55 protein-coding genes and 1 tRNA gene (2 of these 56 cut by a window edge) are annotated in these 55759 nt (G+C 69.9%); 25 read left to right on the forward strand and 31 right to left on the reverse strand.

Going from position 1 to position 55759, the window contains the following annotated elements:
- Window positions 1-358 carry the final stretch of a hypothetical protein gene (locus tag AB3M90_RS08260; protein WP_412951369.1) on the forward strand. 869 nt of this gene lie to the left of the window's left edge, so the window shows 358 of its 1227 coding nt (coding positions 870-1227); its start codon lies off the left edge, out of view; its stop codon occupies window positions 356-358.
- 47 nt (window positions 359-405) lie between these two features.
- Here AB3M90_RS08260 and AB3M90_RS08265 read toward each other — a convergent pair whose 3' ends face one another.
- Entirely contained in the window at window positions 406-1044 is a 639-nt protein-coding gene (locus AB3M90_RS08265) for an SAM-dependent methyltransferase (RefSeq protein WP_412951370.1), read from the reverse strand.
- The gene (locus AB3M90_RS08270; RefSeq protein WP_412951372.1) at window positions 1041-2033 is read right to left on the reverse strand and encodes an NAD(P)/FAD-dependent oxidoreductase; all 993 of its coding nucleotides are present in this window, start codon (window positions 2031-2033) and stop codon (window positions 1041-1043) included. Before AB3M90_RS08270 ends, AB3M90_RS08265 begins: the two co-directional genes overlap by 4 nt.
- A gap of 74 nt (window positions 2034-2107) precedes the next feature.
- Here AB3M90_RS08270 and AB3M90_RS08275 point away from each other — a divergent pair, with 74 nt between their 5' ends.
- Together AB3M90_RS08275 and AB3M90_RS08280 are read left to right on the forward strand one after the other, a co-directional pair.
- Window positions 2108-2692 (forward strand): helix-turn-helix domain-containing protein, encoded by a 585-nt coding sequence (locus AB3M90_RS08275; protein ID WP_412951373.1) that lies wholly within the window; start codon window positions 2108-2110, stop codon window positions 2690-2692.
- A gap of 136 nt (window positions 2693-2828) precedes the next feature.
- Window positions 2829-3260, forward strand: coding sequence for a hypothetical protein (locus tag AB3M90_RS08280; RefSeq protein ID WP_412951374.1), 432 nt, complete (start codon window positions 2829-2831; stop codon window positions 3258-3260).
- Here AB3M90_RS08280 and AB3M90_RS08285 read toward each other — a convergent pair.
- Complete coding sequence (locus AB3M90_RS08285; protein WP_412952675.1) at window positions 3147-3890, reverse strand: metal ABC transporter ATP-binding protein; 744 nt, start codon at window positions 3888-3890, stop codon at window positions 3147-3149. The genes AB3M90_RS08280 and AB3M90_RS08285 overlap by 114 nt on opposite strands.
- 57 nt (window positions 3891-3947) lie before the next feature.
- Between AB3M90_RS08285 and aztB the strand changes: the two genes are divergently transcribed.
- From aztB to aztD, 4 genes are read left to right on the forward strand one after another with little or no spacing between them, the layout of a single operon-like run.
- Window positions 3948-4847 (forward strand): zinc ABC transporter permease AztB, encoded by a 900-nt coding sequence (gene aztB / locus AB3M90_RS08290; RefSeq protein WP_412951375.1) that lies wholly within the window; start codon window positions 3948-3950, stop codon window positions 4845-4847.
- Window positions 4844-6055 carry an ABC transporter gene (locus tag AB3M90_RS08295; RefSeq protein WP_412951377.1) on the forward strand — a complete coding sequence of 404 codons (1212 nt, stop codon included), beginning with the start codon at window positions 4844-4846 and terminating at the stop codon, window positions 6053-6055. Before aztB ends, AB3M90_RS08295 begins: the two co-directional genes overlap by 4 nt.
- Window positions 6052-6972, forward strand: coding sequence for a zinc ABC transporter substrate-binding protein AztC (gene aztC / locus AB3M90_RS08300; RefSeq protein ID WP_412951379.1), 921 nt, complete (start codon window positions 6052-6054; stop codon window positions 6970-6972). Before AB3M90_RS08295 ends, aztC begins: the two co-directional genes overlap by 4 nt.
- Before the next feature lie 50 nt (window positions 6973-7022).
- Window positions 7023-8210, forward strand: a complete 1188-nt coding sequence (gene aztD / locus AB3M90_RS08305) for a zinc metallochaperone AztD (protein WP_412951380.1) — start codon at window positions 7023-7025, stop codon at window positions 8208-8210.
- A gap of 77 nt (window positions 8211-8287) precedes the next feature.
- Here the strand turns inward: aztD and nhaA are convergent, their stop codons facing one another.
- On the reverse strand, window positions 8288-9499 hold the full coding sequence (nhaA, locus tag AB3M90_RS08310; RefSeq protein WP_412951381.1) for a Na+/H+ antiporter NhaA: 1212 nt from the start codon (window positions 9497-9499) through the stop codon (window positions 8288-8290).
- Window positions 9500-9752: 253 nt separating this feature from the next.
- On the opposite strand from nhaA, the gene AB3M90_RS08315 reads away from it, so the two are divergent.
- The gene (locus AB3M90_RS08315) at window positions 9753-10106 is read left to right on the forward strand and encodes a hypothetical protein (protein ID WP_412951382.1); all 354 of its coding nucleotides are present in this window, start codon (window positions 9753-9755) and stop codon (window positions 10104-10106) included.
- Between the two features lie 66 nt (window positions 10107-10172).
- On the opposite strand, the gene AB3M90_RS08320 is transcribed toward AB3M90_RS08315, so the two are convergent.
- From AB3M90_RS08320 to AB3M90_RS08335, 4 genes are read right to left on the reverse strand one after another with little or no spacing between them, the layout of a single operon-like run.
- A complete protein-coding gene (locus AB3M90_RS08320) occupies window positions 10173-11027 on the reverse strand; it encodes a fumarylacetoacetate hydrolase family protein (RefSeq protein WP_412951384.1) in 855 nt (284 codons plus the stop codon).
- Between the two features lie 26 nt (window positions 11028-11053).
- On the reverse strand, window positions 11054-12232 hold the full coding sequence (gene rhmD / locus AB3M90_RS08325; RefSeq protein WP_412951385.1) for an L-rhamnonate dehydratase: 1179 nt from the start codon (window positions 12230-12232) through the stop codon (window positions 11054-11056).
- Entirely contained in the window at window positions 12229-13314 is a 1086-nt protein-coding gene (locus AB3M90_RS08330; RefSeq protein WP_412951387.1) for a zinc-dependent alcohol dehydrogenase, read from the reverse strand. The genes rhmD and AB3M90_RS08330 overlap by 4 nt, the downstream gene beginning before the upstream one ends.
- 32 nt (window positions 13315-13346) lie before the next feature.
- Entirely contained in the window at window positions 13347-14690 is a 1344-nt protein-coding gene (locus AB3M90_RS08335; protein ID WP_412951388.1) for an MFS transporter, read from the reverse strand.
- A 124-nt stretch (window positions 14691-14814) separates the two neighbouring features.
- On the opposite strand from AB3M90_RS08335, the gene AB3M90_RS08340 reads away from it, so the two are divergent.
- On the forward strand, window positions 14815-15609 hold the full coding sequence (locus AB3M90_RS08340; RefSeq protein ID WP_412951390.1) for an IclR family transcriptional regulator: 795 nt from the start codon (window positions 14815-14817) through the stop codon (window positions 15607-15609).
- A gap of 60 nt (window positions 15610-15669) precedes the next feature.
- Here the strand turns inward: AB3M90_RS08340 and AB3M90_RS08345 are convergent, their stop codons facing one another.
- From AB3M90_RS08345 to AB3M90_RS08355, 3 genes are read right to left on the reverse strand one after another with little or no spacing between them, the layout of a single operon-like run.
- Window positions 15670-16947, reverse strand: coding sequence for an MFS transporter (locus tag AB3M90_RS08345; RefSeq protein WP_412951391.1), 1278 nt, complete (start codon window positions 16945-16947; stop codon window positions 15670-15672).
- A gap of 52 nt (window positions 16948-16999) precedes the next feature.
- Window positions 17000-18007, reverse strand: coding sequence for an alpha/beta hydrolase fold domain-containing protein (locus AB3M90_RS08350; protein ID WP_412951393.1), 1008 nt, complete (start codon window positions 18005-18007; stop codon window positions 17000-17002).
- Complete coding sequence (locus tag AB3M90_RS08355) at window positions 18004-19026, reverse strand: alpha/beta hydrolase (protein ID WP_412951395.1); 1023 nt, start codon at window positions 19024-19026, stop codon at window positions 18004-18006. Before AB3M90_RS08355 ends, AB3M90_RS08350 begins: the two co-directional genes overlap by 4 nt.
- 82 nt (window positions 19027-19108) lie before the next feature.
- Between AB3M90_RS08355 and AB3M90_RS08360 the strand changes: the two genes are divergently transcribed.
- Window positions 19109-20140, forward strand: coding sequence for a LacI family DNA-binding transcriptional regulator (locus AB3M90_RS08360; RefSeq protein WP_412951398.1), 1032 nt, complete (start codon window positions 19109-19111; stop codon window positions 20138-20140).
- Window positions 20141-20181: 41 nt separating this feature from the next.
- On the opposite strand, the gene AB3M90_RS08365 is transcribed toward AB3M90_RS08360, so the two are convergent.
- On the reverse strand, window positions 20182-20766 hold the full coding sequence (locus AB3M90_RS08365) for a TetR/AcrR family transcriptional regulator (protein ID WP_412951399.1): 585 nt from the start codon (window positions 20764-20766) through the stop codon (window positions 20182-20184).
- Between the two features lie 114 nt (window positions 20767-20880).
- Between AB3M90_RS08365 and AB3M90_RS08370 the strand changes: the two genes are divergently transcribed.
- Both AB3M90_RS08370 and AB3M90_RS08375 read left to right on the forward strand, forming a co-directional pair.
- Window positions 20881-21444: a hypothetical protein gene (locus tag AB3M90_RS08370; protein WP_412951400.1), complete on the forward strand. Its 564-nt coding sequence runs from the start codon at window positions 20881-20883 to the stop codon at window positions 21442-21444.
- Window positions 21441-22859: a dihydrolipoyl dehydrogenase family protein gene (locus AB3M90_RS08375; protein ID WP_412951401.1), complete on the forward strand. Its 1419-nt coding sequence runs from the start codon at window positions 21441-21443 to the stop codon at window positions 22857-22859. The genes AB3M90_RS08370 and AB3M90_RS08375 overlap by 4 nt, the downstream gene beginning before the upstream one ends.
- Window positions 22860-23114: 255 nt before the next feature.
- Here the strand turns inward: AB3M90_RS08375 and AB3M90_RS08380 are convergent.
- Both AB3M90_RS08380 and AB3M90_RS08385 read right to left on the reverse strand, forming a co-directional pair.
- Window positions 23115-23205: transfer RNA gene (locus tag AB3M90_RS08380), tRNA-Ser, on the reverse strand.
- A 56-nt stretch (window positions 23206-23261) separates the two neighbouring features.
- The gene (locus AB3M90_RS08385) at window positions 23262-24308 is read right to left on the reverse strand and encodes a hypothetical protein (protein WP_412951403.1); all 1047 of its coding nucleotides are present in this window, start codon (window positions 24306-24308) and stop codon (window positions 23262-23264) included.
- 111 nt (window positions 24309-24419) lie between these two features.
- Between AB3M90_RS08385 and AB3M90_RS08390 the strand changes: the two genes are divergently transcribed.
- The gene (locus AB3M90_RS08390) at window positions 24420-25196 is read left to right on the forward strand and encodes a hypothetical protein (RefSeq protein WP_412951405.1); all 777 of its coding nucleotides are present in this window, start codon (window positions 24420-24422) and stop codon (window positions 25194-25196) included.
- Between the two features lie 10 nt (window positions 25197-25206).
- Here AB3M90_RS08390 and cydC read toward each other — a convergent pair whose 3' ends face one another.
- The 5 genes from cydC to AB3M90_RS08415 all read right to left on the reverse strand — a co-directional run bounded on the left by cydC (window position 25207) and on the right by AB3M90_RS08415 (window position 31750).
- The gene (gene cydC / locus AB3M90_RS08395; protein WP_412951407.1) at window positions 25207-26847 is read right to left on the reverse strand and encodes a thiol reductant ABC exporter subunit CydC; all 1641 of its coding nucleotides are present in this window, start codon (window positions 26845-26847) and stop codon (window positions 25207-25209) included.
- A gap of 131 nt (window positions 26848-26978) precedes the next feature.
- Entirely contained in the window at window positions 26979-28634 is a 1656-nt protein-coding gene (cydD, locus tag AB3M90_RS08400; RefSeq protein WP_412951408.1) for a thiol reductant ABC exporter subunit CydD, read from the reverse strand.
- A complete protein-coding gene (gene cydB / locus AB3M90_RS08405; RefSeq protein WP_412951410.1) occupies window positions 28631-29659 on the reverse strand; it encodes a cytochrome d ubiquinol oxidase subunit II in 1029 nt (342 codons plus the stop codon). The genes cydD and cydB overlap by 4 nt, the downstream gene beginning before the upstream one ends.
- A 14-nt stretch (window positions 29660-29673) precedes the next feature.
- Window positions 29674-31089, reverse strand: coding sequence for a cytochrome ubiquinol oxidase subunit I (locus AB3M90_RS08410; protein WP_412951411.1), 1416 nt, complete (start codon window positions 31087-31089; stop codon window positions 29674-29676).
- Window positions 31076-31750 carry an ArsR family transcriptional regulator gene (locus tag AB3M90_RS08415; protein WP_412951413.1) on the reverse strand — a complete coding sequence of 225 codons (675 nt, stop codon included), beginning with the start codon at window positions 31748-31750 and terminating at the stop codon, window positions 31076-31078. The genes AB3M90_RS08410 and AB3M90_RS08415 overlap by 14 nt, the downstream gene beginning before the upstream one ends.
- Window positions 31751-31850: 100 nt before the next feature.
- Here AB3M90_RS08415 and radA point away from each other — a divergent pair, with 100 nt between their 5' ends.
- Window positions 31851-33215, forward strand: a complete 1365-nt coding sequence (gene radA, locus AB3M90_RS08420; protein WP_412951414.1) for a DNA repair protein RadA — start codon at window positions 31851-31853, stop codon at window positions 33213-33215.
- A gap of 203 nt (window positions 33216-33418) precedes the next feature.
- Here the strand turns inward: radA and AB3M90_RS08425 are convergent, their stop codons facing one another.
- The 4 genes from AB3M90_RS08425 to AB3M90_RS08440 form a co-directional block, all read right to left on the reverse strand.
- The gene (locus AB3M90_RS08425) at window positions 33419-33829 is read right to left on the reverse strand and encodes a dehydrogenase (RefSeq protein ID WP_412951415.1); all 411 of its coding nucleotides are present in this window, start codon (window positions 33827-33829) and stop codon (window positions 33419-33421) included.
- 389 nt (window positions 33830-34218) lie between these two features.
- Entirely contained in the window at window positions 34219-34875 is a 657-nt protein-coding gene (locus AB3M90_RS08430) for a hypothetical protein (protein ID WP_412951416.1), read from the reverse strand.
- Between the two features lie 9 nt (window positions 34876-34884).
- Window positions 34885-35388, reverse strand: a complete 504-nt coding sequence (locus tag AB3M90_RS08435; RefSeq protein ID WP_412951417.1) for an amino-acid N-acetyltransferase — start codon at window positions 35386-35388, stop codon at window positions 34885-34887.
- Between the two features lie 163 nt (window positions 35389-35551).
- Entirely contained in the window at window positions 35552-38071 is a 2520-nt protein-coding gene (locus tag AB3M90_RS08440) for an ATP-dependent Clp protease ATP-binding subunit (protein ID WP_412951418.1), read from the reverse strand.
- A 262-nt stretch (window positions 38072-38333) separates the two neighbouring features.
- On the opposite strand from AB3M90_RS08440, the gene AB3M90_RS08445 reads away from it, so the two are divergent.
- Both AB3M90_RS08445 and AB3M90_RS08450 read left to right on the forward strand, forming a co-directional pair.
- The gene (locus tag AB3M90_RS08445) at window positions 38334-38945 is read left to right on the forward strand and encodes a hypothetical protein (protein ID WP_412951420.1); all 612 of its coding nucleotides are present in this window, start codon (window positions 38334-38336) and stop codon (window positions 38943-38945) included.
- Window positions 38942-39175 (forward strand): helix-turn-helix domain-containing protein, encoded by a 234-nt coding sequence (locus AB3M90_RS08450; protein ID WP_412951422.1) that lies wholly within the window; start codon window positions 38942-38944, stop codon window positions 39173-39175. The genes AB3M90_RS08445 and AB3M90_RS08450 overlap by 4 nt, the downstream gene beginning before the upstream one ends.
- Window positions 39176-39177: 2 nt before the next feature.
- Here AB3M90_RS08450 and AB3M90_RS08455 read toward each other — a convergent pair whose 3' ends face one another.
- Window positions 39178-39573 carry a YbjQ family protein gene (locus tag AB3M90_RS08455; RefSeq protein WP_412951423.1) on the reverse strand — a complete coding sequence of 132 codons (396 nt, stop codon included), beginning with the start codon at window positions 39571-39573 and terminating at the stop codon, window positions 39178-39180.
- Window positions 39574-39628: 55 nt separating this feature from the next.
- Here AB3M90_RS08455 and AB3M90_RS08460 point away from each other — a divergent pair, with 55 nt between their 5' ends.
- Window positions 39629-39970, forward strand: coding sequence for a hypothetical protein (locus tag AB3M90_RS08460; protein WP_412951424.1), 342 nt, complete (start codon window positions 39629-39631; stop codon window positions 39968-39970).
- A 153-nt stretch (window positions 39971-40123) separates the two neighbouring features.
- Window positions 40124-41557, forward strand: a complete 1434-nt coding sequence (locus tag AB3M90_RS08465) for a dicarboxylate/amino acid:cation symporter (protein ID WP_412951425.1) — start codon at window positions 40124-40126, stop codon at window positions 41555-41557.
- A 79-nt stretch (window positions 41558-41636) separates the two neighbouring features.
- Here the strand turns inward: AB3M90_RS08465 and AB3M90_RS08470 are convergent, their stop codons facing one another.
- Both AB3M90_RS08470 and AB3M90_RS08475 read right to left on the reverse strand, forming a co-directional pair.
- On the reverse strand, window positions 41637-43367 hold the full coding sequence (locus AB3M90_RS08470; RefSeq protein ID WP_412951426.1) for a cation:proton antiporter: 1731 nt from the start codon (window positions 43365-43367) through the stop codon (window positions 41637-41639).
- 9 nt (window positions 43368-43376) lie between these two features.
- Complete coding sequence (locus AB3M90_RS08475) at window positions 43377-43691, reverse strand: MerR family transcriptional regulator (protein ID WP_412951427.1); 315 nt, start codon at window positions 43689-43691, stop codon at window positions 43377-43379.
- Between the two features lie 124 nt (window positions 43692-43815).
- Between AB3M90_RS08475 and AB3M90_RS08480 the strand changes: the two genes are divergently transcribed.
- The 4 genes from AB3M90_RS08480 to AB3M90_RS08495 all read left to right on the forward strand — a co-directional run bounded on the left by AB3M90_RS08480 (window position 43816) and on the right by AB3M90_RS08495 (window position 46037).
- Window positions 43816-44238 (forward strand): Hsp20/alpha crystallin family protein, encoded by a 423-nt coding sequence (locus AB3M90_RS08480; RefSeq protein ID WP_412951428.1) that lies wholly within the window; start codon window positions 43816-43818, stop codon window positions 44236-44238.
- 134 nt (window positions 44239-44372) lie between these two features.
- Window positions 44373-44600 (forward strand): DUF2795 domain-containing protein, encoded by a 228-nt coding sequence (locus tag AB3M90_RS08485; protein ID WP_412951430.1) that lies wholly within the window; start codon window positions 44373-44375, stop codon window positions 44598-44600.
- A 71-nt stretch (window positions 44601-44671) separates the two neighbouring features.
- Window positions 44672-45712, forward strand: a complete 1041-nt coding sequence (locus AB3M90_RS08490; RefSeq protein WP_412951432.1) for an MsnO8 family LLM class oxidoreductase — start codon at window positions 44672-44674, stop codon at window positions 45710-45712.
- Window positions 45713-45827: 115 nt separating this feature from the next.
- Window positions 45828-46037 carry a methyltransferase gene (locus tag AB3M90_RS08495; protein ID WP_412951433.1) on the forward strand — a complete coding sequence of 70 codons (210 nt, stop codon included), beginning with the start codon at window positions 45828-45830 and terminating at the stop codon, window positions 46035-46037.
- A gap of 1378 nt (window positions 46038-47415) precedes the next feature.
- On the opposite strand, the gene pheA is transcribed toward AB3M90_RS08495, so the two are convergent.
- Entirely contained in the window at window positions 47416-48366 is a 951-nt protein-coding gene (gene pheA / locus AB3M90_RS08500; protein WP_412952677.1) for a prephenate dehydratase, read from the reverse strand.
- 78 nt (window positions 48367-48444) lie between these two features.
- Here pheA and pgm point away from each other — a divergent pair, with 78 nt between their 5' ends.
- From pgm to AB3M90_RS08515, 3 genes are all read left to right on the forward strand, one after another.
- Window positions 48445-50094 carry a phosphoglucomutase (alpha-D-glucose-1,6-bisphosphate-dependent) gene (gene pgm / locus AB3M90_RS08505; RefSeq protein WP_412951434.1) on the forward strand — a complete coding sequence of 550 codons (1650 nt, stop codon included), beginning with the start codon at window positions 48445-48447 and terminating at the stop codon, window positions 50092-50094.
- 267 nt (window positions 50095-50361) lie between these two features.
- Entirely contained in the window at window positions 50362-51330 is a 969-nt protein-coding gene (locus AB3M90_RS08510) for a DUF2599 domain-containing protein (RefSeq protein WP_412951435.1), read from the forward strand.
- Window positions 51331-51342: 12 nt separating this feature from the next.
- Window positions 51343-51765, forward strand: a complete 423-nt coding sequence (locus AB3M90_RS08515) for a hypothetical protein (protein WP_412951436.1) — start codon at window positions 51343-51345, stop codon at window positions 51763-51765.
- Between the two features lie 146 nt (window positions 51766-51911).
- On the opposite strand, the gene AB3M90_RS08520 is transcribed toward AB3M90_RS08515, so the two are convergent.
- The 4 genes from AB3M90_RS08520 to AB3M90_RS08535 all read right to left on the reverse strand — a co-directional run.
- Complete coding sequence (locus tag AB3M90_RS08520) at window positions 51912-53018, reverse strand: glycerate kinase (protein WP_412951437.1); 1107 nt, start codon at window positions 53016-53018, stop codon at window positions 51912-51914.
- The gene (locus AB3M90_RS08525) at window positions 53015-54082 is read right to left on the reverse strand and encodes a LacI family DNA-binding transcriptional regulator (RefSeq protein WP_412951438.1); all 1068 of its coding nucleotides are present in this window, start codon (window positions 54080-54082) and stop codon (window positions 53015-53017) included. Before AB3M90_RS08525 ends, AB3M90_RS08520 begins: the two co-directional genes overlap by 4 nt.
- Window positions 54083-54092: 10 nt before the next feature.
- Window positions 54093-55010, reverse strand: a complete 918-nt coding sequence (locus AB3M90_RS08530; protein WP_412952678.1) for a sugar phosphate isomerase/epimerase family protein — start codon at window positions 55008-55010, stop codon at window positions 54093-54095.
- Between the two features lie 89 nt (window positions 55011-55099).
- Window positions 55100-55759, reverse strand: partial view of a DUF993 family protein gene (locus AB3M90_RS08535; RefSeq protein ID WP_412951439.1) — the 3' portion only. Its footprint extends 582 nt past the window's final position; the window shows 660 of its 1242 coding nt (coding positions 583-1242); the start codon falls outside the window, past its right edge; its stop codon occupies window positions 55100-55102.

Raw genomic sequence — 55759 nt, forward strand, 5'->3', positions numbered from 1 at the left:
CGACTACGTGCATCTGATCTCGGTCGTCCACTACAACGACAACGGCTGGGGCGGCTCGGGCGACGCCAACGGCGTGCTCTGGCACAACGAGTGCGAGGAGACGAAGAACGGCGTCACCTTCACCGCCGGATGCCGGATCACCATCCCCGACCCCAACGGCTACATGACGGCGTATCAGCCGGAGAACATCCGCATCGACTTCACCGCCATCGCCGAGCAGTACGCGGAGTACTTCGATATGCCCGCAGGGCAGATCCACCCGGAGACCTACCTGCGATCCGTGCAGGTCGTCACCAGCGGCAGGGGCAGCGACATCACCGCCTCCCTCCACTCCATCGATCTGACCAAGGGCAACTAGAAGGAGCGAGATGCCTCGGCGGGCCGACCCGCCGAGGCGTCTGTCTGTCAGCGTTGCGGGCGCCTGACCCTCACGACGGTGTCGGTCACCTCGATGACGCTTCCGTCGGCGAGGGCCGCCTCGCGTCCGACGAGGGCGTTCGTCTCGACCGTCCAGTCGCCCGGCAGGCGGAGCGCGGCGAGCACCGCGTCTGGCGTGGGCAGGGGCGGGCCCTCTGCGGCGTGTCGATGATCCGATCCGGCGGGCGGTTCGCCGTGACCGACGACCAGGAGGCGCCCGCCGGGAGCCACGGCGTCCAGCGCCCGACGCAGGATCTCCTCGCGCGGAAAGGCGAACGGGGCGTGCAAGAAGGCGGAGGTGACCAGGTCGTACTCCGCATCCGGATGCCAGGCGACGAGGTCGCTCTGCACCCACGCGATGCGGTCGGCGAGACCGCGGGCGGCGGCTTGCCCGGCGCCGACCGCGAGCGCCGCGGGCGAGATGTCGAGCGCGGTGACCGTCCACCCGCGCGCAGCCAGCCACAGGGCGTCGCCGCCTTCTCCGCTGCCGAGCTCCAGCGCCGTTCCGGGCGCCAGGTGCTGCACCTCGCGCTCGACCGTCGGGTTGACGCGCCCGCTCCACACCTGTCCGCGCTCGTCGCGACGACTGAGGTATCGCTGCTCCCAGAATTCGGCGGCGTTCGTCATGCCGCCTCCTCGGATGTGCGGACGGCGACCGCCGCCTGTGCCGCGGCGACCTCTTCGGCGATCATCTCGCCGTTGACCGCGAGGGCGGCCGTCGCGCCCGACCCCATGGCGATCGGCACGAGCGCGCCGGGATTCGCGGCGTTGCCGACGGCCCACACGCCGGGAACGCTCGTGCGCCCGAGAGCGTCGACCGCGGTCCACGCTCCCATCGGCCCCTCGGCCCGGTCGGCGCCGAGCTGACGGAGCACGTCGTCACGGGCCGCCATCGCCGGTTCGGCGAACACGACGTCGACCTGCACGACCGCGCCGTCGACGAGGCGCAGAGCGTTCACCCGGTCGCCTTCGGTCACGACGCCGGTGACGACGCGGTCATCGATCCGGATGCCGCGCTGCGCGAGAACGCGTCGATCCTGCTCGGGCAGCGCCTCGGCCAGGGCGGTGAAGACGGTGATGTCGTCGGAGTAGGCGCGCAGCATGTGCGCCTTGTGTACGCCGGCGGCCGACCCGAGCAGCACCCCGATCGCCCGACCGGATGCCTCGTAGCCGTCGCAGTACGGGCACGCGACGACCCCGCGCCCCCACTGCTCGGCGAGCCCCGGGATGTCGGGCAGCGCGTCGCGCATGCCGCTGGCGACGATCAGTCGGCGGCCGGTGAACCGGGCGCCGTCGGCGGTGACGACCTCGAAGCCGTCGCCGGTGGCACGAGCCTCGATCGCACGGGCGTCGACGATCACGCCGTCGGCGGCACGCACCTCTCTGCGGCCGTCGGCGACGAGGTCGAGGGGTGCGTAGCCGTCGCGGCTGAGCACGCCGTGCATGTGCGGGGCGAAGCGGTTGCGCGGCTCCTGCGTGTCGAGCACGAGCACCCGGCGGCGCGCCCGCGCGAGGATCAGTGCGGCACTGAGGCCGGCGGCGCCGCCGCCGATGATGACGACGTCCCAGATCTCACGGTCGGGAGCGGGAGTGGGGGACTCTGATGTTCCGGTCATGCTCCCAGGATGCGCCGGTGATACGATTGTGGCAAATATCCATGCCGAATCGGCAAAGAGGGGGAGATGAGCGGATGCCGGACGAAGCCGTGGCGCTGGTCGGACCGCGCCTGCGCAGCTGGCGGGAGAAGCGCAGCATGACCCTGGTCGATCTCTCCGAGGCGACCGGGATCTCGACGAGCACGCTGTCGCGTCTCGAAGCCGGCAAGCGCGCGCCGAACCTCGAGCTGGTCGTGCCCATCGCCCGCGCGCTCCGTCTCGAGCTCGATGACATCGTGCCGCGGAAGGCCCCCGACCCGCGCGTCGTCCGCACGACCCGGCGCACCGACGAGGTCTCGTACGAGACCCTCTCCCCCGAGTCGAGCCCCGTGCAGACGTACAAGGTCACGTTCCCGCCGAACCCTGCCGGGGCGACCGCCCCTCCCCAGCTCAAGGTGCACGACGGTCAGGAGTGGCTCTACGTGCTGTCGGGGCGCCTGCGCCTCGTGCTCGGCGAGCAGGACGTGACGCTCGGCCCCGGCGAGGCGGCGGAGTTCGACACCCGCATCCCGCACTGGCTGACCGCGGTGGGCGCCCGGCCGACCGAATTCCTGTCGATCTTCAGCAAGGAGGGGAAGCGCATCCACCTGCGCGCCCGGCCGGCGGCCAAGCGCACGTGATGCGGCATCCTCCGCCCCCTCCTGGGCGGGCCGACTCGACCCCCGGTGATCGGGGCAGGGAGTCATGCTTCCGAGGGACGCGATGCGCGACTTCAGAGGGACGCCAGGCCCTGCCGCCGCTGCATAGCGTGGAGGCATGAACACGATCCGCACGGCGGCCCTGACCCTCTCCGGCGCTGTCCTGGTGACCGCCGCGCTGGCCGGCTGCGCGCCGCTCGAAGAGGCATGGAGCCAGCAGCAGACGGGCGAGATCGACCTCGCCTTCGACACCGCCGCGGAGGCCGCGGAGTCGCCCGACTCCTTCCGCTTCCAGGGCCTGCTCCCCGACGATGCCACCGACATCGAGCTGGTCGCCGAGCGGGGCACCTACGCCACCGTCATCCGCTGGACCAGTGCGGCGCCGTTCGAATCCGTGCACTGCACACCCGCCGACGTCGACTCGGAGCCGACGCTGTCACGCGACTGGATTCCCGCGACGCTCCCCGACACCGGAACGGCCTGCGGGACCTGGACCGTGGTCGACATCGACGACGAGAAGATCGCCTGGACCGGCCCGGACGACTCCTGACGCACCGCCCGCGACCACCCGTCCCCCGTCCAGCCGGATGACTCGATCGGCTGCGGCTATCGACTCGTCATCGTGCGTGACGGAACACACCACCGCGCCCCGAGCGGCTTCCTCGCGGAGAACCCGCTGCATCCGCACCGCGCTCTCGCGATCGAACCCCGCAGCCGCCTCGTCGAGCAGCAGGATACCGGGCTCGCGCACGAGCCCCTGAGCGAGGAACACCCGCTGACGCTGTCCGCCGGAGAGCTCGGCGAGCGGGCGGTCGGCCAGGTCGGTCATCCCGACCCGGCCGAGAGCCCTCTCGACCGCCCGTCGCGCCCCCTCGCGGCGCAGGCGGCGACCGCGCTTCCACGTGCCCATGCGCACGACTTCGGCCGCGGTCACCGGAAGCGCGTCAGGCGCTGACGGTCGCTGCACGACGAGCGCGAGGTCGCCGTCGCGGCGCACCGTCCCACGGCGGGGCTCCTTCACGCCCGCGAGGATCTCGATGAGGGTCGACTTGCCCGAGCCGTTGTGCCCGGCGATGGCGACGATCTCGCCCCTGTCCAGGTCGAGGTCGACGGAATGCAGCACGTCGTCGTCGGAATAGCCGAAGCACACGTCGCGGGCCGAGATCGCCGGGGTGGTCATCACCGCCTCACCGTATCAAATGATAATGGTTCTCATTTTCATGTAAGGTCACTTCTCGTGCCTTCCCTGCTCGAACCGTTCGCCGTGGACTTCTTCGTCCGCGCCCTGTGCGGCGGCATGCTCGTCGCCGTCATCTGCGGCGTCGTGGGCACGTGGGTCGTGATCCGAGGAATGGCCTTCCTCGGCGAGGCGATCGGCCACGGCATGCTGCCCGGCGTCGCGCTCGCCACCGTGCTCGGTGCGCCCGTGCTGCTCGGAGCCGCACTGAGCGCGGCTGCCATGAGCGCGGCGATCGGACTGCTGCAGCGCCGCGGCCGACTCTCGTACGACACCAGCATCGGACTGCTCTTCGTCGCGATGCTCTCGCTCGGCGTGATCATCGTCTCGCATTCGCGCAGCTTCGCCACCGATGCCACCGCGCTGCTGTTCGGCGACATCCTCGCGATCCGGCCCGACGGCATCGCGGTGCTCGTCATCGCCGCCGCCGTCACCGTGGGGGTCTCGATCGCGTTCCACCGTTCGTTCGTCGCCACCGCGTTCGACGCCCGCATCGCGGGCACTCTCGGGCTGCGTCCGCAGCTGGCGCACGTGGTTCTCGTCGCTCTGGTGACCATCGCCGTCGTCTCGTCGTTCCAGGCCGTCGGCACGCTGCTGGTGGTCGGACTCCTCCTCGCTCCCGCGGTCGCGACGCGTGCGTGGACGACCCGCATCCCGACCACGATGATCGGGGCGTCCGCGATCGGCGCCGTGGCCGTGCTGCTCGGGCTGCTCGCCTCCTGGCACTTCGCCACTGCGGCGGGCGCCTCGATCGCCGTGACCGCCGTCGCCCTCGCCGCAGCCTCGGCGAGCGCCCGCTCTCTGCTGACCCGCGCCGCGCGCCGACGGCATCCGGTCGACCGCGGCGTTCCGGCCGCACCCGACCGCGCGTCCGCCGCGCTCCCCGAAAGGATCCGATGACCTCCCGTCCCCCGCTCCTCCTCCTCGCCGCCCTGGCCATCGCCGCGCTCAGCGCCTGCGCGCCTGCGCCGGGCGCCGCCCCGTCGGCGCCTGCCTCGGCCGACCCGGCATCCGACGACGGCCACGGTGCGATCGCCGGTGCGGAAGAGGTCGCCGAGCCGCCGCTCGGACTGCTCTCGATCGACACCGACGGCAACGCCGCGGTCCTCGACCTGCTCGGCGACGAAGCGATCGATCTCGGCGCCACCGCTGCGCCGACGGCGCTCGCGAGCGACGGACGCTACGGATTCGTCACGACAGACGAAGGGGTGGAGGTCATCGACTCGGGCCGGTGGAGCTGGGACCACGGCGACCACTTCCACTACTACCTGGCGGAGCCCGCGCTGCTGGGCACGATGCCGGGCGACGGCCCGGCGACGGTCACGTCCGGCGCACTGTCGACCGCGGGGACCACGGGGGTGTTCTTCGCCGGTTCCGGCGAGGCCGTGCTGCTCGACAACAAGGCGCTCTCGGACGGCCAGATCGACGAGCTGTTCCGCATCGAGACCGGGGCGGATGCCGGACTCGTCGCCCCGGTCGGCGACGGCGCGCTCGTGACCGACGGCGATGACCTCGTGTACCACGACCGCGACGGCGAAGCTGTCGGCCCACCCGTCGAGTGCGTCGATCCCGCGGGCGCGATCACGACCCGGGTCGGACTCGTCGTCGGATGCGTCGACGGCGCGGTGCTCGCGACCTGGCAGGACGGCGAGCTCGCGACCGAGCGCATCCCCTACCCTGCAGGCGCGGTCGATCGCGCCCTGACGTTCGACGGACGCAAAGGCCGCCCGACCGTCGCCGCCGTGGCCGGAACCACCGGGTTCTGGCTGCTCGACACCCGCGAGCGCACGTGGACCCTGGTGCCGACCGAGCGCCCGCTCACCCGCGTGGTCGCCGTCGACGACGCCGAGGGACACGTCGTCGCGATCGACGTCGACGGACGGATCGCCGTCCACCTCGCCGAGAGCGGTGCGGTCGTCGGCGCCGCCGAGCCGCTGCTCGCCGACGGCGGAACCGCCTCGTCGCTGACGGTCGATGAGCAGCGGGCGTACGTCAGTGATCCGGCGGCCGGCGTCGTGCACGAGATCGACTACGCCGACGGAGCCCGCATCGCGCGGTCGCTCGAGACGCCGACGGCTCCGGCGTTCGTCACGGAGGTCGGACGATGAGGATGCTGCGCACGGGCGCCCTGCTCACCGCGACCGCCCTGATCGGCGTCGCCATCACCGGCTGCGCGGAGGGGACCGGCTCGGACCGACCGCAGATCGTCGTCACGACGAACATCCTCGGCGACGTCGTCGAGAACGTCGTCGGCGATGCCGCCGAGGTCACCACCCTCATGAAGCCGAACGCCGATCCGCACTCGTTCGAGATCTCCGCACAGGAGGCGGCGCGGATGGACGCCGCCGACCTGCTCGTCACGAACGGCCTCGGGCTCGAAGAGGGTCTGCAGAGACACATCGACCGCACGGCATCCGCCGGCGTGCCGACTCTCGTCGCCGGCGACGTGATCGACGTGCTCCCGTACACGTCGGAGGATGCCGGGGGCGCCGACGACCCGCACTTCTGGACCGACCCGGCCCGTGTGGTCGACGTGATCGACGCCCTGGAGAGCGCGCTGCTCGACATCGACGGCATCGACGTCGAGCAGATCCGCGCGAACGCCGATGACTACCTCGCCGAACTCGCCGAGCTCGACGAGGAGATGTCCGCGGCCTTCGCCGAGATCCCCGCGGATCGCCGGGCGCTCGTGACGAATCACCACGTCTTCGGCTACCTCGCGGATCGGTTCGGCTTCCGGCTCGTCGGTGCCGTCATCCCCGGCGGCACGACGCTCGCCGCGCCCAGCGCGGCAGACCTGCGCGATCTCACCGACGCGATCGACGAGGCGTGCGTGCGCACGATCTTCGCCGAGTCGTCGCAGCCCGACCGGCTCATCCAGGTGCTGGCCTCCGAGGCGGGCATCGAGGTCGACGTCGTCGAGCTGTTCACCGAGTCCCTCACCGAACCGGGCGAGGGCGCCCACACCTACCTGACGATGATGCGCGCCAACACCGAGCGCATCGCCGACGGACTGAACCCATGACAGGACCCCGACCGGGGCCCGACACGAGAGGAAACACAATGAAGCGACACATGAGGATGAGTGCCGCTGTCGCGGCACTGGCGGGCGTCTCGCTGCTCGCCACCGCCTGCGCCGGCGGTGCGGGCAGCGCCGCGCCCTCCGACGATGAGACGGCGGCCGCCGCGACCGAGACGGGGCGCGTCGCGATCTCCTACCCGGGAGGCATCGCCGTGCTCGACCCCGAGACGCTCGAGGTCGTCGACGAGTTCGACACCGAGGAGTTCACACGTCTGAACGCCTTCGGCGACGGCCGCACGATCGCCGTCACCACCTCGAAGGGCTTCCAGATGCTCGATACGGCCGAGCCCGCCCTCACCGACGCGCTGTTCGAGGCCACGACGGCCGGGCACGTCGTCATCCACGGCGAGAACACGGTGCTGTTCGACGACGGCACCGGCACCACAACGATCGTGCCGACTGACGGTTTCGCCGACGGCTACGACGCACTGCCCGAGGCCACGACCTACACGGCAGATGCGGCGCACCACGGCGTCTCGATCGTGCTGGAGGACGGCACGCTCGTCACGACCGTCGGCGACGAGACCTCGCGCACCGGTGCCATGGCACTGCACGCGCACGACGACCACTGGGACGAGGCCGCGGCGAGCGCCGAGTGCCCCGGCATCCACGGCGAGGGCACCGCTGCCGACGAGGCCGTGGTCTTCGGCTGCGAGGACGGCGCGCTGCTGTTCAAGGATGAGACGTTCACGAAGCTGACCGCGCCCGACGCATACGGCCGCATGGGCAACGCCTTCGTCTCGGAGACCAGCCCGATCGTCGTCGGCGACTACAAGAACGACCCGGATGCCGAGGGCTACCTGCTGAGCGCCGTCGCACTGATCGACACCGCCGCTGAGACCCTCGAGGTCGTCGACCTGCCCGCCGAGGTGCGGTACACGTTCCGCGACATCGCGCGCGGCCCCGGCGACCTCGCGTACATCCTGTCGACCGACGGGCAGATCCACGTGCTCGACCCCGAGACCGGCGAGCTGACTGAGTCGTACCCGGTGATTGAGGCGTGGGAGGGCCCGGCCGAGTGGCAGGACGCGCACCCGGCGATCAAGGTCGACGGCGACATCGCCTACGTGACCGAGCCCGCCGCGAACAGCGTGCACGCGGTGGATCTCACCACCGGCGAGGTCATCGCCTCGGTCGAGCTCGACCACACGCCGAACGAGCTGGCGGTCGCGATCGGCTGATCGACGGCATCCGCGAACCGAGCGGGCAGGGCATCCTTCGGGGCCCTGCCCGCTTGATCGTGGTGCCGCTCCGAGCATCAGTCGTCGTCGCCGATGCGCGCGGTGTCGACGTCGACCACGCCGTCCTCGTTCATGTCGGCGCGACGCGCCGCCCTGGCATCCCACCGCAGCAGCGCCGCGGCGAGCACCGCGGCGATCACGGTGCCGAGGAGCACCGCGATCTTCGCCCCGTCGGTGTGCTCGGTGTCGGGGAACGAGAGCTCGGCGATCAGCAGCGAGACCGTGAATCCGATGCCGGTGAGCAGGCCGACCGGCAGGAGGTCGCGGATGCCGATCGCGTCGGGCAGTCGCAGAGGTGTGAACCGCGTGACGAGGGCCGTGACCCCGAGCACGCCGACGAGCTTGCCGATCACGAGACCGGCGACGATCGCGAACACGACCGGCTGCAGAAGCACGGATGCTGCGCCATCGCCGCCCACGAGCGTGACCCCGGCGGCGAAGAACGCGAAGATCGGCAGTGCGACACCCGACGAGAACGGCCGGATCGCATCGTCGAAGCGGTGCGTGCGTGACTCGGTCTCGCCGTGCACGCGGCGCGCCGGAACGGTCAGGCCGAGCAGCACGCCCGCGATCGTCGCGTGGACGCCCGACTCGTGCATGAAGACCCATGCGACGAGGGCCACCGGAGCGAGAAGCCACCACCGCGTCGTGCGCATGCGCGTCAGCAGCGCGAACACCGCGACGCAGGCGAGCGAGATCAGCAGCGACACCAGGTCGATGTCGCCCGTGTAGAACACGGCGATCACGACGATCGCGAGCAAGTCGTCGACGACGGCGAGTGTGAGCAGGAAGGTCCGCAGCGCGCGCGGCAAGCCGCGACCGAAGATCGCCAGCACGGCGAGGGCGAACGCGATGTCGGTCGCGGTCGGGATCGCCCAGCCGTGAGCGGCGGTACGGTCACCGGCGAACGACACGATCGTGATGAAGATGACCGCCGGCATCACCATGCCGCCCACCGCGGCCAGCACGGGCACGGCCGCCGTCTTCACGTTGCGGAGGCTGCCCGCGACGATCTCGTGCTTGAGCTCGACGCCCACCACGAAGAAGAACACCGCGAGCAGGCCGTCGGCCGCCCAGGTCGCGAGGCTCAGGTCGAGGTGCAGAGCGGCAGGACCGATCGTGATCTGCGAGAGCGCCTGGTAGCCCTCACGCCAGGGCGAGTTCGCCCACAGCAGGGCGACGGCCGCGGCCACCATGAGGATGACGCCGCTGGTCGTCTCTGCGGTCACCCACCGACGAGTCCGCGCTCGGGCGTTCGAGATCCGGGTCAGTCCACGCACGAAGGTCTCCTCTGGTCGATCTCCGTCGTCCAGGGTCGGCGACGGATCCGTCGACCAGGCTTCCCGACACTCCGCCGCCCATCGTACCCGCCGGATCGTCCCTCCCGCGCGCCGCGCGGAGTGCGGCAGCAGCCGGGAGGGAGGTGGATGCGGGTTCGTCAAGGGGCTCCGGATCCCTCGTCGGGCGACCTAGATTTCCGGCATGGTCATCGAACTGAATCGCCCCGCCCTGAAGCACGCGCGCGCACTCGTCCGCGCCGGAAAGGTCGTCAGAGACGAACGCGACGACTGGTCTGAGGCGGCTCCCAGCGCAGACGAAGAGAACCGATTCATCGAGGAACACGGATGGACGGAGTTCTCGCACTGGCATCTCGGGGTCGACAGAGACGAGGACTCCGAGACGAAGAAGGCGTACAGCTTCCCGTTCGGCGACTTCCGCTCAGTACGTCGCTCGGGCGTCATCTCGGGCGAGAGCCGCGCCGGACAGTACGACCACACCGAGATCAGGGACGAGCTGCGCAAGCTGCTCGAGCTCATCGACTCGACGGACGAGTGACCTGCGGCGCTGCACGCGGAGAGCGGCGGCCGAGATGACGCTGACACGCATCCCATGCCGCGCGAATCAGACGACGGCATTCACCAGCGTCTGACGCTGCTGACCGAGGCCGTCGATGCCGATCTCGACCACGTCGCCGGTGCGCAGGTAGGGGAAGCGTCCCGAGAGCGCGACGCCCTGCGGGGTGCCGGTGTTGATCAGGTCGCCGGGCTCGAGCACGAGGTACTGCGACAGGTGGTGCACGATCTGAGCGACGGTGAAGATCATGTCTGCCGTGTTCGAGTCCTGCCGCGCCTCGCCGTTGACCGTCGACCACAGCCGGAGGTTCTGCGGATCGACGTCGTCGGCGGGCACGAGCGCCGGGCCGAGAGGGTTGAACGTCTCGGCGTTCTTGCCCTTCGACCACTGTCCGCCGGACTGCTCGACCTGGAACGCACGCTCCGAGACGTCGTGCGAGACGACGTATCCGGCGACGTGCGCGAGGGCATCGTCGGGGCTGGACAGGTACCGGGCACGGGTGCCGATCACGACGCCGAGCTCGACCTCCCAGTCGACCTTGTCGGCGCCCGGGGGGATCAGCACGTCGTCGAAGGCGCCGACCACGGTGTTCGGATGCTTGTGGAAGAGAATGGGCACCGACGGCGGGGCGTCGCCCGACTCGGCGGCGTGCGCGGCGTAGTTCTGCCCGATGCAGAGCACCGCCTGCGGTCGGGCGATGGGCGCGCCGACCCGCAGCAGGTCGGCACCTTCGAAGACGGGTAGCTCACCGGCATCGAGGGCGGCTCGCGTGCGGGCGATGCCATCTGAGGCGAGGAAGGCGCCGTCGATGTCGCCGGTGAGGCTGTCGAGTCGGAGGATGCGGCCGTCGTGGCGCACCGCGGGCGTTTCAGTGCCGGCGTCGCCGAGGCGGAGGAATTCCATGTGTCGTGCTCCAGATCGGGCGTGGATCAATGGGTGTACGGGCGGTGCTTCTCGATGGCGTCCGAGAGCTCGACGCCGAAGCCGGGCGTCTCGGGCACCTTCAGGCGGCCGTTGACAGGCACCGGCTCGCCGGTGAGCATCGGCGAGAACATCGGCACGACCTCTTCGGCGGTGGGGTGCATCATGAGGAATTCCGCGAACGGGCTGTTCGTGCGGGTGACCACGAAGTGGTACGAGTACACCGACGAGCCGTGCGGCACGACCATGGTGCCGTGTGCGTCGGCGAGCGCCGAGATCTTGATGAGTTCGGTGATGCCGCCGCACCAGCCCACGTCAGGCTGGATGAGGTCGACACCGGTCCCGAGAAGCTGTCGGAAGCCCCAGCGCGTGGCCTCGTGCTCGCCGGTCGTGATGAGCATCGATGACGGGGCGCGCTTGCGCAGTTCGGCATAGCCCCAGTAGTCGTCGGGGATGAGCGCCTCTTCGAGCCACTTGAGGCCGTAGTCGGATGCCGCGTGGGCGAGCCGCGTGGCGTAGTCGACGTCGAGCGACATCCAGCAGTCGTACATGAGCCAGAAGTCGTCACCGACCTTCTGGCGCATGTCGGCGAGCATCTCGATGTTCTTGCGAAGGCCCTCGTCGCCTTCGGCGGGGCCGTGGTGCAGGGGCATCTTGCCGCCGATGAATCCGAGCTCCTTCGCCTTGTCGGGGCGGGCGCCGGTCGCGTAGAACTGCAGCTCGTCGCGCACCGGTCCGCCGAGCAGCTCGAACACGGGAACCTGGCGGATGCGGCCGAGCAGGTCGTAGAGCGCAAGGTCGACGCCGCTGATGACGTTGAGCACCACTCCACGGCGACCGTAGTAGAGCGTCGACTTGTACATCTGGTCCCAGATGCGCTCGATGTCGGTGACCGCGCGGCCTTCGAGGAAGCGGGCGAGGTGCTTCTCGACGATGAACGCGCCGATCTCGCCGGCGGTCGTCACGGAGAACCCGACGGTGCCGTCGCTCGCTTCGATCTCGACCACGAGCGTGCCGAGCACGTTGAGGCCGAAGCTCTGACGCGACTGGCGGTACTCGGGGTAGACGCTCATGGGCGTCGCGATGTGGTCGTCGATCCAGTGCTCGGCGCCCTGGTCGTGATAGTCGGCTCCGCCGCCGCGCACCGTGTACGCGCGGACCTCGCGGATCGTGGGGGTGCCGGTCATCGTGTCTCTCCCTCTCGGTCGGAGTCCCGACCGGTCTCTTCATCGTTCTCGTGACCGGTCCCCCGGTCGAATCGGACAAGCACCTTGCCCGGGGTGCCGTCGCCGGCGGCGAGCGAGGCGAAGGCGGCGTCGGCGTCGGCGACGTCGATCTCGCGGCTGATGAGCGCACGGTAGACGTCGGGGGCGTCGCCGATGATCCGTGCCGCGTGCGCGAAGTCGTCGGAGCCGTAGGTGAAGCTGCCGATCAGCGAACGCTCCTCGGTGCTCACGAGGAACGCGTCGAGGGCGACCTGCGGCGACCCCATTCCGACCAGCACGACCGGCGCACCCAGCACGGTGCTGGTGAGCGCGTCGCGCACCGTGGGGGTGATGCCGACGGCGTCGACCGCGGCATCCGCGAGCCCTCCGCGCTGTCGCAGCTGGTCGGCGATCGCCCCGGATGCCGGGTCGATGACCTCGGCGCCGAGCTTCTGCACGAGCTCGCGGCGCGCGGCATCCATCTCGCTGACGACGATCGTCCCGGCACCCGCGTCGCGCAGCGCGATGATCACCGACTGGCCGATCGGACCGCCGCCGATCACGAGCACGCGGCCGAGGCTCTGCTGCGGCAAACGCCGGACGGCGTGCACGGCCACCGCGAGCGGCTCGATGAGCGCGCCGAGCTCGATCGGCAACGAGTCGGGGAGCGGCACGACGTTACGGGCCGGGACCCGCACGTAGTCGGCGAAGGATGCCGGGATCTGCGGGGCGACGCCGATGACGTACTTGCCGGGGTGGTGCTGCTCGCGGCCGGCGTAGGCGTCGGCATCCTCCGCCGGTACGACAACCGGATTGAAGGTGACCGGTGCGCCCACGGCGAGCCCGTCGACACCCGAACCGAGGGCGGCGATCGTGCCGCTCGACTCGTGCCCCATCACCTGCCCGGGGTGGCGGCGACCGTTCTCTCCGGTGTAGCCGTGCACGTCGGATCCGCAGATCCCCGTGGCGGCGACCCGGATGAGCACCTCGCCGGCGGCCGGGGCGGGGGTCGGGGCGTCGCGGACGTCGAGGCGTCCGATCTCGGTGAGGACGAGCTCGCGCATGAGCGGGTCTCCTTTGCTTGTGCCGACGGAGGTCAGCGCTGGCGGGCGGGGGCGGGCGTGGAGAGTCCGACGCCGTCGGTCTCGCGGACCGCAGGGCTGACGACGCGGCTCAGGGCGATGAGCACCGACCCGAGGATCGCGATCGCGGCGAGCACGATGAGTCCGGCGCTGTCGCCGAACGTCGTGTCGGCCCAGTTCTTCAGGATCGGGGCGAGGAAGCCGCCGAGGCTGCCGAGCGAGTTGATGAGTGCGATGCCGCTCGCTGCCGCGGCGCCGAGGAGGAACGATGTCGGCAGCGTCCAGAACACCGGCTGCACGGAGATGAATCCGGCGGCGCCGATGCTGAGGGCGGCGAGCGCGATGATCGGGTCCTGGATCACGGCCGACAGCACGATGCCGACACCGGCCGCCGCGAGGGCGAGGGTGGCGATGAGACGGCGCTGGCCGGTGCTGTCGGCGAGGCGCGAGAGCACGAAGGTGACGATGAGCGCGAACGTCCACGGGACGGCGGTGAGGAGGCCGACCTCGAGCCCGACCGGCTTGCCGACGATCGTGGCGATCTGGGTGGGCAGATAGAAGGTGACGCCGTAGACGCTCATCTGGATCGTGAGGTAGATCGCGGCGAAGTACAGCACCACCGGATTCCCGAGCGCGCGCAGGGCGCCGCGAGGGGAGTGGTTCTCCTTGACGGAGTCGTCGGCTTCGAGGGCGCTCAGCAGGGTGGAGCGCTCGGCGTCGGTGAGCCACTTCGCGTCCTTCGGACCGTTGTCGAGGTAGAAGAATGCGACGATGCCGACGAGCACGGTGAGGATGCCGGTGACGAGGAACATCAGCTGCCAGCCGTGGATGCCGACCTTGCCGTCGAGGTCGAGGAGCATGCCCGAGAGGGGCCCGCCGAAGATAAAGGCCAAGGGTGCGCCGAAGTAGAAGAGGCCATTGACGCGCGCACGGTACTTCAGCGGGATCCAGTACGTGAGGAAGAGGATGACGCCGGGGAAGAACCCGGCCTCGGTGATGCCGAGCAGCACGCGCAGGACGTAGAAGATCCACTCGTTGGTGGCGAACATCATCAGCGCGGAGACGATGCCCCACGAGACCATGATGCGCGCGAGCCAGATCTTCGCGCCGACCTTGCGCATGATGAGGTTCGACGGGACCTCGAAGATCGCGTAGCCGAGGAAGAAGATGCCGGCGCCGAGGGCGTAGGCGGCATCCGAGATCCCGGTGTCGGCCTGCCAGGCGACCTTGGCGAAGCCGAGGTTGGCGCGATCGAGGAACGCGAGGATGTACATGAGGAGCAGAATCGGGATCAGCCGGAGCGTGACCTTGCGGACGATCGCGGCGAGCTCGGGCCGCGTGGAGGACTGAGTGGACATCGGGGCATCTCCATTGACGAGGGGTATCCAATGCGTTCACGTATGTGAACTGACCGTCTCAGACCTGAACGCGCGATAGTGTGACACATCACCCCTGTCCGCACAACTCGTTTCAGGAGGCCGTATGACCGATGTCGAACCCGGCGCGGTGAAGTCCGCCGGGCGCGCGCTGGAGATCATCGAACACCTCGCGGACGTCGAGGCGCAGACCTTCCCCCAGCTCGTCGCCGCCCTGTCACTTCCGCGATCGAGCACCCACGGGCTCCTGCGCACCCTCGTCTCCGCCGGATGGGTCGATCTCGATCCCGAGTCCAAGAGGTATTCACTCGGCCTCAAGGCCTGGCAGATCGGGCAGCGTTATGACGGACACCGTCTGCTGCTCGAGTCGGGTCCGGCGCTGATGGCGCAACTGACCGATGAGACCGGCGAGACCGTCCAGATGGCTCGACTCGACGGCGTCGAGAACGTCTACATCGCGATCAGTCCCTCACCCAACCCGATGCGCCTCGCATCCAACGTGGGCATGCGCCTCCATGCCCACGCCACGGGGATCGGCAAAGCCCTGCTGAGCACCCTGGGCGAGGACGACGCTCGACGTCGTCTCCAGCAGGTGGCCATACCCCGCCTGACCGCCAAGACGATCACCGACCCCGACGAGATCCTCGCCGCGATCGCCCGGGGACGAGATCTGGGCTTCTTCGTCGACGATGAAGAGTTCATCGACGGCTGCCGATGCGTAGCCATGCCGCTCACCTGGCCGGCTGAGACCGGTGTCGCTGCTGCGCTCAGCATCACCATGCCCACGAGCCGGACCGACGAGCGATGGCCGCACTCGATGGTCGAACCCCTTCGCCGCCTCGTCGGGCGCATGCGCGAGGGAATGGGACTGGCCCCGGAGGCCGGCGCTCATCGGGCGTAGACCACGGATCGAGGGGTTTCCCTCGCCTTCGCGCGCTGCTCCGCGGGCAGCGCTCGCAGCTCATCGGACGCTGCGGATCGGGAGGACCGCGAGTCCGCCGAGCACCCCGAAGACGATGGCTGCGATGAACAGCGCCGCGTAGTTCTCGCCGCTGCCGCCGATGGCGAGGAGCGGGATGGCGAGCACGGGCACGAGCACTTGCGGCACCTGGAACGACAGCGACACGATCCCGAGATCCTTGCCTGCTTCGTCGAACGTGGGCAGCACCTCGGTCATCATCGCGATGTCCACCGAGACGAACGCGCCCTGCGCTCCTCCCACGAGCGCCATCGCGATCAGGAAGGTCACCAGATCGGGTGCGAGCGCGGCGATCACGAGTCCAGCCGCCGAGAGCAGAGCCGAGATCCACACGATCGCCTTGCGTCGACCCGTACGGTCGGAGATCCAGCCGAACGCCACGGTGGTGAGGATGCTGGTGAGGGTGAACGCGATGAGGACCGTCGCATAGACGCCCGACGCGTCTTCCGCCGGGACGCCCAGACGATCGATGATGAAGAACAGCAGGTAGGTCGAGACGGTCAGGATGGACATCGTGACGAGCAGCCGGCACATCCAGGCCCAGAAGAAGTCGCGGTATTTCACCGGGTTGAGCCAATAGGTGGAGAGCACGTCCGACCACCGCCACGGCTCCGGCTTCTCGGTGCGCACGATGTCGTGCAGGCGGAAGAACAGGAGCAGACTGAAGACGGTGCCGATGGCGCCGGGCACCACGAACCAGGTCCACTGCAGTTCGTTGGGCAGCGCGGCGATGATCAGCGATCCGGCGATCAGGGCGATGGCGTTGGCGGCGCTCGCGGCGGCCGAGACCCGGGCGCGGATGCTCATGCGGATCTGGTCGGCGAGCAGCGCGTGCACGGCGGCGTTCGTGGCGCCGTACCCGGTCTGCACGATCGCCCATCCGACGATCACCTGCCACAGTTCGCTCGACCCGGCCAGCACGAGGACGCCGACGGCTCCGGCCAGCGCGCCGCCGAGGATCCAGGGGCGGCGCTTCCCGAGCCTCGACATCGTGCGGTCGCTGAGGCGTCCGAACAACGGCGTGATGACGATCACCACCACCCCGCCGACCGCCGCGACGATCGACAGGTTCAGCCCTTTGGCGTCGTCATCGAGGAACGCGAAGACCTTGGGGATCGATGCCCCGGCCAGTGTGCTGAGCACGATGCTCAGACCGAACCACGCGGCGACGAAGGCGAAGAGGAAGCCGCGCGGCTGCGGGGATCCGGGGATCACGTCGGGGCCGACGGCGCCGATCGGGTCGAGTGCGGTCTGGGACATCATCGTCTCCTGGGGGTGCGGGGGTCGAGCTAGTGGGTGTGCTGGGGTCGAGCTAGTGGGTGTGCTGCGGTGTGGTGGGTCGTGCCGAGGGGACGCCGTAGACCTCGGCGATCCGCTCGTCGTGAGAGAGCTGCCAGTCGGCGGCCCCGTCGAAAGCTGCGGTGATACCCGGGGTGCCGTGCAGGTGACCGGCGTGGACGATCAGCTCGACCGGCACCTCGGCATCGCGGAGGCGCGCGGCGTACTCGATGCCCGAGTCTCGCAGCGGGTCGTGCTCGGCCGCGGTGATGAGCGTCGGCGGCAGCCCGGTCAGGTCGTCGACGTCGAGCGGCGAGATGAACTCGTCGGCAGGGCCGTCCGGCCCGGTGTACAGCGCGACGACCTGTTCGAGCTGGTCGAGCCCGAAGCCGACCGCGTAGTCGATCGCCGCCTGACCGACACGTCGCATCGCGAGCGGCGGCACTTCGAGGTCGACGTGGTGCAGGCGGATGCCGGAAGCGCCGCGCAGCCGCAGCGCCGTGCTGGCCGCGATCGCCGCTCCTGCCGAGTTGCCGCCGATCCCGAGGCGTTCCGGGTCGACGCCGAACCCGTCAGGATCGGCGACGAGGGCGCGCAGGGCCGCCTCGGCATCCAGTTCCGGCGCGGGGTACGGATGCTCGGGCGCGAGCCGGTACTCGAGCGAGAAGACCTGCACCCCGCTGTGCAGTGCACGGCGCGCGCAGAGCCGGTCGTTGAGGATCTCGTCGATCGTCCCCGCGTAGAACCCGCCGCCGTGCAGCCAGAGCTGCGTCGGGGCGAGCCGGAGTGCGTCGGCGGCCCGATAGCGACGCATCGCGAGCCGGCCGCCCGGCCCGTCGAACTCGTGGTCGGTGATCTCCACCCCGTCCGGGATCGGCAACGTGAAGTCGACGGCGAGCCGGTCGGACAGCACCCGTGCGGCCAGGCGCTGGCGGATCGGATCCGGGCTGTCGATGTCGGGGATGCCGGGAGAGATCTCGGAGAGGCGGGCGATCCAGCGGCGGATGCCCGGGGCGAGGTCGAGGTCGGCGAGCGTCGTCATGAGGTGTGCTCCGTCGTGTAGGGGTGCGGGTCGTCGTGCAGGGTGCGGAGCGTGGCGACGATGTCGCGGTGCAGGTGGTCCGCCATCGGCACGTGTCCGCGGTAGGTCGCGGAGCCGTGATGCTGGCCGATCATCCGCAGACAGGACACCGGGACTCCGGCGTCGCTGAGCGCTCGGGCGTAGGCCTCGCCGTCGCCGCGCAGCGCGTCGAGCTCCGCCGTGTAGATGACGGCCGGCGGGAGCCCGGCGTGCGAGGGGGCGAGCAGCGGCGAGGCGTAGGGCTCGAGCCGCGTCTTCCGCTCAGGTCCGAGGTACTGGCGGACGATCTTGCCGGCCAGGTGCCGGAACAGCAGGCGGTGCGCGAGGGATGCCGGTGCCTGCAGGTCGAGGTGCCGCGCGGTCATGTCGAGCAGCGGAGCCTCCAGCAGCTGGAGTCTCACCGGCCGGTCGGCACGATCTCGATTCATGAGTGTCGTCGCGGCGGCGAGATTGCCACCGGCCGACCCACCGCCGATCGCCAGCCGGTCGGGGTCTCCGCCGAGCTGTCGTGCGTGGGTCGCAGCCCATTCGAAGATCGTCCAGCACTGCTCCGGCTGCGCGGGATACGTCACCTCGGGCGCGAGCGAGTACTCACCGGCGATCACGATGATCCCTGCATCGCGGGCTCGCTCGCGGAACGACGCGTCCCACCAGACCCAGTCGATCCCGGCGAGCTCGAATCCGCCGCCGAAGAAGTAGACGAGGATCGGCAGGCCGTTGGCTGCGGCCGGTTCCGATCGCTCGGGCGTCGGCCAGTACACGCGCAGTCGTGCATCCGGATGGCCCGGGACCGTGAGACGGTGCTCCTCGGTCGCGACGTCGACGGGCACGATCCCCAGAGCGGTGGTCATCACCGGATCGAATGCGGCCGCGCGGCTGCGCCGCTCCTGAGCAGTCTTCCCCGCCTTCGGCTGCAGCGGGGCGAGCCGGCGCTCCACCGCGGTCACGAAACCGTCCACTCGCGCCTTCTTGAATCCCATGGGCTTGACCTCCTTCGGTCCTGCGATCATTGTGGAGGGATCGAAGAACTTCGATGAAATACTTTTATCGAGAGGGTCGCGAATGCCGAAGCAGTCGAAGGTGACGATCTACAGCGTCGCGGAGCGCGCAGGGGTGAGCATCTCGACGGTGTCGCTCGCGGTGAACGCTCCTCATCGGGTGAGTGAGTCGACCCGCGCCAGAGTGACCGCCGCCGCGGGCGCCCTCGGCTACCGTCTCGGCGCACCGGCGGGACGCGACACCGCGGGCACGCGCATCACCGTCGCCGCACCCTTCAGCACCTACTCGACGTACTTCCGCCGGTTCGCCGGGATGCTGTCCCGGGCACGCGACACCGCCGTCGAGCTGACCGCACACGATCTCGACTCCGCGGCGAGCGCGTCCGCCCCACTGCTCGACGCCCTGCCCGCCCGTCGCGGCGTCGACGGCCTCATCGTGATGGGTGTGCCGCTCGGCACCGCGGCGACGCGGGCCAGCCGCGAATCGGCCCTCCCCCTGGTGCTCATCGATGTGCGTCGGGCTCGGCCGGTCGGTCATGAGGCACCGGTCGTGCTCGTCGATGACAAGGAGGGCGGTCGCCTCGTCGGCGAGCACCTGCGCGAGCGGGGCCACCGGCGCGTGGTCTACCTCGGGGAGCCGCAGCTGTCGCAGGACTACATCTCCGCCGGGATGCTGCGCATGGAGGGCCTGTCGGAGTTCGTCGAGTTCGACCGCGTCACCTGCCCACTCGGCGCCGACCCGACCCGCGCACTGAAAGCTGCGCTCTCCGCGCCGGACGCTCCGACCGCGATCGTGGCGAATCATGACGAGCTCGCCTCCCGCGCCTGGCGCAGCGTCACGTCCCTCGGGCTCTCCGTGCCCGACGACGTCGCGATCGTGGGTTTCGACGACGGTCCTCTCGCGGACGGACTGGGGCTCACGACCGTCCGTCAGCCGTTCGAGGAGTCAGGTCGCGCAGCCCTGGAACTCGTGCTCGGTCTCACCGCGGGCACCAGCGCCCCGGTGCGACGGATCGACCTCGTGCCGTCGCTCGTCGTGCGGGGCAGCACCGACGGCAGAGCAGCCCCTCACCCCGGCGCGTCCGCGAGTCGATGATCCCCTCGGGTACGCCATCGGCCGCTCGGCCCTGAGGAGAGTCAGCCGCCGAGGATCGACGCGTACGCGGCCTCGAGCGAACCCGCCAGCGCCGGCGCGTCGCCCAGGTAGCCGTTCACCATGGCACCGTCGCGGAGGATCATGAGCTGGTTCGCCACGGAGGCGACATCGTCCACTCCCGCCTGTTCGGCGATGCGGGCGAAGAAGTCGAGCAGCCAGCCGCGGTGGGCGTCGACGGCGACGCGCACCGGATCGTCGCGATCGGGATACTCCGCCGCGGCGTTGATGAAGGCGCAGCCGCGGAATCCGGGGCTGCAGCTCGCCGCTCCGATTCCTGCGGCCACGGTGCGCGCCGTGCCGAACGGGTCGCCGTCGTGGACGGTGCTCGTCAGCCAGGCCTGTTCGGCGGCCGACTGCTGCTCGAGGTAGGCGACGACGAGATCGCTCTTCGCGCGGAAGTGACGGTAGAAGGTGACCTTCGTGATGCCGACCTGCTCGATGATGCGGTCGGCGCTCGTGGCGCGGATGCCCTGCTCGTAGAAGAGCTGGTTCGCGGCATCGAGGATGCGCAGTCGCGTGCCCGCGCCGCGATTCGTCGCCACGGGAACGTCGGTTTCTTCGTGCACTTCTGACTCCGGTCTGGGTCGGGCTGGTTGCGTCAGCTCTGGAAGCAGTCTAAGGTTCTCGATGTAGACGTACTAGTAACTCTACCTCCGACCGCTTACCGAAAGAAGCCGAGAATGTCCGACATCCGCCCCTCGACCACTCTGGGCAGCGCGCTGCGCCGCCTCTACTTCGTCCGCTTCGGCTTCACCCTCGTCTGGGCCGCACTGCTGTTCCTGACCGGCGGCACCACGGGACCCTTCCTCACGATCCTGCTCATCGTGTATCCGCTCTTCGACGCGGCATCCGTGTTCTGGCAGATTCGCGCCGAAGGCGAGAACCGCCTAGCGAAGGTCTCGGAGTGGGTCAACGTCGTCGTCAGCCTGCTGGTGGCGATCACCCTCGGCTGGGCATCGACGGTGTCCGCGGCGACCGCGCTGACCGTATGGGGCGTGTGGGCCATCGGCGCCGGACTCCCGCAGCTCATCACCGCGATCCGCAATCGCCGCTCCGGCGGTCAGGTGCCGCAGATGCTCTCCGGTGGGATCTCGCTGTTCGCCGGCGCCGCATTCGTCGCCCAGGGCCTGCAGGGCAGCGGGATGATCACCGGGGTCGCGGGCTATGCCCTGCTCGGCGCGGTCTTCTTCCTGATCTCCGCCATCCGCCTGTCCGTGGTGCTCAAGAAGCGGATGGCCGCATGAGTGCCACTGCATCGCACGACTACGACCTGATCGTCATCGGCGGTGGGCCGGTCGGTGAGAACGTGGCCGACTATGCCATCAAGCGCGGCATCCGCGTCGCCATCGTCGAATCCGAACTCGTCGGCGGCGAATGCTCCTACTGGGCGTGCATGCCTTCGAAGGCCCTCCTCCGCAGCGGGCATGCGATCCGCGCCGCGCGACGCCTTGCCGGAGCGCGCGAGGCGATCGCCGATCAGCCGGATGCCGCGGCCGTGCTCGCACGACGCACGACGTTCACCGACGACTGGAACGACGACGGTCAGGTCGCCTGGCTCGAATTCGCCGGCATCGACCTCATCCGCGGACGCGGTCGCATCACCGGCACCGGACAGGTCACCGTCGGCGGTCGCGTCTACTTCGCGAAGGCGGTCGCGGTCGCGACGGGTTCCGTGCCGGTGCTTCCGCCGATCCCGGGGCTCGCTGACGCGGCGCCGTGGGGCACGAGGGAGGCCACCTCGGCCGACCGCGTTCCTGCACGGCTCGCCATCATCGGGGGCGGCGTGGCCGGCACGGAGCTCGCCTTCGCGTTCTCGTCTCTCGGATCGCAGGTCACCCTGCTCTCCCGCACTCGCCTGCTCGAGCGAGAGGAGCCGTTCGTGAGCGACCACGTCGCCGCGGCTCTGATCGCCGAGGGCGTGACGGTCGACACCGCGGCCAACCCCACCAGGATCGATCGCGACGCCGACGGCATCGTCACCATCACCCTCGATGACGGCACCACGGTCAGCGCCGACGAGTTCCTGGTGTCGACAGGCCGCCGCCCCGCCACTGACGACCTGGGCCTCGAGGAACTGGGGCTGAAGGTCGGCCGCGGGATCGCCGTCGACGACACCATGCTCGTGACCGGCACCGACTGGCTGTACGCCGTCGGCGATGTCAACGGGCGCGCACTGCTCACCCATCAGGGCAAGTATCAGGCGCGAGCGGCCGGAGAGGCCATCGCCGCCCGACTGAACGGATCACCCGTCGACGACGAGCCGTGGGTACAGCACGTCGCCACCGCCGATCACACGGCGGTGCCGCGCGTCGTCTTCACCGACCCCGAGGTGGCCGCGGTCGGTCTCACCGAGGAGACCGCGAAGCAGAAGCAGCTCCACTACCGCGCGGTCGAGTACGACCTCGGCTGGGTGGCCGGCGCGAAGCTCCATGCCGACGGATACACCGGGCACGCGAAGCTGATCGTCGACGAGGACCGGCGACTGATCGTCGGCGCCACGTTCGTCGGGCAGGACGTCGCCGAGCTCGTGCACGCGGCGACCATCGCCATCGTGGGTGAAGTACCCATCGAACGCCTCTGGCACGCCGTGCCCGCTTACCCCACCATCAGCGAGGTCTGGCTCCGCCTCCTCGAGACATACGGCCGACCGGCCGCATAGCGACTGAGTCAACGACCCTGGAAGGAATCTGAGCCCATGCCCACGAAGATCACCCTCGTCATCGAGAACCCCACCGACCCAGCCCGGGAGAGTTCTTCCAGCGACTGATCGGCACCGGCGTGCCGTTCACCGGCCTGTTCTCCGACATCGAACAGGCCTGACGTCGCCGGGCGACACCGATCTGGGGACCGCGCCGCCTGACGACCCATGTCCCTCCCGAACACGGAAAAACCCCCGATTTCTCGGGGGTTTCCATGGCGGTGACGGTGGGATTTGAACCCACGGTAGGGGGTTACCCTACACAACTTTTCGAGAGTTGCACCTTCGGCCGCTCGGACACGTCACCGCGGACAAGCTTACGCGAGACGCCGCCGTGGCGCGAATCGGTGCGGACCGACCGGCTCACCAGGCGGCGGCGACGTCGGCGTGCGTGCGCAGGATGCCGTCGGTCGATCCGGCCGGTGCCCGCCCGATGCCGCATTCGGTCGCGACGCCGAACACGGGCGCGAAGCGCGCGGCGACGGCGATGCGGCGGGCGGCGCCCTCGACCCCGTCCTCGCGGTGCACGAGGCCGAGGTACAGCTCGTCGACCGGCGTGAGCGCGGAAAGAGGGGCGAAGTAGGCGTCGTCGTCGCGCTCGAGCGGCACGGGCAGGTGCAGCCACGTGATCCGTCGGTCGGATGCCGCGATCACCGCGTTCGCGTAGCGCACGAGGTTGGCGGCATCCGTCGGCTCGATGAAGTGCTTCTCGCCGGCGTCTCCGTAGCAGAGGTGCACCCCGACCTCGACGTCGGCCGGGACCGCGTCGACCAGCGCGGCGAGGCGCGACACGAGTCCCTCGAACGGGTCGCCGGGCCACCACGCCTCCATGACGGCGCCGTACCCGGCCGCGCGCTCGATGATGCCCATCTCGCTCGCGACGTCCCACTGCACGGCGAGGTCGTCGTGGGGGATCGCGGCCACGATCTCGTCGAGCTCGCGCAGCATCGCTGCGGTGTAGACCGGCTCGATCGCCGCGCGGTCGTCGCCGCCGAAGAACGACGAGATCACCGCGAGCGGCGTCGGCAGCGAGACCTGGAAGCGGATGCCGGCCGGCACGGCCCCTTCTTCGCGCAGCCGCACGAACGTCTCGTACGACTCGAGCGCCGCAGCGGCGTAGCCGAGGGGCGGGAGCTCGATGGCGGCAGCATCCGCTCCCTCGGCGATGCGCAGACCGCGCGCATCGATGCCGGCCGGGAACGGGATGGGCTCGTCGCCGACGCGCTCGATGCCGGCGGCCTGGCCGATCACGTCGGGCTGGAACATGATCCAGTGGAACCGCTTGCCGACCTCGCCGTCGGGAAGGCGCCGCAGATGATCGCCGAGCAGCGCGGCGGCAGTGCGCATCGTGGTCTCGGCGTCGTCGAAGTTCACGCTGCCCACGAGGAGGGCGCCCTGCGGCTGAGTCATGCACCCAGAATATCGGCGGGGGTCGGCGGGTTTTCTCCGGCGCACGCTCCGGCGGCGCGATCGCCGCCGAGTTAGGATGTCCTAAGCACTTCCGAGGGAAGGATCCACGCGATGGGCTTCATCCGATCCGCTGCGCTCGAGACGACGGGCTACGTCGTTCTCGACGACCAGACGTCGCCGATCGACCCCGAGGAATGGCACCGACTCGAATACGTGCGATGGCGCTCCTCCGGCGTCACCCGCTTCGCCCCGCTCGCGAGCTACGCCGGCGACGTGGAGTGCAACGGCTTCTGGAACCACACGCCGCCGCGCGCCGACAAAGACGGGGTGTGGGTCGCCTCCCAGGTCGCCGTCGCTCCGACCCTGCAGCGGTGGGCGCTCGAACCGGATGCCGTCATCGGGCGCTGCCGTGTAATCGAGCTGCAGCCCAACGACTACGCCGACGCGATCTACAACCTGCACCAGGACGACAACAACCGCCTCAACGACGACGGCACCGGATGGGTCGTGCGAGGATTCTTCAACCTCACCGACGACACCGATTCGATGCTGATCCTGCGCTCCGACCGCTTCGATCCCGCGACCGAGGTGCGCCTGCCCCTGCGGGCCGGATCGCGCATCGTCGTCGATACACAGCGGTTCTGGCATGCGGTGTGGCACCGCGGCACCGCGCCCCGCTACGCGCTCATCACGTCGTGGACCAGCGGGCCAGAGCTCGACGCGTACATCGCCCGGCATCACGGCGCCCCGCACCCGCCGACCGTCACCCTCGACCCGCGCTTCGTCGACGACGCGCAGGTCGAGCTGCATCGACGCATCGAGGAGCGCCGCCGCGCCTTCGAAGCGCAGGGCATCGTGATGGAGCCGCCGACGCCGCTGTACGGCTGACGGCCTTTCCTCAGACCGTACGGCCGGCCTCGAGTCGCACCACACGGTCGACCGTGCCGGCAGGCGGCTCGACGTGTGAGATCAGAAGCACCGACTGCTCCCCCGCAGCCCCGAGCAGATCGCGCAGCAGCGCGTCGGATGCCGCCGGGTCGACCCCCGCGGTCGGCTCGTCGAGCACCAGCACCGGGAATCCCCGCAGCAGCGCTCGCGCCAGGGCGATGCGCTGCGCCTGGCCGCCCGACACCAGCGCGCCCCGGTCGCCGACGCGTGCGTCGAGCCCGCCCCGCTCGCGCACCCACTCCCCGAGCCCCACCCGGTCGAGCACCGCGAGCAGCTCGGCATCGGTCGCCGTGTCGCGCGCGAAGAGGAGGTTCTGGCGCACATCCTCGTCGAAGAGCTGCGGATGCTGCTCGCACAGCCCGATCGTCCGCCGAAGCGCCGGGCCCGAGAGAGCCGCGGCATCCTCGTCGCCGAGCCTGTACTCGCCCTCGGCCCGCAGGAACCCCACGAGCACCGCGGCGAGCGAGCTCTTGCCCGCACCGCTGGGTCCGGCCACGAGCACACGCTCGCCGGGCCGCACGTCGAGGTCGACGCCGTCCAGAGCCACCGTGCCGCCCGGCCACTGGGCGCGCACAGCACGGAGCGACAGCGCGGGCGTGCCGGTGAACGCGGCATCCGCGCCGTCGTCGTCGCGGAGCTCTGCCGGCATCCGTTCCGGGAGCACGTCGACGATGCGCTCGGCGCCGGCATGCACGCTCCGCCAGGATGCCGCGGCGATCGGCACCGCACCGAAGATCTCGAACACCACCATCGGCACGAGCACGACGACCGCCAGCCAGGGGCCGTCGATGGCGCCGGTCGCGAGTCCGGGAGACGCGGCGGCGAGCGCCCAGACGGACGCCGCGCCGGCTACCGCCGAGACCACGCCCGCGGCGATCGCCTGCGCGAGCGACGACCGGGCGACGAGCCGGCGCAGAGCGGCATCCGCCTCGCAGACCCGACGGCGGGCCTGCTCCTCGGCGCCGAACGCGAGGAGCACGTCGAGGCTGCCGAAGTAGTCGACGAGTGCCGCGGAGAGATCCGCTCGGCGCGCCGAGACGAGACGTTCGGCCCGCGAGCCGACGACCCACCCGAGACCGACCGACACCGCTGCGGCGACGAGCAGGCAGGCCGCGAGAATGACCGCCGCGATCGGTGAGACGAACGCGATGAACCCGACCGCGCCGACCGCGACCAGGGCCGCGACCCCGAGCGGCTGCACCACGCGGAGCGGAAGGTTCTGCAGATTCTCGACGTCGTCGACGAGGGCGGCCAGCACGCGGCCACGGTCGGTCGCGCCGAGGCCGGCGGGCGACAGCGGAATGAGACGGCGCACCATGTCGGCGCGTGTCGTGGCGAGCTGGCGGAGGGCGGCGTCGTGGCCGCTCAGCCGTTCCAGGTATCGGGTCACTGCGCGCGACACCGCGAAGAACCGCACCCCGACCACCGCGATCGACAGCGGCACGAGCGAGTCGACGATCGACGCGCTCACGATGAGCCACCCGCTCACGGCCAGCAGGCTGACGGCTGCCGCCGCCGTCACGACTCCCCAGATCAGGCCGGGGAGGAACCGACCGATGGGCGGCTGCGCGAGACGGAGGATGCCGCGCACGCGCTCTCCCCTGGGTCCCTGAGCGTGCTCTCCCCTGGGTCCCTGAGCTTGCTCTCCCCTGGGTCCCTGAGCTTGCTCTCCCCTGGGTCCCTGAGCTTGCTCTCCCCTGGGTCCCTGAGCTTGTCGAAGGGTCATACCCCCACCCCCAGCATCACGATCTGATCCGCGATGTCCCGCGCCGTCCGGCGGTGCGACACGAGCACGACCGTCGCCCCGGCATCCGCCCGCTCGCGCAGCGTGCGCCACAGTCGGCCCTCCGTCTCGGGATCGAGGGCGCTCGAGGGCTCGTCGAGAGCGAGCACCCGGCGCGGGTCGGAGGCATGCCGGTAGAGGGCTCGGGCCACCGCGACCCGCTGCGCCTGCCCGCCCGAGAGTCCGGCGCCCTGCACGCCGAGCTCCCGTTCGGCATCGATCGACTCCGCGCAGGCGGCATCCAGGGCCGAGCGGACGGCGATGACGTCGGGCGCCGGATCGCCGAGCGCCACGTTCTCGGCGACCGTCCCGCGCAGCAGCCCCGGCTTCTGCCCCGCCCACGCCAGCCATGCGGCGGGATCGAGCGTGCGGACATCCCGACCGCCGAAAGTCGACGCACCCGTGAACGCGGACGCACCTCGCAGGGCCGCCAGCAGACTCGACTTGCCCGATCCGCTCGGTCCCTCGATCAGGGTGATCGTGCCCGGCTCGGCGGTGAACGACACGGGCGGCAGGTCGCGCACTCGGAGGTCGGCGACGATGAGGCGCCGGTCGTCGGACGACGTCTCGTCTCGGTCGCGGGCTCCCTCGCTCGACGACCGGGATACGCGTTTCGTCTCGCTTCGCTCGCTCGACGACCGGGAGACGCCCTCCGCCTCATCCAGCACGTCGAACACGTCTTCGGTCGCGGCGACCCCCTCCGCAGCCGCGTGGAACTGCACCCCGACCTGGCGGATCGGCAGGAACGCCTCGGGGGCGAGCAGCAGCACGAACAGTCCCACCTCGAGCGCGAGGTCTCCCGACAGCAGGCGGAAGCCCACCGACACCGCGATGAGCGCGACGGCCAGCGATGCCAGCAGCTCCATCGCGAAACCCGACAGGAACGAGAACCGCAGCACGGTCATCGTCTCGCGCCGGTACTCGTCGGCCGTGGTCGCGATCCGGTCGACGGCCCGTCCGTCTCGCCCGAAGAGCCGCAGCGTCGACAGCCCCTGCACGGTGTCGGCGAAGCGCCCCGCGAGCCGCTGCAGTGTCTGCCACTGCCGCTTCTGCACCGCCCGAGTCGCCATGCCGATGAGGATCAGGAAGAGCGGGATGAGCGGCAGGGTGACGACCGCCGTGAGCCCGCTGGGCCAGTCCTGCCACCACATCACCGCGACGATCACCGGGGTGGCGATCACCGTGAGCACGAGCTGCGGGATGTAGCGGGAGAAGTACGCGTCGAGCGCTTCGAGCCCGTGCCCGGCGGTCACGGCGAGCTCCGTCTGATTCCGCCGCGCCAGCCAGTCCGGTCCGAGGCGCGCGACCGCCGCGATGAGAGCCGACCGCAACTGCATCCCCGTCGTGGCGGCGGCTCGGGTGCCCGCGGCATCCGACGCTGCGATCAGGATGCCGCGCAGCACTGCCGCCGCCAGCAGTCCCCCGAGCGACGCCGCGACGTCGCGACCGGCGATCGCGCCGGTGACGGCATCCGCCAGCAGCCAGGCGAAGGCGACGGTCACCGCGGTCTGCACCACGCCGATCAGGGCGGATGCCGCGAGGAATCCGCGCGCAGCACCGGCATACCGGAGCAGCCGCGGATCGACCGGTTTCATGCGTGTGCCGGCGCCGCCTCGATCGAGGATCGGGTGACGCGCTTGCGGAAGATCCAGTAGGTCCACGTTTGGTACGCGATGACCAGCGGAAGGGCGATCAGCGCGGTCCAGCTCATGATCTGCAGCGTATACGGCGTGCTCGACGCGTTGGCGATGGTGAGGCTGTTCGCCGGGTCGAGTGTCGACGGCATGACGTAAGGGAACAGCGCCGTGAACAGCATGACGACGGCCAGCATCACCGTCGCGGCTCCGGCGGTAAAGGCCCGGCCGTCGCGTCCGCGCAGCGAGAGCACCACGGCGGCGATGAGCGCGACGGCGGCGAGCGCACCGGCGATCACGACCGGCCCGAGGAGCGGCGCGCCGCGCCCTGCCGCGATTCCGATGGTCCACAGCACGGTGCCGGCGGCGGCGGCGACCGTGGGCCCGGCGGCGACCTTCACCAGTCGTCGCGCGTCGGCGTGCACCTGCCCGTCGGTCTTCAGCGCCACGAACAGCACGCCGTGCAGGAAGAACACCAGCAGCGTCGTGAGCCCGACCAGCAGTGCGTACGGGTTGAGCAGCGAGAAGAATCCGCCGACGTAGACGTGGTCGTCGTCGAGCGCCACGCCCTGCACGATGTTGCCGAACGCCACGCCCCAGAGGAACGCGGGCACCGCCGAGCCGATGACGATCATGCGGTCGAACCGGCGCTTCCAGGCCACGTCGTCGCGCTGATGGCGGTACTCGAACGACACCCCGCGCAAGATGAGCGCGAGCAGGATGAGCAGCAGCGGCAGGTAGAAGCCGCTGAACAGCGTGGCGTACCACTCGGGGAACGACGCGAACAGGCAGGCGCCGGCGACGATGACCCAGGTCTCGTTGAGGTCCCAGATCGGGCCGATCGTGTTGATGACCTGGCGGCGCGAGACGTCGTTGCGGCCGAGGAAGGGCAGCGACATGCCCACGCCGAAGTCGAACCCGTCGAGCACGAAGTAGCCGACGAAGAGGAAGGCGACGATCCAGAACCAGAGCGTGGCGAGATCCATGAGGCTCCTTGCTCTCAGTAGACGACCGACGGCACCTGGGCCGTCTCGTCGTGGGGTTGCTCTTCGGTGTCGGGCCCCTTCTGCGCGGCTCGGACGATGAGCCGGATCTCGACCACGGCCAGGGCCGCGTAGATCGCGGTGAAGGCGATCAGCGAGATCAGCACGTCGACGCCGGTGACGCCGGGCGAGACGCCGTCGCGGGTGGTCATGAGGCCGAAGACGATCCACGGCTGGCGGCCCATCTCGGTGAAGACCCAGCCCATGATGTTGGCGGCGAGCGCGAGCGGGAACGACCAGATGGCGAGCTTCCACATCCACGGCGCCGGAGGCTTCGTGGCACCCTTGCGGGTGAGCCACAGGCCGACCACGGCGACGAGGCCGGCGGCCATGCCGAGGCCGATCATCCAGCGGAACGCCCAGTACGTGACCCACAGGATCGGCGCGAACTCGGTGAGGCCGGTGTCGGCGAAGGTGGTGGCGTACTCGGCGTTGAGGTCGTTGATGCCGTGCACGCATTCATCGAGGGAGTGCGTCGACAGCAGCGACAGCAGGTAGGGCACGCGGATGCTGAACAGCTCGGAGCTGCCGTCGGGGGTGCCGAGGGTGAAGAGGCTGAACGACGCGTCGTAGCCGCACACCGTGTTGAAGGTCGCCTCGGCGGCGGCCATCTTCATCGGCTGCGCGGCGTACATCGCGAGGCCGAGCTGGTCGCCCGTGAGCACCACGCCCGCCGTCGAGACGATCATCGCCCAGAGGCCGAACTTCAGCGAGATTCGCATGGTGTCGAAGTGCTGGCCGCGCGCCAGATGCCAGGCCGACACGGAGATCACGACGCCGGCGGCGAACATCAGGGCGCCGAAGATGGTGTGCGGGAAGGCGGCGATGGCAACCGGGTTGGTCAGCAGCGCCCAGAAGTCGGTGAGCTCTGCACGGTTCGTCTCGGGGTTGTAGACGTAGCCGACCGGGTTCTGCATGAACGCGTTGGCCGCGATGATGAAGTACGCCGACAGGATGCTGCCGATCGAGACGCACCAGATCGTCGCGAGATGCAGCTTCTGCGGGAGCTTGTCCCACCCGAAGATCCAGAGTCCGATGAACGTGGCCTCGAAGAAGAAGGCGAGCAGGCCCTCGAACGCCAGCGGCGCACCGAACACGTCGCCGACGAAGCGGGAGTAGTCCGACCAGTTCATGCCGAACTGGAACTCCTGCACGATGCCCGTGACCACGCCCATGGCGAAGTTGATGAGGAAGATCTTGCCGAAGAAGCGCGTCAGGTGCAGGTACTGCACCGTGCCGGTGCGCACCCAGGCGGTCTGGAAGATCGCCGCGACCAGCGCCATGCCGATCGTGAGCGGCACGAACAGGTAGTGGTAGACGGTGGTCAGACCGAACTGCCACCGCGACAGCATGAGGGGGTCAAGCCATTCCATGGGCGTCTCCCGTTCTCTCCTGCGGGTGCACGACTCGCTCCTGCAGTTGCACGACGCAGTCCGCCGGCGCATCGGACGCCTGCACGCAGGTCGCCTCCAACGGCCCTCCGGCTTCGGCGAGCACGCCCTGCATGAGTCCCAGGTGCACTCGGCACAGGATCGGGCGGTCTTCGAGGCGCCCCGCAGCGTGGGGGCACGGGCTCAGGTCGACGGTCAGTCGCGCGGTGTCGACGACGGGCTCGAATCCGCTCTCCTCGAGGTGCTCGACGAGGGCGTCGAGCTGGTACGTCGCGTCTGTGTCGAGACCGGATGCCGCGTCGGGCAGCATCCGTCGCAGGAGGTCTCCTCGCCGGGCCGCGGCCTTCGCCTTGTCGCGGGCGACCGGGCTCGACGCGCCGGCGGCGCCGGTCGCGGCGCGGTAGAGCGTGCGAGGACGACCGCGCGTCGTGCGGTGCTCGACGGCGGGGATGACGTACCCGCCCTCGATGAGGCGCTGCAGGTGCTCGCGCACCGTGTTGGGGTGCAGAGCGGTGGCCTCGCAGAGTTCGGCGATGGTGAGTTCGGAACGGCCCGAGGAGCGTCCCGCTTCGAAGAGCAGATGCAGGATGCGCACCCGGGAGTAGCTCGAGATCGGCCCGCAGACGGGCCCGCCGTTGGCCATGACTCAATTATCCCGAGCCCCCCCGCGCGGGCAGAGGGCTCGGGCCGTGAATAATGCCGTCACCGATAGGGATGTCGGATGCCGCCGATAGCCTGGGTGCATGGCCACCCGGAAACCCGCTCCTCCTGCGTACGTCTGCACGGAATGCGGGTGGACCACGGCGAAGTGGGTCGGTCGCTGCGGCGAGTGCCAGCAGTGGGGCACGGTGCAGGAGCAGGCGGCGCCGACCGGCATCCTGCGGCGGGTGACGGCGCTCGCTCCGGCGGCTGAGCGCTCGGCGCGGCCCATCACGCAGATCACGACGCAAGAGGCCCCGCGCCGCACCACCGGCGTCGGCGAGTTCGACCGGGTGCTCGGGGGCGGCATCGTTCCCGGAGCCGCGATCCTGCTGAGCGGCGAGCCGGGCGTGGGCAAGTCGACGCTGCTGCTCGAAGTGGCCGCCCAGGCCGCGCGCGCGGGCCGGCGGGTGCTGTACGCCAGCGCCGAGGAGTCGCCGGGCCAGGTGCGCCTGCGGGCCGAGCGCACCGGAGCGCTGCACGACGAGCTGTACCTCGCGAGCGAGACCGACCTCGCGACCATCCTGGGGCACATCGACGAGGTGCAGCCGCAGCTCATCATCGTCGACTCGGTGCAGACGGTGTCGTCGTCGCTGACCGATGGCGCGGCCGGGCAGCCGAGCCAGGTGCGCGAGGTCGCCTCGACCCTGATCCGGGTGGCGAAAGACCGCGATCTGCCGATCATCATCGTCGGCCACGTGACGAAAGACGGTCAGGTCGCAGGTCCCCGGGTGCTCGAGCACCTCGTCGACGTCGTCTGTCATTTCGAAGGCGACCGGCAGACGGCGCTGCGCTTCGTGCGCGCGCTGAAGAACCGCTTCGGTCCGACCGACGAGGTGGGCTGCTTCGAGATGACAGGAGCCGGGATCGCCGAGGTGCCCGACCCGTCGGGGCTCTTCCTCTCCCAGGCGACCGCCGAGGGAACGTGCGTCGCGATCTCACTCGAGGGCCGTCGGGCACTGCCTGTCGAGGTGCAGGCGCTCACCGTCCCCTCGACGGCGCCGAACCCGCGTCGCATCGTGCACGGCGTCGACTCATCGCGCGTCGCCATGGTGCTGGCGATCCTCGAGCGGCGGGCGAGCATCCCCACCAGCAATCTCGACGTGTACGTCTCGACGGTCGGCGGCGTGCGCTTCACCGAGCCGGCCGCCGACCTCGCCATCGCGATCGCCGTCGCGGGATCGGTGCAGAAGACGTCGGTGCCGCGCACGGTCGCGGCGGTCGGCGAGCTCAGCCTCGCGGGCGAGATCCGTCCGGTGACGCAGGCCGCGCAGCGCCGCTCCGAGGCCGCGCGACTCGGCTACGAGCAGGTCGTCGACGACCGTTCCAAGACCCTGCGGGGCGCCCTCGACGACATCAGGGCCCGCCACCGCGGGCGTGCCGAACGCCGCGACATCCCCCCGTTCTGACCCTGGCCCCCGGCATGGGTCCCTGAGCCCCACCCTGGGCCCCTGAGCCTGTCGAAGGGCCCCAGGCCCCCTGAGCCTGTCGAAGGGCCTGGGTCCCTGAGCCTGTCGAAGGGCCTGGGTCCCTGAGCCTGTCGAAGGGCCCTGGTCCCTGAGCCTGTCGAAGGGCCCCGCACTCCGCCGCCGGGCGGCCCGGCACCCAGCCGCTACGCGTCGAGCGCCTTCAGCAGCTCGATCGGATCGGCCTGCATGGGGTGGGGCCCGGCGATGTCGAGGAACACCGTGGTGATCGGGTGCGCGGCGAGGAACTTCCGCAGCCAGTCGGCGGTGTAGATACCCACCCCCGGCGGCAGGTTGGCGGGCTTGTTCTTCGCGTCGCTGAACAGAAGCAGCGCCAGGTCACCGGTCCTCGGGTCGCGGTAGGTCCACACCTCGCCGCTGTCGAGCGGGTTGTCCCTCGCGCCCGGCTTGATCAGCGGCACGATGGTCGTTCCGTGGCGGAGGGCCAGGGCGACGGCGGCGACGTCCTGCTTCTCGAGAGCCTGAGCGAGCGCATCGGAGCGGAACTCCTCCGGTGCGGGCTTGTTCTTCGAGGCCTTCGCCTTCTTCGCTGCCATGTGACCAGCTTATTCACCGTGATGACGGGGCGCGCCGCGTCCCGATCTGCTCACCGCGTCCCGATGTGCTCACCGATTCCCGGAAAGTCTGAGCGAATCGGGACACCGTGAGCAGATCGGGCGCACCACGCAAGGTGCGCACCACGCAAGGTGCGCACCACGCATCGGGCGCAGCGCCCGACCGGAAGACGATTGGGGCCCTCTCGAGTCCCACATTGGGGACTGGGGTACTCGAGAGGGCCCTCGGACTCTCGAGCGGCGGTGTCGAAGCGCTGGGGACGCTGTGGATCGACGCCACTGGGGATGGCATGTTGCCGCATGATGCGGAGAGTCGTTTCTATGGTATCCCAAAGGATGCCGTCGTGTCAGCATCCGCCTGCGACGACGCGTCAGTACAGCAGGATCTGCTTGGTCGTCAGGCTCGTGAACCCACCGATCGACACCTCGACGTGATACGACGCGCCGCCGCCCGGGGCGCGCTGCCGATTCTCCTGACCGCAGGTCTCGACGCTCGAACGCGTGCGGTCCCACGTCACCGGATCCTTGCTGGTGACGGTCGTCCCCGCCGCGAGCGTGGCGATCATGCTGCTCGGGTTCTCCTGGCAGTCGGTCGACTGCCACCAGACGTCGGAGCCGCTCGACACCCTGAACACCTGCGTGCTGGATCCGACGTCGATCGTGCAGTCCGTCGAGCCCTTGTTCGTCAGCGAGATCGAGAGTTTCGGCAGGACGCCCGAGGCATAGGTGTCGGCGTCGGTGACCGCCGCGACCTCGATATCCTTCGGGGCGCACGCGACGATCGCCGGCGTCTGCTCCGCCGAGGGCGAGGGTTCCGGCGACTCGGTCACGGTGTCGCCCGACGGGGAAGGGCTCGGCGTCGTATCGGTCGTGGCGGTGCTCGTCGGCGCGGGTCCGGCGGCGGCACCCTCCCAGGGCCGAGCGATCAGCAGCCACACCGATACGCCGATGACCGCGACGGACAGGACGAGCGCGATCAGGAGCACCAGCCGCCGACGACGATAGACGGCGGCGGAGTGGCGGGGCATGCTTCCAGGTTAGTTGAGCACTTTCAGCATCCGCGTGTTGCCCAGCGTGTTCGGCTTCACGTGCGCGAGGTCGAGGAACTCCTCGACACCCGCGTCACCGCTGCGCAGCAGCTGCGAGTAGACGTCGGGGTCGACGACCTGCTCTCCGATGGGGGTGTAACCGCGCCGACCGAAGAACTCCACCTCGAAGGTGAGGCAGAACAGTCGCGTGAGGCCGAGCATCCGGGCGGTCTCTTCGAGCCGGTCGACGATCGTGCGTCCGACTCCGTGGTGCAGCCAGTCGTCGCGGACCAGGAGCGTGCGCACCTCGCCCAGGTCTTCCCAGATCACGTGCAATGCCCCGCACCCGATCAGCTCGCCGTCGGCTTCGGCGACGACGAACTCCTGCACCGCACCGTAGAGCACCGCCAGGTCTTTGCCGAGAAGCACGCGCTGCTCGACCAGCGGCTGCAGCAGGTTGCGGATGCCGATGATGTCGGCGCTGCGCGCCGGCCGCACGATGTACTCGCTCACCGTCCCAGCCTAGGTGCCGTGTCGGCGGACCGAATTCCGGATGCCGCCGCCAGGGCTCGGCGTGTCGGGCGGCATCCGACCGTCCCTGGTGCACGACACGCGGGGAGCATCCGGATTTCGGCACGAAAAAGGGGCGGATGCCGCAGCATCCGCCCCTTGACGGTCAGTCGGTGATGGCCAGGTCGGGCGTGCCCGAGATGCCGGCGCCGGTGTTGACGCCTACCGCGACCTTCTCGCCGCGCGGGCCGTGCTCGAACAGGAACTGCCCGTCGGCGGCATCCACCTTCACGTGGTCGCCCGAATTGAGCTCGCCGTGCAGGATCTTCTCCGACAGGCGGTCCTCGACCTCGTGCTGCATCGCGCGACGCAGCGGGCGGGCACCCAGGGCCGGGTCGAAGCCAATCTCGATGAGACGCTCCTTCGCCGCCTGCGACAGCTCGATCGTCATGTCACGGTCGAGCAGACGCTCGCCGAGGCGCTTGGTGAACAGATCGACGATCTGCACCAGCTCCTCCTTCGACAGCTGCGGGAAGACGATGATGTCGTCGACGCGGTTGAGGAACTCGGGCTTGAAGTGCCGCTTGAGCTCTTCGTTGACCTTGCCCTTCATGCGGTCGTAGCTGTTCGAGTCGTTGCCCTCGATCTGGAAGCCGACCGGGCCGCCCGCGATGTCACGCGCACCGAGGTTGGTGGTCATGATGATGACCGTGTTCTTGAAGTCCACGATCCGACCCTGACCGTCGGTGAGACGACCCTCCTCCAGGATCTGCAGGAGCGAGTTGAAGATGTCGGGGTGCGCCTTCTCGATCTCGTCGAACAGCACCACGCTGAACGGCTTGCGCCGCACCTTCTCGGTGAGCTGACCGCCCTCTTCGAATCCGACGAACCCGGGAGGGGCGCCGAACAGGCGCGAGACGGTGTGCTTCTCGCCGAACTCGCTCATGTCGAGCGAGATGAGCGCAGCCTCGTCGTCGAACAGGAACTCGGCGAGCGCCTTCGCGAGCTCGGTCTTTCCGACACCCGTGGGGCCGGCGAAGATGAACGAGCCCGAGGGGCGCTTCGGGTCCTTGAGACCCGCGCGCTGGCGGCGGATGGTCTTCGAGAGGGCCGCGATGGCCTCCTCCTGACCGATGACCCGCTGGTGCAGGGCCTTCTCCATGAAGACGAGCCGCGAGGACTCCTCTTCCGTGAGCTTGAAGACCGGGATGCCGGTGGCCTGGGCGAGCACCTCGGCGATCAGACCCTCGTCGACGACCGCGGAGGTCGCGACGTCGCCCGCACGCCACTGCTTCTCGAGACGCAGACGCTCGGCGAGGAGGCTCTTCTCCTCGTCGCGCAGTGCGGCCGCCTTCTCGAAGTCCTGCTCCTCCGAGGCGATCTCCTTCTGCTCGCGGACCTTCGCGATCTTCTCGTCGAACTCGCGCAGCTCGGGCGGGCTCGACAGGATCGACAGACGCAGACGCGCGCCGGCCTCATCGATCAGGTCGATGGCCTTGTCGGGCAGGAACCGGTCGGACACGTAGCGGTCGGCGAGGTTCGCAGCCGCCACGATCGCGCCGTCGGTGATCTGCACCTTGTGGTGCGCCTCGTACCGGTCGCGCAGACCCTTGAGGATGTTGATCGCGTGCGGCAGCGTCGGCTCGTTCACCTGAACGGGCTGGAAGCGGCGCTCGAGCGCGGCATCCTTCTCGAAATGCTTGCGGTACTCGTCGAGCGTGGTCGCGCCGATCGTCTGCAGCTCGCCGCGGGCGAGCAGCGGCTTCAGGATGCTGGCCGCGTCGATCGCGCCCTCGGCGGCACCCGCACCCACGAGGGTGTGGATCTCGTCGATGAAGACGATGATGTCGCCGCGGGTACGGATCTCCTTGGTGACCTTCTTCAGGCGCTCCTCGAAGTCTCCGCGGTACCGCGATCCGGCGATGAGCGAGCCGAGGTCGAGCGAGTAGAGCTGCTTGTCCTTCAGCGTCTCGGGGACGTCGCCCTTGACGATCGCCTGGGCGAGGCCTTCGACGACCGCGGTCTTGCCGACACCGGGCTCGCCGATGAGGACGGGGTTGTTCTTGGAGCGACGGGAGAGGATCTGCATGACCCGCTCCGCCTCCTTCTCGCGCCCGATCACCGGGTCGAGCTTGTTGTCGCGAGCGGCCTGCGTGAGGTTGCGACCGAACTGGTCGAGCACCTGCGACCCGCCCTGGGCGGCCGGGGTGTCGTTCGACTGCGCACCGACGGCGGCCGGCTCGCGGCCCGGGGCGCCGGAGAGCAGCTGGATGACCTGCTGCCGCACCTTGTTGAGGTCGGCGCCGAGCTTGACGAGCACCTGAGCGGCGACGCCCTCGCCCTCGCGGATGAGGCCGAGGAGGATGTGCTCGGTGCCGATGTAGTTGTGGCCGAGCTGCAGGGCCTCGCGGAGGCTGAGCTCGAGCACCTTCTTGGCGCGCGGGGTGAACGGGATGTGGCCGGTCGGCTGCTGCTGACCCTGGCCGATGATGTCCTGCACCTGCTCGCGCACGGCGTCGAGCGAGATGCCGAGCGACTCCAGCGCCTTGGCGGCGACGCCCTCGCCCTCGTGGATGAGGCCGAGCAGGATGTGCTCGGTCCCGATGTAGTTGTGGTTGAGCATCTTCGCCTCTTCCTGGGCGAGGACGACCACTCGACGGGCTCGGTCGGTGAATCTCTCGAACATGCTGTGACTCCTTCTTCGCACGGGGCGAAGCGCTGCTGCCGCTGACGGTTCTCTGCGCTTGTACATCGAGAGTAACCACCGGGAACGGCAGGTATGCCCGTGTTCGCCGTGGGCATAGCGCCGGGTCCCTCGCCGGTCGGATGCTGCCGCCGCGGTTGACGGACATATCGACAATCGTTATGTTAACGTTTATCGCTAATAACGACTGTCGATATGCGGGACTCGACGCCCCGCAGATCGCGAGACGGAAGGACGGTGCGAGATGGCCAAGGATGCGGCCACGCAGGCGAAGGCCGACAAGAACGACCTCATCACCGCGATGGTGGTCGGAGCCCTGGTGATCGGGGTGCTCGTGTACGACGGCGTGCGGCGGATCGCCGACCTGTTCGCCGCACCGGGCCTCGTGACCGTGACCTCTCCGGTGCCGACGCAGTCGATCACGGCCGAGATCGGGAGCGGCGTCGCCGCCTCGATCGACGCGGCGACGCTCGTCGCCGCCGACGTGAACATCATCAGCGTCGTCTCGCTCGTGCTCTCGATCGTCCTCCCGACGCTCGCGCTCATCGCGGTGGCCGCGCTCGGCGTCGTCCTGTGTCGACGGCTCCTCGACGGCGTCGTGTTCGATCGCGTGAACGCACGCCTCACCTTCGTCATGTCGATGGGGCTGCTCGCCGCCGGACTCGCCCGGCCCTGGTTCGAGAACATGGGCTTGAACGGGGTGTTCGCCGCACTCGGCGGGGACTTCGCCGACGGTCGCTGGCTGCTGATGCGCGACGGCATCCCCCTGTTCGTCGCGGCGATCGCCGTCGGCGTGCTCGTGATCGTCTTCCGGCGCGGCGCCCGCCTTCAGAAGGACACGGAGGGACTGGTATGACCCCCGCCGACAACGACGACGCCCCCACCGGCATCCACTGCCGCCTCGACGAACTGCTCGCAGAACGCGGGATGACGCTCACCGAGCTGAGCGGTCTGGTCGGGGTGAGCATCGTCAACCTGTCGGTGCTGAAGAACGACCGGGCGCGCGCGATCCGCTACTCGACCCTGCGCGCCGTCTGCGACGCCCTCGGCTGCGAGGTGGGCGACCTATTGGTGCTGGGCCCGTGACCTCAGACGGATGCCGGGGGCGCCGGCGCCGCCAGCGGCTCCACCACCACGGCGGTGCCGTAGCCGCAGACCTCGCTGAAGGTGCCGATCGACCCCGTGTCGAAGCGCATGGCGACGATGGCGTTCGCGCCCCGCTGCTGCGCCTCGGCCCACATCCGGCCCATCACGACCTGACGGCTCTCGTACATCACCTGGGTGTATTCGGGGATCTCGCCGCCGCCGAGGGCGCGGAACCCGGCGGTGAAGCTCTGGCCGAAGTCGGTCGATCGCACGGTCAGTCCCATCACCTCGCCCAGCACCTGGGTGATGCGGTAGCCGGGCACGTCGTTGGTCGTCACGATGAACATGAGCACATCGTGACAGAGCCGGATGCCGCGGCGGTAGCGCGCAGTGGGCATCTCTCCCCATGCAAGCCCCTCGCCGATATTCCGGTAGATCACTAGCGTCATCACCATGACGATCAACGACCGGCGCCCACGCGCATCCTTTCGCCTCCTCCTCGCCCTGCCCATCGCCGCCCTCGCCTTCTCGCTCGCCGCCTGCGGAGGGCCGAGCCGGCCGTCCGCCGACGACGTCGCCGACGGATTCCAGGAGGTGTTCGAAGGCACCGCGCAAGAGGAGGTCATGACCGACGAGGTCTCGCTCTGCTTCGCCGAGGCGCTGGTCGACTCCGACCTCAGCAACGAGACGCTGACCTACATCGCGAACGGCGAGGACAAGCAGAAGAACCAGGAGGAGAAGGATCTGACGACGCAGATCATCCAGGAGAAGCAGGCGGACTGCATCCCCCAGTGAACCCGCCCCGGAGCCCGCGAACACAGAAGGATGACGGATGCCGCGGCATCCGTCATCCTTCGTCATATCGGCCCGGGGAATGAAATCAGGCTCTTAGCGTTGGGCGTTATGGCGCGCACCCGGCGCGCCGCGATTTCTGGAGTCCCCCACCACATGAGCACCACCGCACGCGCCCAGAAGGCGCCTGACACCCGCGGTCCGGTCCGGAAGCTGCTGACCTCGTTCGGCTTCCAGATCCTCGCCGCCCTCGTCCTCGGCATCGCCGGCGGCCTCCTCGCCCGCCAGCTCGGCGCGACGGCCGACAACCCCAACGGCCTGTCGGCGACCCTCGACACGATCGGCAGCTCGTACGTCACGCTGCTGCGCGCCGCCGTCGTCCCGCTGATCTTCACGGCCATCGTCGCCAGCATCTCGAACCTGCGCCGCGTGCAGAACGCCGCCCGTCTCGCGGGCCAGACGCTGCTCTGGTTCGCGATCACGGCCTTCATCGCGGTGTCCATCGGCATCGCCCTCGGCCTGATCATCCAGCCGGGGTCCAAGGCAGGCGACGGCCTCGAGCCGGGCGACCCCTACACGGTCGGCACCTGGTGGAACTTCCTCCTCGGGCTCATCCCGCAGAACTTCCTCGGTCTCGGCGTCAGCAGCTCCTTCGACGCCGACGCCGGTGCGGTCTCGTCGAGCGTCAGCTTCAACATCCTGCAGGTCATCGTCGTGGCGGCCGCGGTCGGCATCGCCGCGCTCAAGGCCGGCAAGAAGGCCGAGCCGTTCCTCGCGTTCACCGAGTCGCTGCTCAAGGTCATCCAGCGCGTGCTGTGGTGGATCATCCGCATCGCCCCGCTCGGAACCTTCGGCCTGATCGGCGCCGCCGTCGTCGAGTACGGCTGGGAGAAGCTCGCCTCGCTCGCCTGGTTCGCCGCCGCGATCTACATCGGTCTCGCGCTCGTGATCTTCGTCGTCTATCCGATCCTGGTGAAGACGCACGGGCTGTCGATCAAGCAGTACTTCTCCGGCGTGTGGCCGGCCGTGCAGCTGGCGTTCGTCAGCCGCTCGTCGATCGGCACGCTGCCGCTCACCGAGCGCGTCACCGAGCGCAACCTGGGCGTGCCCCGCTCGTACGCCTCGTTCGCCGTCCCCTTCGGCGCGACGACCAAGATGGACGGCTGCGCCGCGATCTACCCGGCCATCGCCGCGATCTTCGTGGCGCAGTTCTTCGGCATCGAGCTGAACTTCGTGCAGTACCTGCTCATCGTGATCGTGTCGGTCGTGGGCTCCGCGGCCACCGCGGGCACCACGGGCGCGACCGTCATGCTCACCCTCACCCTGTCGACGCTGGGTCTGCCGCTCGAGGGCGTCGGCCTGCTGCTCGCCATCGACCCGATCCTCGACATGGGCCGCACCGCCGTCAACGTCGCAGGACAGGCGCTGATCCCGACGATCGTCGCCAAGCGCGAGGGCATCCTCGACGAGGGGCTCTACAACGCCCCGCGCGAGGGACTGCCCTTCGCCGACGACTCCGACGCCGACGACGCCGACGAGGCGACCGGAACGGATGCCGCGAGCGCCAAGGAGCCGGTCGGCTCGCGCTGACCGCGACGCCGCCGAGAGCGCCCCGTCCCCGTCCGGGGCGCTCTCGCGTTCGTCGAGCGAGCGGAGCGAGACGAAACGCCTACGCGCGCCCGCGCTGGCGCGTCGCCCCGCGGGTGTCGAGCGCGAGCTCCTCGGCATCCATCGCCGTGAGCAGCTCCCGCATGACCTCCTCGTCGAGGTTCCCCGCATCGCGCTCGGCGAGCAGGATGTCGCGCCGCACCTGCAACCACCCGCGCGAGAGCGCGACCAGGTCGTCGTACGACGGCCTGGTCGCGGCATCCTCCACCTCCTGCGCCTCGTCGGTGTCTCGCTCGACCCGCGTCATCCGCTTCGTGAAGGCGTCGAAGACCGGCATGTCGACGCGGCCGTACTTCTCCTCCCACTCGACCCGCTTCTCGGCCAGATAGGCCTTGCCCGCCGCGCGACTCTTCTCCTTCACGGCCTCGAGGGCCTTCTCGTCTTCGGCCTCGTCGACGTCGCTCGCGATCCCCAGCCCGCGGATCAGCATCGGCAGCGTCAGCCCCTGGATCAGCAGCGTGGCGACGGTCACGATGAAGGCGACGACGACGATGGCGTGCGACGCCTGATCGTCGAGAGACGCCAGATCGGATGCCGCGAGCGCGATCGCCAGCGTGACCACGCCCCGCATGCCCGCCCAGGAGATGACCGCGTTGTCCTTCCAGGTGAGCTGCAGCCCCGCCATCCGCTCGCGCACCACCTGCGTGCGCAGTTCGGCGGCGCTGTGCTGCCGCCACCGCGGTGACTGCGCACGCCGTCGGTCGAACTCGCCCGATGCGATGCCCCGGTCCATGCGCGCGAGTCGTCGACGGTCTTGGAAGTTCGACCAGGCGCTGACGGGATAGATGTACAGCGGTCGCACGACGAGCACGACCAGCAGCACCGCTCCGGAGAGCAGGAGCAACGGGCCCACGGACTCGCTGCCCAGGTCGCGGAGCACGCGGGGGAACTGCAGGCCGATGTAGGCGAACACGAAGCTCTCCAGCAGCAGGTCGGCCGACAGCCACAGCGGCGCCTCCTGCTGCCGGGTCGTGTAGTCGGTGCGCGGGGCGTTGAAGCCCACGTAGAGTCCCATCGCGACGACGGCGAGCACCCCCGAGCCCAGCAGGTGCTCGGCGATCGCGTAGGCGCCGAACGGTGCGAGCAGTCCGAACGTGCCGATGACGACGGGATCGCCGATGCGCATGCGCAGCTGGTGCAGCACGAGACCGAAGACCAAGCCGACGACGACGCCGACCCCGACGGCGAGAAGGAACTGGCCGATGCCGTTCCAGACGTTCAGCGTCGCTCCGGCGACGATCGCCGCGAAGACCCGGTACAGCGTGAGCGACGTCGCATCGTTGATGAGGCTCTCCCCCGACAGGACCGTCATGATGCGGCGCGGAAGGCCGAGCTTGCGGCCGATGGCGGCGGCCGAGACCGCATCGGGCGGGGCGACGATCGCGCCGAGGAGCAGCGCGCCGGGGAGCGTGAGCGAGGGGAACACCCACCAGGCCACGAATCCGACGGCGAGGGCGGTGATCAGGACGAGCGTGACGCCCAGTCGCCGGATCTGCGGAAGACTGCGCCGGAAGCCCACGAACGACACGTCGAGGGCGGCCGAGTAGAGCAGGGGCGGCAGGACGAGGTTGAGCAGCAGGTGCCCGTCGATGTCGACGTCGGGCACGAAGGGCAGGAAGGATGCCGCGAGCGCCGCGACCGTGACGAGGAGGGGTGCGGGCCACCCGCGCCAGCGGGCGACGGCCGCGACCGTGACGGCACCGACGAGGACGTAGAAGATCTCGGCATCCATGGGGGAAGGCTAGCGCGGGCTCTCGACGGTGCCGTCGCCCGTCGACGTGTCGCCGCGGAGCTCCTCCCGGAGACCGGCGTTCTCGTCCTGCAGGTCGAGGACGCGCACGATGCCGGCGATGTTGAGGCCGTCGTCGCGCAGGCGGGCCGCTCGGCGCAGGCGCTCGATGTCGTCGTCGCTGTAGCGTCGCGTGCCGCCGTCGCTGCGCGCCGGGCGGAGCAGGCCCTTGCTCTCGAACAGGCGCAGCGTCGCCTCGGGGAGGTCGACGAGATGGGCGGCCACCGCGATGCCGTAGAGCGGGGTGCGCGAGGTGCGATCGGTCATGGGACGAAGATCCTTCGAACGGGTTGCGAGATTGCCTGGATGTGTTCTATAACAAATCTATACCCGCAGATGCAGATAACCTGCATTGCCATCAGCCCTCTGGGCAGCACGAAAGGAGAACCTCATGGCACTGACCTTCGACCCCTTCAGCCAGCTCGATCGCTTCGCCGCGAGTGTGCTGGACTCCGTTCGCGCTCCCCGGCTCATGCCGGTGGACCTCTACCGCGACGGCGACCGCTACATCCTGCACGCCGATCTCCCGGGCGCCGACCCGGGCTCGATCGACATCGACCTCGACGGCGGCCAGCTGACGATCCGTGCGCAGCGCACGGCCGACTCCCGCGAGGGGGTGCGGTGGCTCGCACGCGAGCGCGGCGCGGGCTCGTTCCTGCGTCAGTTCTCGCTCGGCGAGGGCATCGACCTCGACGGCATCAGCGCCTCGTACGACAGCGGGGTGCTGTCGGTCATCATCCCGGTGAGCGAACGCGCCAAGCCGCGCAAGATCACGGTGGAGTCGGGCGAGCAGCGCCAGGCCATCCCCGCCTGACCGCGCTGACGGCCTGACGGCCCGCATCCACCCGTGAGAGGTCACGACACGCCGCATCGCGGCCCGCGTGCACGGCGTGTCGTGACCCCTCACACCCCCGTCTCGAATCCACTCCCCCACGGAAAGGACGTCTCATGCCTCTCTCCACCTCCCTCGACCGCTTCCTCGCCGGCATGGAGTACCCGGCGACCCGCGACGACCTGCTGCGCGAAGCCCTGCGCGACGGTCTCGGCATCGACGACCGCGCGATGCTGGCCGACCTGCCCGATCAGAGCTTCAGCGCCGCGTGGCACATCCGCGCCCGCCTCGCACGCCGCGCCCTCGAAGAGGCCCTCGCCCCGGCATCCGTCGTCGCGGCCTGACCGACCCGCGCCCCGCGTCCGGCCCCGCCGGCCGGGGAATGCGGCGCCGACTCGAGAGGTTGCATCGGGGGATGCCTGATATCGCGCTCTCCGTCCTCGATCTCGTTCCCGTCCGCACCGGCCAGACCAGCGCCGAAGCGGTCGCCGCGTCGCTCGCGCTCGCCGAGGCCGCCGACCGGTGGGGCTACCGCCGCTACTGGTTCGCCGAGCACCACAACATGCCGGCGGTCGCGTCGACCACGCCCCCGGTGCTCATCGCGGCGGCCGCGACGCGAACGACCCGCATGCGGCTCGGTTCCGGCGGCGTCATGCTCCCCAACCACGCCCCGCTGATCGTCGCCGAGCAGTTCGCCGCGCTCGAGGCCATCGCTCCCGGACGCATCGACCTGGGCCTCGGCCGCGCCCCCGGCAGCGACCCCGTCATCACGCAGCTGCTCCGCGGCTCAGGCACGACGAGCGACGTCGAACAGTTCCCGCGCCATGTGCAGGACATCGCGGCTCTCGTCTCGGGCGAGGGCGCGACCGTGCGCTTCACGTCGGGCGGCGAGTACACCGTGCGGGCGACGCCGGCCGCCACGGGAGCCCCCGAGGTCTGGCTGCTGGGCTCGAGCGACTATTCGGCGCAGCTCGCCGCCTCGCACGGTCTGCCCTACGTCTTCGCCAACCACTTCTCGGGCCAGGGTCTCGAGCGCGCTCTCGACCTCTACCGCTCCGGCTACCGACCGAGCGAGGAGCACCCCGAGCCCCGCACGTTCTTGACCGTGAACGCCGTCGCCGCCCCGACGGCGGAGGAGGCCGAGGCCCGTGCCCTGCCGCAGTTGCGGATGATGGCGCGGCTGCGCCTCAACAAGCCCCTCATCGCCCTCGAGACCGTGGAGGAGGCCGTGGCCGCCGAGACGGATGCCGCGACCGACCAGGTCGTCGAAGCGGCGCGCTCGCGCTGGTTCGTCGGCACGGGCGAGTCGGTGGCCGCCGAGGTGCGCGCGTTCGCGACGCGCCACGGCGTCGACGAGGTCATGCTGTCGCCCGTCGCCGGGTCGTACGCATCGGAGCCCGGCGATTCCGCCGCGGGCCGCGCCCAGACGCTCGAGCTCACCGCCGCCGCGCTCTGACGCGGTACGCGACGTCGTGTCAAGCCCTGGTGCTCGACGCGTCACGGGCGTAGCGTCGCCAGCAGAGTCACCGGCAGCAGCACCCGCCGTGTCAGGCAGTGGAAGGAGTTCGACGATGAGCACCACCAAGACCCTCGCCCTCTGGGTCGCCTACGGACCGAACGGGGTCGTGGGCAGCATCCGACATGACGACGACGGCTACCTCGTCACGATGGCCGGATCGGATGCTGCGACCGGCACCTATCCAACCCTCGCCTCGGCCAAGGGCGCGCTGCACTCGCACATGACGCCCGGCAGCGCCTGGCCGCGGTTCCAAGAGCACTAGCCCCGGCTCTTCGCTGGCCAGCATCCACGATCGCCAGCCGGGTCTCCGTCTCCTTCGGCGATTCGACGCCGACCCGGACCCACTCGATCGCCCTCCGGACGACCGCGCTCCCGGGGAATCGACCCCAATCGGCACGTCTCGCGGCGAGGTCGTCGGGGGTGAAGACCGGGCGTGCGACGTCACGAACACCCGGATAGTTCGCGCTCGGGGTCACGATCGCGTCGAGCAGGATCACCAGCTGTGCGACCGTCATGTCGCGCGCACAACTGAAGACGGCGGCGATCGGATCGGCCGGTCCATCACCGGCCGGCACATCTGTCGGGGTCGTTCCATCCGTCGGTCGAAAACACACCTGCAGGTCGAAAACCCGCTGAATCGACCTGCATCCGTGATCTCGACCTGCAAGTGCATCCGTCGCCCCTCGCCGACGCCCACCCACCCATCCGACCTGGTCCGTCGGGACGGCCGGTCCGCCGGCCGGTCACCCGCCGGTCGGCCGGTCCGTCGACTGGTCCATCTGTCGGTCGAACACACACTTGCAGGTCGAAACCCGACCGAATCGACCTGCATCCGTGATCTCGACCTGCAAGTGAACCCGTCGCCCCTCATCGGTCGGTTCATCCGCCGGTCGGCCCATCCGTCGGCCGGTCCGCCGACCGTTCCATCCGTCGGTCGAAAACACACCTGCAGGTCGAAACCCGCCGAATCGACCTGCAGATGTGATCTCGACCTGCAGGTTGCCCGCCTACGTCCATCGCACGAAACCGGATGCTGACCCCCGGACGCCGAGCCCCCGGACGCCGAGCCCCCGGACGCCGCCGGACCCCCCGGACGCCGCCCCCCGGGACGCCGCCACCCGGGGCGCCGGCCCGGGATGCCGCACTCTTCCGCCGGATCGACGACGGGCGCACCCCGCACGCGCCAGGTGCGAGCACGAGACGCTCGGAGGCGTCTTCCCGCGACGCCCTTCGTCCGCGGAGGACTGTGCTCCTGCGGAACCGCGATCTCGAGCGCTTCCGTCGACCGCCGCGTGACCGGATGAGGCAGAGCCCAGAGACGCACGGCGGTCGCTCCGACGAATCGCTGAGGCCCGCGCATCCGCGGCAGATAGCAGTCGACCGTGGCGCGGAACGTGACCGGGGCGCTCGCGGCTCGCACCCCGTGGAACGGTCGGGCGAGGTCACCGGCATCCGCTCGTCCTCTGCTCACGCCGAGCGACGCCGCCTGCCGAACACTGAACTGCGGGCCCAGGCGCGCAGGGAGCTCGCTTCGATGACGCATGGTCGGATGCCCGCAGCCGCCCTCAGGGTGGATCAGAAATGCCGCCGAATCGGCCCTGCGAGGAGAATTTCTGATCCAGCACGACCAGCCGGGCGGGTCAGGACTCGGGTTCGCCCGAGAGGATGCCGCGCAGCCAGTCGCGCGCCTCGACGAAGATCTCGTCGGAGTAGCGGTCGGGATACTGCACGATCTGCCGATCGGCGCGCGGGTACGACCCCAGGAACACCACGCGCGGACTGAAGCGGCGGATGCCCAGCAGGGCGTCGGCCATGCGCTCGTGCTCGATGTGCCCGTCGGCGTCGATGACGAACCGGTAGCGACCCAGCGCATCGCCGATGGGACGCGACTCGATGAGCGACAGGTTGATGCCGCGCGTGGAGAACTGCTCGAGCATCTCGAGCAGCGACCCCGGGTGGTCGTGCGGGAGCTCCACGATGAGCGAGGTCTTGTCGGCGCCCGTCGGAGCGGGCGGCGTGGTGGTGCGGGTCACCAGCACGAACCGGGTGACCGCCTGCGCGTTGTCGCCGATGCCCTCGGCGAGCACCTCGACGTCGTAGTGCTTCACGATGCCCGGCGCCGCGATCGCCGCCTGGGCGGGGAGTGAGCCGTCGAGCACGCCGATCGCGGATGCGACGTTGCTCGCCGCCGGCACGTGCGAGTGCGACGGCACATGGGCGCCGAGCCAGCCGTGGCACTGGGCGTAGGCCACGGGATGCGCGGCGATGACCTCGACCTGATCGAGCGAGGTGCCGGGAGGGGCGACCAGCACGAAGTCGACCCGGACGAGGTATTCGCCGATGATCCGGAGGCCGGGCAGCGTCGCCAGGGCGTCTTGCGTGGTGGACACGCCGCCCTCGATCGAGTTCTCGATGGCGATCATGGCCGCGTCGCTGCGGCCCTCGAGCACATCGGCCAGCGCCTCTCCGACGTTGTGCACGGGCCGCCAGGTCTGCCCGCGAGCCTCGGCGACCTGGTCGAGCGCCGCTTCTGTGAAGGTTCCGGCGGGTCCGAGATAGCTGTAGGTGCGGCGTTCGGTCACGGCGTTCAGCCTATCCCCCGGCGTCGGGCAGCCTCGTCGGATGTCAAGCCGGATGCGAGCGGCACGGACAAGGGGCAGACTGAGAGGATGACGAGCCGTGCCGGCCTCCCCGCGGAGGACACTGACCTGATCGACATCGACGAGCTGATCGCCGCCTACTACGACCGCGTGCCGAACCCGGAGGTCGCCGCCGAGCGCGTCGTCTTCGGCACGAGCGGGCACCGCGGCTCGTCGCTGTCGAACAGCTTCAACGAGACGCACATCCTCGCCACGACACAGGCGATCGTCGACTACCGCGCCTCGCAGGGCATCACCGGGCCGCTCTTCCTCGGCCGCGACACGCACGCCCTGTCGCTGCCGGCCGAGCGCAGTGCGATCGAGGTGCTGCTCGCCAACGGCGTCGACGTACGTGTCGACTCGCGCGACTCGTGGGTGCCGACGCCGGCGCTCAGCCACGCGATCCTCACCTACAACCGCATCCTCGGAGACGCCGAAGGCAACGCCGGTCGCGCCGACGGCATCGTCGTCACGCCATCGCACAACCCGCCGCGCGACGGCGGCTTCAAGTACAACCCGCCGCACGGCGGACCGGCCGACACGGATGCCACGGGCTGGATCGCCGACCGCGCCAACGAGCTGATCGCGAACGGACTCGCAGAAGTGAAGCGCCAGCGCTTCGCCGACGTCGACTGGGATGCGATCACCGGGTACGACTTCCGCGACGCGTACGTGCGCGACCTCCCCACGATCATCGACATCGACGCCATCCGCCGCGCGGGCGTGCGCATCGGCGCGGATCCTCTCGGCGGAGCATCCGTCGAGTACTGGGCGCTCATCGCCGAGATGCACGATCTCGACCTGACCGTCGTGAATCCGGAGGTCGACCCGACCTGGCGCTTCATGACCCTCGACTGGGACGAGAAGATCCGGATGGATCCGTCCTCGCCTTCCGCGATGGCCTCGCTCGTCGCGAAGAAGGGCGACTACGACGTGCTCACGGGCAACGACGCCGATGCCGACCGGCACGGCATCGTCACCCCGGATGCCGGGCTCATGAACCCGAACCACTACCTCGCGGTCGCGATCGACTACCTCTTCTCGCACCGGAGCGAGTGGCCGCGGGATGCTGCGATCGGCAAGACCCTGGTGTCGTCGATGATCATCGACCGCGTGGCCGAGTCGCTGGGTCGCCGTCTCCTGGAGGTGCCGGTCGGGTTCAAGTGGTTCGTCCCTGGCCTGCTCGACGGCTCGGTGGCGTTCGGCGGCGAGGAGTCGGCGGGGGCGTCGTTCCTCCGCCAGGACGGCTCCGTCTGGTCGACCGACAAGGACGGCATCCTGCTGTGCCTGCTCGCCGCCGAGATCATCGCGGTCACGGGCAAGACGCCGTCGGAGCGCTACGCCGAGCTCGAGGAGGCGTTCGGATCGTCGGCCTACCAGCGGGTCGATGCGCCGGCGACGCCCGAGCAGAAGGCGACGCTCGGCAAGCTCTCACCGGATGCCGTCACGGCGACGACCCTCGCCGGCGAGGACATCACGGCGAAGCTCTCGCACGCACCGGGCAACGGCGCGGCCATCGGCGGCCTCAAGGTGCAGACCGAGCACGCCTGGTTCGCCGCCCGCCCCTCGGGCACGGAAGACGTCTACAAGCTGTACGCCGAGAGCCTGCGCGGCCCCGAGCACCTCGCCGAGGTTCAGGCCGAGGCCCGGGCTGTCGTGTCGGAGGCGCTGGGCGGCTGAGAACGCCTTCCAGTCCCGCCGCATACAACGGCTCTGTGTTCGGCACAGCGCCTCATGATCGCCGCCGCTGTTCTCTGGCACCCTCGTTCAATTCTTGAGAGCGCCGCTTCGGCGTCCGCTGCATCCGACCGGACCTCGAACGTATTCCGGTATGCCGGCGAACTCGGCGCAGACTGAGACGGGCAGAAGGGGCGGGACATGGACTCATGTCCCGATCTGCCCTCTCATGACGCCGAAAGTCGACGCCTGAAACGATCGGAGGCAGGCATGCGCAAGCGCATTCGCAACATGATGGCCCGAGTCGCTCTCGGGTCCGTGATGGCCGTGGGAGGGGTCGTGCTGGTACCACCCGCATACGCCGCAGAGGACGACGACGCGGCCCACCTCAGCGCGGCGCTAGCAGCGGTGCCGGACGAATACGCTGTGAACGCCGCCAACGCCGACTCGCTTGGCGCGGAGGTTGCAGAAGGTGCGCCCTTGCCTGTGCTGACGCCAACGAGTGACGGGACTGGGGTGGCTATTACCGAGGTTTCTGCGGGCCTTCCTCAATCGGTCCTCTCGCTGGGCGAGAACCGTGATGCAGTGACCCGGGACGACGGAACATCGACGGTCGCGCAACAGAAGCTCGATGGCTCCGTCCAGATCATCACGACCATCGAATCCTCAGCCGCGCCGACGGAGTACTCCTTCAATCTGACCTTGCCAGAGGATGCCTCCTTGCGCATGAACGAAGACGGTTCAATTGTCGCGTATAGCGAGACAGGCGCGTTCGTGGCCGGCGTACATAAGCCGTGGGCAGTGGACGCGGACGGGGACGCAGTACCGACTCATTTCACGATAGATGGCAACCGGCTGACGCAGTTTGTGGCGCATGACGATACAGACGCCTACCCGATCGTCACTGACCCCTGGCTCGGGGCAAATTTGTACGGCAGTGTAAGAGCGGCCAACACCTCTCAAGGGTATGTCTTGACGACCACTCCCACCCAGTGGGGTGCTGCCCACTCGGGCGTGGCAAATATCAGCATGTGGTGGGCGCATGCTGACGAGGTGAAGAATAAGGTTCCGAGAGGCTACGCGTGGTCATTGAGCCTGCAGGAGCAGCTGTACTGCCACATCGCGGGATGGCCAGTCAGCGCGAATCCAAGCTATGACCTGGAGTCGTGGAAGCCGTATACCTTCTGGGAAGCGCAGATCCCCTCGAAGTGCCTCGGCGGCTACTCGCCTGGTTCATGATGGACTTGATCGATGCGTAGGTACGTGGGAGTCGTTGCTCTGGGAGTGGGAGCAGTTGTGGTCGCTGCATGCTCGGGGTGTTCCACTGACGCCCTCGTGTGGGGCTCCGAAGGCGCCGCGGTCAGGTCTGTGGCTGAGCAAGTCATCGACGACATGCAATCGTCGGGCAGTTCCTCGAAGTTGTGCGCTGACGCAGCCCTCGAGGTGGGATCATCCGAGGTGTGGGAGACGATGGCTCCCGGCGAGCCTGAGAAGTACACGGGCGAGGAGTCGAAAGACTACACTGATGCCTCCCCGACCTGGTTCATCAACCTCTCCCCGACCGACGACGCAACCAGTGGAAGTGAGGTGCCGAACTTCCTGTTCCTCCGCGGCTCGGGTGAAGACCTCTGCGTCGTGGCAATCGAGTGGGGTGAACTCAGCACGTCGCCTTGAGCGCCCTACGCGACACTATTGACGTCTGAGGCATGCGAAGACCTCCGGGCCGATATGGGACCGCCCTCCCCGTCGGGCTCCCGGAGGTCATCGGCTTTGTCGCCCGACGCCTCGTTCGAACTGACCCGAGCGGTTGGTCGCGCACGTCAGACCGACGCGCGAGCCAACTCCGCACCGGCCGCCCGCAGCCAGCGGGCGGGTTCGGCGAGGGCGGCATCCGCTGATCCGGCGATCTGCGTGAGCGAAGCGGATGCCGCGAACAGGCCGGTGTCGGAATCGGCGGTGATGCGCCCGGCGGCGAGCATCGCGCTCACCCCGGCCTCAGCGGCGAGCGCGGCGATGAACGACGGGACCTTGCCGTCGCCGGACTGCCCATCGTAGGAGCCCTCCCCCGTGATGACCACGTCGGCGTCGGCGATCGCGTCGGCGAGGCCGATGAGCTCCGCCACCTCGGCGGCTCCCGGCGCGAGCACACCGCCCCAGACGACGAGCGCTCCGCCGGTGCCTCCGGCCGCGCCCGTACCGGGCATATCCGCATCGAGACCCAGCAGCGCAGCGAGCCGACCGAGGCCGTGATCGGCGCGCGTGATATCGGTCACGGTGTTCAGCCCCTTCTGCGGTCCGAAGACGGCTGAGGCGCCCCGCGGCCCGACCAGCGGGTTCGTGACGTCGGTGAGCACCCGCACGTCGGGCGCGGTGCGCACCCCCGTCAGGTCGACCGAGGCGATGTCGGCGAGACCGCGGACCCCGCGTGCGACCGGAGCGCCAGAGTCGTCGAGGAATCGCGCGCCCAGGGCGGACAGCATCCCCGTGCCGCCGTCGGTCGACGCACTCGATCCGATTCCGACGACCACCCGTGAGACGCCGTGGTCCAGTGCGGCCGCGATCGCCTGACCGAAGCCCGTCGTGTCGGCGTCCCACGGGCGGAGAGCGTCGAGCAGCTCGATCCCCGAGGTCGAGGCGAGATCGACCACCGCCGTGCCGGCGGGCGCGTCACCGGTCGGCGGGAGCAGCAGCCACGACGTGTCGACCGGCGCATCTGCGGGGCCGTCGACCGTGATCGGAATGCGGCGGGCGCCCGGAACGGCCGCAGCGAACGCCGCGACCGTGCCCTCGCCACCGTCGGCCATCGGCCGGTGCACGAACCGCGCATCCGGCTCGACCTCGGCCCAGCCGGCGGCCAGGGCCGCCGCCGCATCCGCCGCGGTGATCGTGCCCTTGAAGCTGTCCGGCGCCAGCACCACCCGAGTCACGCGGCGACCTCCGGGGTGCTGGCGCGCACGACGACCTGCAGCGGCAGGGGCGTCTGCTGCCAGTCGCGGTCGACGGTGGCGCGGAACGCCTGATATCCCACGTCGCTGAGCGGCACGCGCACCGTCGTGAGCGCCGGGGTGACGTCGCGGCTCGACGGCACGTCGTCGAAACCGCAGACGGCCACGTCGCCGCCGACCTCCCGCCCCGCTTCCCGGACCGCCGCCATCGCACCGATCGCGACGACATCGCTGATCGCGAACACGAGAGTTCCCTTTCCCGCTCCGTCGGCGAGCGCCTGCCGCATCGCCGCCGTACCCGATTCGCGGCGGAAGTCGCCGCGCAGGACCCGCTCGACGACTCCGCCCGCGGCCTCGAAGCCGACGCGGAACCCCTCGAGGCGCTCGTCCGACGTGCGCACGCCCTCGGCCGCGCCGATCGCCACGGCGGTGCGGTATCCGAGCGCCGCCATGTCGCGCCCCAGAGCCTCCGCCCCGGCGCGGTTGTCGATCTGCACGCGTCTCTCGGCTGCGCCGTCGGGCCCGAGAGCGACCGTGCGGCCGCCCAGGCGTGCGAACTCGGCGACCTCGCGGGCGGTGTCGGCCTCGAGCGGCTCTCCCGTTCGCGACGCGGCAAGGATGAGTCCCTGCGGACGCTGCCCGCGCAGGGCCCGGAGAATGCGCACCTCGCGTGCCGGATCGCGCTCGGTGATGGCGATCGTCACGACCAGTCCGTGCTCGTCGGCGCCGCGCGCGACACCCGAGGCGATCAGCCCGAAGTACGGGTCGGCGATGTCGGCGACGAGCAGCGCGATCACGGGAGACGTGCCGCGCGCGGTGGCCTGCGCCGACACGTTGGCGGTGTACCCCAGGTCGGCGGCAGCCGAGATCACCCGCGTCCGGAACGACTCGGCGACCCTGCGCTCCGAGCCGTTCAGGACACGGGATGCCGTCGCGAGCGAGACCCCGGCGGCCGCCGCCACGTCTTGCAGCGTCGACGCCCCTGCGCGTGCGGTCCGGGTGTCGCGCGTCGGCGACGCGTGCTCCGGGGACGGGGGCGCGCTCATTCTCCCGAGCCTAGTGCGCGCGGCCCGCGGAGAGCAGATGCGGCGAGACGGCCGCCGCGAACGACTCCGCCGTGCGGTGCACGACGTTCGGCGCAGCATCCGCCCAGACGTCGGCGTGGAAGATCTCCACCTCGATGTCGCCCTCGTACCCGGCGTCGACGACGGCTCGGGTGAGCGAGCTGAAATCGATCACCCCGTCGCCCGGATAGTGCCGCGAGAGCAGCGGGTCGGCGGCGAGCGGCGTCTTCCAGTCGCACACCTGGTAGGTCGCGATGCGGCCCTCGCGTCCGGCTCGGGCGATCTGGGCGAGCACCTCGGGATCCCACCAGATGTGGAACGTGTCGACGGCCGCGCCGACGACGCCGGGAGCGAAGTCGGCGGAGATGTCGAGCGCCTGACCGAGCGTGGAGACCACGGCCCGGTCGGACGCGTACATCGGATGCAGCGGCTCGATCGCCAGCGTCACCCCCGCCGCGGCGGCGTCGGGGGCCAGCAGCCCGATCGCGTCGCGCACCCGCTCGCGAGCACCGATGAGGTCGCGCGAGCCCTCGGGGAGTCCGCCGGCGACGAGGACGAGCACCGCGGTCGATCCGGGCGCGCCCGCTGCGGCGAGCGTCGCAGTCTCGTCGATCGCTCGTCGGTTGTCGTCGAGCGCCGCCGTGCGGGCGGGTCCGGCCGGAAGAGTGAAGAACCCGCCGCGGCAGTGCGTCGAGAAGCGCAACCCCGAGTCGGCCAGCATCCGCGCCGCGACGTCGAGTCCGACCTCGTTCACCGGCTCCCGCCAAAGACCGATCGCTTCGACGCCGGCATCCGCGGTCACCCGCAGGGCGTCGGCCAGGGAGGCGTGCTTGATCGTCGCCTGATTGATCGACAGGCGCGGGTCGGGGCGCTCCGACCGCTCCGACCGCTCCGACCGCTCCGTCTGCAGGTCGAGATCACGCGGGGAGGACCGATCCGCGGCGTGTCGACCTGCATCTGTCTTCTCAGCCTGCAGATGCGCCCCTCGGTCCGCGGCGCTCACGCGTCCACCCCGTTCAGGCGCAGCATCCCGTGCCAGCGTTCGCGGGCGAGCTCCGGATCCTCGAACGCGAGCGACCGGTTCGCGAGCTCGACGATGCGGCTGAGATGCGGCAGACTGCGCGCCGAGTGCAGGCCGCCGACCATCTGGAAGGCCGGCTGGTGCCCGTTGAGCCACGATAGGAACGCGACGCCGGTCTTGTAGTAGAAGGTCGGCGCGGCGAACACCTGACGACTGAGCTCCTCGGTCGGGCCGAGGATGCGCAGGTACTCGTCGGGGTCGCCGGCGTCGAGCGCCTGGATCGCTGCCGACGCGACCGGGGCGATGGCGGCGAAGGCTCCGAGCAGGGCGTCGGAGTGGGTGCGCCCGGAGCGTTTCGTCTCGCTCGCTCCGCTCCCTCGCTCGACGACCGAACCGTCGACCGAAGCGCCGCCGATCAGCCCGACGTAGTGGAAGTCGTCGCCGGTGAACATCCGCACGCCCTGCGGCAGGCGCTCGCGCACCGAGACCTCCGCGTCGGCGTCGAGGAGGCTCATCTTGACGCCCGCGACCTTGTCGGGGTTCTCGGCGATGATGTCGAGGAGCACCGCGGATGCCGTCTGCCATTCGTCCGCGCCGCTCGTACTGAGCGGAGCCGAAGTGAAGTACCCGGCGAGCTC

The organism is Microbacterium martis (genome assembly GCF_047246685.1).
Lineage (GTDB): Bacteria > Actinomycetota > Actinomycetes > Actinomycetales > Microbacteriaceae > Microbacterium.

Coding starts and splice junctions, on each gene's coding strand:
- AB3M90_RS08345 (WP_412951391.1), bottom strand. CDS start 16,947: ATGTCCCAGACCGCACTCGACCCGATCGGCGCCGTCGGCCCCGACGTG.
- AB3M90_RS08385 (WP_412951403.1), bottom strand. CDS start 24,308: ATGACTCAGCCGCAGGGCGCCCTCCTCGTGGGCAGCGTGAACTTCGAC.
- AB3M90_RS08360 (WP_412951398.1), top strand. CDS start 19,109: ATGCCGAAGCAGTCGAAGGTGACGATCTACAGCGTCGCGGAGCGCGCA.
- AB3M90_RS08525 (WP_412951438.1), bottom strand. CDS start 54,082: ATGAGCGCGCCCCCGTCCCCGGAGCACGCGTCGCCGACGCGCGACACC.
- AB3M90_RS08370 (WP_412951400.1), top strand. CDS start 20,881: ATGTCCGACATCCGCCCCTCGACCACTCTGGGCAGCGCGCTGCGCCGC.
- AB3M90_RS08390 (WP_412951405.1), top strand. CDS start 24,420: ATGGGCTTCATCCGATCCGCTGCGCTCGAGACGACGGGCTACGTCGTT.
- AB3M90_RS08470 (WP_412951426.1), bottom strand. CDS start 43,367: ATGGATGCCGAGATCTTCTACGTCCTCGTCGGTGCCGTCACGGTCGCG.
- AB3M90_RS08320 (WP_412951384.1), bottom strand. CDS start 11,027: ATGGAATTCCTCCGCCTCGGCGACGCCGGCACTGAAACGCCCGCGGTG.
- rhmD (WP_412951385.1), bottom strand. CDS start 12,232: ATGACCGGCACCCCCACGATCCGCGAGGTCCGCGCGTACACGGTGCGC.
- AB3M90_RS08440 (WP_412951418.1), bottom strand. CDS start 38,071: ATGTTCGAGAGATTCACCGACCGAGCCCGTCGAGTGGTCGTCCTCGCC.
- AB3M90_RS08270 (WP_412951372.1), bottom strand. CDS start 2,033: ATGACCGGAACATCAGAGTCCCCCACTCCCGCTCCCGACCGTGAGATC.
- AB3M90_RS08350 (WP_412951393.1), bottom strand. CDS start 18,007: ATGACGACGCTCGCCGACCTCGACCTCGCCCCGGGCATCCGCCGCTGG.
- AB3M90_RS08425 (WP_412951415.1), bottom strand. CDS start 33,829: ATGGCAGCGAAGAAGGCGAAGGCCTCGAAGAACAAGCCCGCACCGGAG.
- AB3M90_RS08490 (WP_412951432.1), top strand. CDS start 44,672: ATGCCTGATATCGCGCTCTCCGTCCTCGATCTCGTTCCCGTCCGCACC.
- AB3M90_RS08515 (WP_412951436.1), top strand. CDS start 51,343: ATGCGTAGGTACGTGGGAGTCGTTGCTCTGGGAGTGGGAGCAGTTGTG.
- AB3M90_RS08460 (WP_412951424.1), top strand. CDS start 39,629: ATGACGATCAACGACCGGCGCCCACGCGCATCCTTTCGCCTCCTCCTC.
- cydD (WP_412951408.1), bottom strand. CDS start 28,634: ATGAAACCGGTCGATCCGCGGCTGCTCCGGTATGCCGGTGCTGCGCGC.
- AB3M90_RS08340 (WP_412951390.1), top strand. CDS start 14,815: ATGACCGATGTCGAACCCGGCGCGGTGAAGTCCGCCGGGCGCGCGCTG.
- AB3M90_RS08265 (WP_412951370.1), bottom strand. CDS start 1,044: ATGACGAACGCCGCCGAATTCTGGGAGCAGCGATACCTCAGTCGTCGC.
- AB3M90_RS08275 (WP_412951373.1), top strand. CDS start 2,108: ATGCCGGACGAAGCCGTGGCGCTGGTCGGACCGCGCCTGCGCAGCTGG.
- AB3M90_RS08475 (WP_412951427.1), bottom strand. CDS start 43,691: ATGACCGATCGCACCTCGCGCACCCCGCTCTACGGCATCGCGGTGGCC.
- AB3M90_RS08375 (WP_412951401.1), top strand. CDS start 21,441: ATGAGTGCCACTGCATCGCACGACTACGACCTGATCGTCATCGGCGGT.
- cydB (WP_412951410.1), bottom strand. CDS start 29,659: ATGGATCTCGCCACGCTCTGGTTCTGGATCGTCGCCTTCCTCTTCGTC.
- AB3M90_RS08280 (WP_412951374.1), top strand. CDS start 2,829: ATGAACACGATCCGCACGGCGGCCCTGACCCTCTCCGGCGCTGTCCTG.
- AB3M90_RS08510 (WP_412951435.1), top strand. CDS start 50,362: ATGCGCAAGCGCATTCGCAACATGATGGCCCGAGTCGCTCTCGGGTCC.
- AB3M90_RS08355 (WP_412951395.1), bottom strand. CDS start 19,026: ATGGGATTCAAGAAGGCGCGAGTGGACGGTTTCGTGACCGCGGTGGAG.
- AB3M90_RS08465 (WP_412951425.1), top strand. CDS start 40,124: ATGAGCACCACCGCACGCGCCCAGAAGGCGCCTGACACCCGCGGTCCG.
- AB3M90_RS08315 (WP_412951382.1), top strand. CDS start 9,753: ATGGTCATCGAACTGAATCGCCCCGCCCTGAAGCACGCGCGCGCACTC.
- AB3M90_RS08335 (WP_412951388.1), bottom strand. CDS start 14,690: ATGTCCACTCAGTCCTCCACGCGGCCCGAGCTCGCCGCGATCGTCCGC.
- AB3M90_RS08445 (WP_412951420.1), top strand. CDS start 38,334: ATGGCCAAGGATGCGGCCACGCAGGCGAAGGCCGACAAGAACGACCTC.
- AB3M90_RS08495 (WP_412951433.1), top strand. CDS start 45,828: ATGAGCACCACCAAGACCCTCGCCCTCTGGGTCGCCTACGGACCGAAC.
- AB3M90_RS08330 (WP_412951387.1), bottom strand. CDS start 13,314: ATGCGCGAGCTCGTCCTCACCGAGATCGGACGCCTCGACGTCCGCGAC.
- AB3M90_RS08285 (WP_412952675.1), bottom strand. CDS start 3,890: ATGACCACCCCGGCGATCTCGGCCCGCGACGTGTGCTTCGGCTATTCC.
- AB3M90_RS08415 (WP_412951413.1), bottom strand. CDS start 31,750: ATGGCCAACGGCGGGCCCGTCTGCGGGCCGATCTCGAGCTACTCCCGG.
- aztC (WP_412951379.1), top strand. CDS start 6,052: ATGAGGATGCTGCGCACGGGCGCCCTGCTCACCGCGACCGCCCTGATC.
- AB3M90_RS08295 (WP_412951377.1), top strand. CDS start 4,844: ATGACCTCCCGTCCCCCGCTCCTCCTCCTCGCCGCCCTGGCCATCGCC.
- AB3M90_RS08480 (WP_412951428.1), top strand. CDS start 43,816: ATGGCACTGACCTTCGACCCCTTCAGCCAGCTCGATCGCTTCGCCGCG.
- AB3M90_RS08410 (WP_412951411.1), bottom strand. CDS start 31,089: ATGGAATGGCTTGACCCCCTCATGCTGTCGCGGTGGCAGTTCGGTCTG.
- pgm (WP_412951434.1), top strand. CDS start 48,445: ATGACGAGCCGTGCCGGCCTCCCCGCGGAGGACACTGACCTGATCGAC.
- aztD (WP_412951380.1), top strand. CDS start 7,023: ATGAGGATGAGTGCCGCTGTCGCGGCACTGGCGGGCGTCTCGCTGCTC.
- AB3M90_RS08455 (WP_412951423.1), bottom strand. CDS start 39,573: ATGCCCACTGCGCGCTACCGCCGCGGCATCCGGCTCTGTCACGATGTG.
- AB3M90_RS08450 (WP_412951422.1), top strand. CDS start 38,942: ATGACCCCCGCCGACAACGACGACGCCCCCACCGGCATCCACTGCCGC.
- AB3M90_RS08485 (WP_412951430.1), top strand. CDS start 44,373: ATGCCTCTCTCCACCTCCCTCGACCGCTTCCTCGCCGGCATGGAGTAC.
- AB3M90_RS08430 (WP_412951416.1), bottom strand. CDS start 34,875: ATGCCCCGCCACTCCGCCGCCGTCTATCGTCGTCGGCGGCTGGTGCTC.
- radA (WP_412951414.1), top strand. CDS start 31,851: ATGGCCACCCGGAAACCCGCTCCTCCTGCGTACGTCTGCACGGAATGC.